The sequence below is a fragment of the Vibrio sp. D173a genome, from assembly GCF_030248475.1.
Genome location: NZ_JAHGAH010000007.1, coordinates 1 through 57,671 on the forward strand (window position 1 = coordinate 1; position 57,671 = coordinate 57,671).

General features: G+C 42.4%; 54 protein-coding genes, 9 tRNA genes and 1 pseudogene (1 of these 64 running past the window's edge). 13 read left to right on the forward strand and 51 right to left on the reverse strand.

Annotated elements, in window-relative coordinates:
- Positions 1-189: 189 nt before the first annotated feature.
- The 5 genes from rplS to ffh all read right to left on the reverse strand — a co-directional run bounded on the left by rplS (position 190) and on the right by ffh (position 3,773).
- Positions 190-543 (reverse strand): 50S ribosomal protein L19, encoded by a 354-nt coding sequence (gene rplS, locus KIV40_RS01000; RefSeq protein ID WP_005379971.1) that lies wholly within the window; start codon positions 541-543, stop codon positions 190-192.
- A gap of 41 nt (positions 544-584) precedes the next feature.
- Positions 585-1,328: a tRNA (guanosine(37)-N1)-methyltransferase TrmD gene (trmD, locus tag KIV40_RS01005; RefSeq protein ID WP_005425529.1), complete on the reverse strand. Its 744-nt coding sequence runs from the start codon at positions 1,326-1,328 to the stop codon at positions 585-587.
- A gap of 27 nt (positions 1,329-1,355) precedes the next feature.
- A complete protein-coding gene (gene rimM / locus KIV40_RS01010; RefSeq protein ID WP_005534055.1) occupies positions 1,356-1,904 on the reverse strand; it encodes a ribosome maturation factor RimM in 549 nt (182 codons plus the stop codon).
- Positions 1,905-1,931: 27 nt separating this feature from the next.
- On the reverse strand, positions 1,932-2,180 hold the full coding sequence (gene rpsP, locus KIV40_RS01015; RefSeq protein WP_004410028.1) for a 30S ribosomal protein S16: 249 nt from the start codon (positions 2,178-2,180) through the stop codon (positions 1,932-1,934).
- Positions 2,181-2,390: 210 nt separating this feature from the next.
- Entirely contained in the window at positions 2,391-3,773 is a 1,383-nt protein-coding gene (gene ffh, locus KIV40_RS01020) for a signal recognition particle protein (RefSeq protein WP_285347730.1), read from the reverse strand.
- Positions 3,774-3,986: 213 nt separating this feature from the next.
- Here ffh and KIV40_RS01025 point away from each other — a divergent pair, with 213 nt between their 5' ends.
- Together KIV40_RS01025 and KIV40_RS01030 are read left to right on the forward strand one after the other, a co-directional pair.
- Positions 3,987-4,781, forward strand: coding sequence for an inner membrane protein YpjD (locus KIV40_RS01025; RefSeq protein ID WP_005426660.1), 795 nt, complete (start codon positions 3,987-3,989; stop codon positions 4,779-4,781).
- 155 nt (positions 4,782-4,936) lie between these two features.
- Complete coding sequence (locus KIV40_RS01030; protein WP_005426658.1) at positions 4,937-6,211, forward strand: HlyC/CorC family transporter; 1,275 nt, start codon at positions 4,937-4,939, stop codon at positions 6,209-6,211.
- A gap of 88 nt (positions 6,212-6,299) precedes the next feature.
- Here the strand turns inward: KIV40_RS01030 and luxS are convergent, their stop codons facing one another.
- The 10 genes from luxS to KIV40_RS01080 form a co-directional block, all read right to left on the reverse strand.
- The gene (luxS, locus tag KIV40_RS01035; RefSeq protein WP_012128886.1) at positions 6,300-6,818 is read right to left on the reverse strand and encodes an S-ribosylhomocysteine lyase; all 519 of its coding nucleotides are present in this window, start codon (positions 6,816-6,818) and stop codon (positions 6,300-6,302) included.
- A gap of 89 nt (positions 6,819-6,907) precedes the next feature.
- Positions 6,908-7,513 (reverse strand): hypothetical protein, encoded by a 606-nt coding sequence (locus tag KIV40_RS01040; RefSeq protein ID WP_005438049.1) that lies wholly within the window; start codon positions 7,511-7,513, stop codon positions 6,908-6,910.
- Positions 7,514-7,532: 19 nt separating this feature from the next.
- Positions 7,533-9,101: a glutamate--cysteine ligase gene (gene gshA, locus KIV40_RS01045; RefSeq protein ID WP_012128888.1), complete on the reverse strand. Its 1,569-nt coding sequence runs from the start codon at positions 9,099-9,101 to the stop codon at positions 7,533-7,535.
- A gap of 163 nt (positions 9,102-9,264) precedes the next feature.
- Positions 9,265-12,108: a pitrilysin family protein gene (locus KIV40_RS01050; protein WP_285347732.1), complete on the reverse strand. Its 2,844-nt coding sequence runs from the start codon at positions 12,106-12,108 to the stop codon at positions 9,265-9,267.
- 9 nt (positions 12,109-12,117) lie between these two features.
- A complete protein-coding gene (locus KIV40_RS01055; protein WP_012128890.1) occupies positions 12,118-12,579 on the reverse strand; it encodes a YqaA family protein in 462 nt (153 codons plus the stop codon).
- A complete protein-coding gene (locus KIV40_RS01060; RefSeq protein WP_285347733.1) occupies positions 12,573-13,523 on the reverse strand; it encodes an NADP-dependent oxidoreductase in 951 nt (316 codons plus the stop codon). Before KIV40_RS01060 ends, KIV40_RS01055 begins: the two co-directional genes overlap by 7 nt.
- Positions 13,524-13,672: 149 nt before the next feature.
- Positions 13,673-14,803, reverse strand: a complete 1,131-nt coding sequence (locus tag KIV40_RS01065; protein ID WP_005426644.1) for a sodium ion-translocating decarboxylase subunit beta — start codon at positions 14,801-14,803, stop codon at positions 13,673-13,675.
- A 9-nt stretch (positions 14,804-14,812) separates the two neighbouring features.
- Complete coding sequence (oadA, locus tag KIV40_RS01070; protein WP_228176231.1) at positions 14,813-16,594, reverse strand: sodium-extruding oxaloacetate decarboxylase subunit alpha; 1,782 nt, start codon at positions 16,592-16,594, stop codon at positions 14,813-14,815.
- Positions 16,595-16,627: 33 nt separating this feature from the next.
- A complete protein-coding gene (locus KIV40_RS01075) occupies positions 16,628-16,885 on the reverse strand; it encodes an oxaloacetate decarboxylase subunit gamma (protein ID WP_038870443.1) in 258 nt (85 codons plus the stop codon).
- 467 nt (positions 16,886-17,352) lie between these two features.
- A complete protein-coding gene (locus KIV40_RS01080; RefSeq protein ID WP_285347734.1) occupies positions 17,353-17,994 on the reverse strand; it encodes a response regulator transcription factor in 642 nt (213 codons plus the stop codon).
- A gap of 574 nt (positions 17,995-18,568) precedes the next feature.
- Here KIV40_RS01080 and KIV40_RS01085 point away from each other — a divergent pair.
- From KIV40_RS01085 to KIV40_RS01100, 4 genes are read left to right on the forward strand one after another with little or no spacing between them, the layout of a single operon-like run.
- Positions 18,569-19,696 carry a dentin sialophosphoprotein gene (locus KIV40_RS01085; protein ID WP_285347736.1) on the forward strand — a complete coding sequence of 376 codons (1,128 nt, stop codon included), beginning with the start codon at positions 18,569-18,571 and terminating at the stop codon, positions 19,694-19,696.
- Positions 19,697-19,715: 19 nt separating this feature from the next.
- Complete coding sequence (locus KIV40_RS01090) at positions 19,716-20,039, forward strand: hypothetical protein (RefSeq protein WP_010643227.1); 324 nt, start codon at positions 19,716-19,718, stop codon at positions 20,037-20,039.
- A gap of 8 nt (positions 20,040-20,047) precedes the next feature.
- A complete protein-coding gene (locus KIV40_RS01095) occupies positions 20,048-20,725 on the forward strand; it encodes a C39 family peptidase (RefSeq protein ID WP_005534088.1) in 678 nt (225 codons plus the stop codon).
- A 13-nt stretch (positions 20,726-20,738) separates the two neighbouring features.
- Positions 20,739-21,305, forward strand: a complete 567-nt coding sequence (locus tag KIV40_RS01100) for a hypothetical protein (protein WP_103412696.1) — start codon at positions 20,739-20,741, stop codon at positions 21,303-21,305.
- Between the two features lie 73 nt (positions 21,306-21,378).
- On the opposite strand, the gene KIV40_RS01105 is transcribed toward KIV40_RS01100, so the two are convergent.
- From KIV40_RS01105 to pncC, 16 genes are all read right to left on the reverse strand, one after another.
- On the reverse strand, positions 21,379-22,374 hold the full coding sequence (locus tag KIV40_RS01105) for a transporter (RefSeq protein ID WP_285347737.1): 996 nt from the start codon (positions 22,372-22,374) through the stop codon (positions 21,379-21,381).
- Positions 22,375-22,569: 195 nt separating this feature from the next.
- Positions 22,570-22,646: transfer RNA gene (locus tag KIV40_RS01110), tRNA-Arg, on the reverse strand.
- Positions 22,647-22,703: 57 nt separating this feature from the next.
- Positions 22,704-22,780: transfer RNA gene (locus tag KIV40_RS01115), tRNA-Arg, on the reverse strand.
- A 57-nt stretch (positions 22,781-22,837) separates the two neighbouring features.
- Positions 22,838-22,914, reverse strand: a tRNA-Arg gene (locus KIV40_RS01120).
- A gap of 57 nt (positions 22,915-22,971) precedes the next feature.
- Positions 22,972-23,048 (reverse strand) — tRNA-Arg (locus tag KIV40_RS01125).
- Positions 23,049-23,105: 57 nt separating this feature from the next.
- A tRNA-Arg gene (locus KIV40_RS01130) sits at positions 23,106-23,182 on the reverse strand.
- Between the two features lie 55 nt (positions 23,183-23,237).
- Positions 23,238-23,314 (reverse strand) — tRNA-Arg (locus tag KIV40_RS01135).
- An 85-nt stretch (positions 23,315-23,399) separates the two neighbouring features.
- Positions 23,400-23,491 (reverse strand) — tRNA-Ser (locus KIV40_RS01140).
- Between the two features lie 29 nt (positions 23,492-23,520).
- Positions 23,521-23,597 (reverse strand) — tRNA-Arg (locus KIV40_RS01145).
- A 31-nt stretch (positions 23,598-23,628) separates the two neighbouring features.
- Positions 23,629-23,720 (reverse strand) — tRNA-Ser (locus tag KIV40_RS01150).
- Positions 23,721-23,963: 243 nt separating this feature from the next.
- Positions 23,964-24,161 (reverse strand): carbon storage regulator CsrA, encoded by a 198-nt coding sequence (gene csrA, locus KIV40_RS01155; protein WP_004415691.1) that lies wholly within the window; start codon positions 24,159-24,161, stop codon positions 23,964-23,966.
- A gap of 92 nt (positions 24,162-24,253) precedes the next feature.
- Positions 24,254-25,441 (reverse strand): aspartate kinase, encoded by a 1,188-nt coding sequence (locus tag KIV40_RS01160; RefSeq protein WP_005425356.1) that lies wholly within the window; start codon positions 25,439-25,441, stop codon positions 24,254-24,256.
- 202 nt (positions 25,442-25,643) lie between these two features.
- Positions 25,644-28,226 carry an alanine--tRNA ligase gene (gene alaS, locus KIV40_RS01165; protein ID WP_285347738.1) on the reverse strand — a complete coding sequence of 861 codons (2,583 nt, stop codon included), beginning with the start codon at positions 28,224-28,226 and terminating at the stop codon, positions 25,644-25,646.
- A gap of 142 nt (positions 28,227-28,368) precedes the next feature.
- Positions 28,369-28,836 carry a recombination regulator RecX gene (recX, locus tag KIV40_RS01170; protein ID WP_005425358.1) on the reverse strand — a complete coding sequence of 156 codons (468 nt, stop codon included), beginning with the start codon at positions 28,834-28,836 and terminating at the stop codon, positions 28,369-28,371.
- A 206-nt stretch (positions 28,837-29,042) separates the two neighbouring features.
- Entirely contained in the window at positions 29,043-30,086 is a 1,044-nt protein-coding gene (recA, locus tag KIV40_RS01175; RefSeq protein ID WP_005436413.1) for a recombinase RecA, read from the reverse strand.
- Between the two features lie 200 nt (positions 30,087-30,286).
- Positions 30,287-30,769, reverse strand: a complete 483-nt coding sequence (gene pncC, locus KIV40_RS01180; RefSeq protein WP_045395379.1) for a nicotinamide-nucleotide amidase — start codon at positions 30,767-30,769, stop codon at positions 30,287-30,289.
- 368 nt (positions 30,770-31,137) lie between these two features.
- Between pncC and KIV40_RS01185 the strand changes: the two are divergent.
- Positions 31,138-31,263 (forward strand): annotated as a pseudogene (locus tag KIV40_RS01185) (integrase); the annotation flags it as partial.
- Positions 31,264-31,340: 77 nt separating this feature from the next.
- Here KIV40_RS01185 and KIV40_RS01190 read toward each other — a convergent pair.
- Genes KIV40_RS01190 through KIV40_RS01205 form a run of 4 tightly spaced genes read right to left on the reverse strand, consistent with a single transcriptional unit; the run spans position 31,341 to position 38,359 of the window.
- Positions 31,341-32,981 (reverse strand): type I restriction-modification system subunit M, encoded by a 1,641-nt coding sequence (locus KIV40_RS01190; protein ID WP_285347740.1) that lies wholly within the window; start codon positions 32,979-32,981, stop codon positions 31,341-31,343.
- A gap of 11 nt (positions 32,982-32,992) precedes the next feature.
- Positions 32,993-34,063, reverse strand: coding sequence for an AAA family ATPase (locus KIV40_RS01195; protein ID WP_285347742.1), 1,071 nt, complete (start codon positions 34,061-34,063; stop codon positions 32,993-32,995).
- The gene (locus tag KIV40_RS01200) at positions 34,060-35,256 is read right to left on the reverse strand and encodes a restriction endonuclease subunit S (RefSeq protein ID WP_285347744.1); all 1,197 of its coding nucleotides are present in this window, start codon (positions 35,254-35,256) and stop codon (positions 34,060-34,062) included. Before KIV40_RS01200 ends, KIV40_RS01195 begins: the two co-directional genes overlap by 4 nt.
- 13 nt (positions 35,257-35,269) lie before the next feature.
- Positions 35,270-38,359 (reverse strand): type I restriction endonuclease subunit R, encoded by a 3,090-nt coding sequence (locus KIV40_RS01205; RefSeq protein WP_285347745.1) that lies wholly within the window; start codon positions 38,357-38,359, stop codon positions 35,270-35,272.
- Between the two features lie 492 nt (positions 38,360-38,851).
- Here KIV40_RS01205 and KIV40_RS01210 point away from each other — a divergent pair, with 492 nt between their 5' ends.
- Positions 38,852-39,289, forward strand: a complete 438-nt coding sequence (locus tag KIV40_RS01210) for a DUF2787 family protein (RefSeq protein ID WP_285347746.1) — start codon at positions 38,852-38,854, stop codon at positions 39,287-39,289.
- Positions 39,290-39,883: 594 nt separating this feature from the next.
- Here the strand turns inward: KIV40_RS01210 and KIV40_RS01215 are convergent.
- From KIV40_RS01215 to KIV40_RS01280, 14 genes are all read right to left on the reverse strand, one after another.
- Positions 39,884-42,016, reverse strand: coding sequence for a peptidase domain-containing ABC transporter (locus KIV40_RS01215; protein WP_285347747.1), 2,133 nt, complete (start codon positions 42,014-42,016; stop codon positions 39,884-39,886).
- A complete protein-coding gene (locus KIV40_RS01220; protein ID WP_285347748.1) occupies positions 42,013-43,269 on the reverse strand; it encodes an HlyD family efflux transporter periplasmic adaptor subunit in 1,257 nt (418 codons plus the stop codon). Before KIV40_RS01220 ends, KIV40_RS01215 begins: the two co-directional genes overlap by 4 nt.
- A gap of 8 nt (positions 43,270-43,277) precedes the next feature.
- Positions 43,278-44,261, reverse strand: a complete 984-nt coding sequence (locus KIV40_RS01225) for a radical SAM protein (RefSeq protein ID WP_285347749.1) — start codon at positions 44,259-44,261, stop codon at positions 43,278-43,280.
- 29 nt (positions 44,262-44,290) lie between these two features.
- A complete protein-coding gene (locus KIV40_RS01230) occupies positions 44,291-44,755 on the reverse strand; it encodes a hypothetical protein (protein ID WP_285347750.1) in 465 nt (154 codons plus the stop codon).
- Positions 44,756-44,820: 65 nt separating this feature from the next.
- Positions 44,821-45,075 carry a hypothetical protein gene (locus tag KIV40_RS01235; protein WP_285347751.1) on the reverse strand — a complete coding sequence of 85 codons (255 nt, stop codon included), beginning with the start codon at positions 45,073-45,075 and terminating at the stop codon, positions 44,821-44,823.
- A 58-nt stretch (positions 45,076-45,133) separates the two neighbouring features.
- Positions 45,134-46,309, reverse strand: coding sequence for a glycosyltransferase family 2 protein (locus tag KIV40_RS01240; protein WP_285347752.1), 1,176 nt, complete (start codon positions 46,307-46,309; stop codon positions 45,134-45,136).
- Positions 46,303-47,706: a protein adenylyltransferase SelO family protein gene (locus KIV40_RS01245; protein ID WP_285347753.1), complete on the reverse strand. Its 1,404-nt coding sequence runs from the start codon at positions 47,704-47,706 to the stop codon at positions 46,303-46,305. Before KIV40_RS01245 ends, KIV40_RS01240 begins: the two co-directional genes overlap by 7 nt.
- Positions 47,693-48,211: a toxin-activating lysine-acyltransferase gene (locus tag KIV40_RS01250; RefSeq protein ID WP_285347754.1), complete on the reverse strand. Its 519-nt coding sequence runs from the start codon at positions 48,209-48,211 to the stop codon at positions 47,693-47,695. Before KIV40_RS01250 ends, KIV40_RS01245 begins: the two co-directional genes overlap by 14 nt.
- A 523-nt stretch (positions 48,212-48,734) precedes the next feature.
- Complete coding sequence (locus KIV40_RS01255; protein WP_012129587.1) at positions 48,735-49,073, reverse strand: hypothetical protein; 339 nt, start codon at positions 49,071-49,073, stop codon at positions 48,735-48,737.
- Between the two features lie 9 nt (positions 49,074-49,082).
- Positions 49,083-49,667: a DUF2913 family protein gene (locus KIV40_RS01260; protein WP_285347755.1), complete on the reverse strand. Its 585-nt coding sequence runs from the start codon at positions 49,665-49,667 to the stop codon at positions 49,083-49,085.
- A gap of 178 nt (positions 49,668-49,845) precedes the next feature.
- Positions 49,846-50,748 (reverse strand): LPD25 domain-containing protein, encoded by a 903-nt coding sequence (locus KIV40_RS01265; RefSeq protein ID WP_285347756.1) that lies wholly within the window; start codon positions 50,746-50,748, stop codon positions 49,846-49,848.
- Positions 50,749-50,826: 78 nt separating this feature from the next.
- On the reverse strand, positions 50,827-51,309 hold the full coding sequence (locus KIV40_RS01270; RefSeq protein ID WP_285347757.1) for a DUF2787 domain-containing protein: 483 nt from the start codon (positions 51,307-51,309) through the stop codon (positions 50,827-50,829).
- Positions 51,310-51,422: 113 nt separating this feature from the next.
- Positions 51,423-51,647 (reverse strand): hypothetical protein, encoded by a 225-nt coding sequence (locus tag KIV40_RS01275; RefSeq protein WP_285347758.1) that lies wholly within the window; start codon positions 51,645-51,647, stop codon positions 51,423-51,425.
- Between the two features lie 164 nt (positions 51,648-51,811).
- Positions 51,812-51,988 (reverse strand): AlpA family transcriptional regulator, encoded by a 177-nt coding sequence (locus tag KIV40_RS01280; protein WP_285347759.1) that lies wholly within the window; start codon positions 51,986-51,988, stop codon positions 51,812-51,814.
- Between the two features lie 145 nt (positions 51,989-52,133).
- Between KIV40_RS01280 and radC the strand changes: the two genes are divergently transcribed.
- The 4 genes from radC (at position 52,134) to KIV40_RS01300 (ending at position 55,133) form a co-directional block, all read left to right on the forward strand.
- The gene (gene radC, locus KIV40_RS01285) at positions 52,134-52,607 is read left to right on the forward strand and encodes a DNA repair protein RadC (protein ID WP_285347760.1); all 474 of its coding nucleotides are present in this window, start codon (positions 52,134-52,136) and stop codon (positions 52,605-52,607) included.
- Complete coding sequence (locus KIV40_RS01290) at positions 52,604-53,035, forward strand: DUF2787 domain-containing protein (RefSeq protein WP_306431761.1); 432 nt, start codon at positions 52,604-52,606, stop codon at positions 53,033-53,035. The genes radC and KIV40_RS01290 overlap by 4 nt, the downstream gene beginning before the upstream one ends.
- Before the next feature lie 113 nt (positions 53,036-53,148).
- On the forward strand, positions 53,149-53,940 hold the full coding sequence (locus KIV40_RS01295; RefSeq protein ID WP_285347762.1) for a WYL domain-containing protein: 792 nt from the start codon (positions 53,149-53,151) through the stop codon (positions 53,938-53,940).
- 29 nt (positions 53,941-53,969) lie between these two features.
- Positions 53,970-55,133, forward strand: a complete 1,164-nt coding sequence (locus KIV40_RS01300) for a hypothetical protein (protein WP_285347763.1) — start codon at positions 53,970-53,972, stop codon at positions 55,131-55,133.
- A gap of 96 nt (positions 55,134-55,229) precedes the next feature.
- Here the strand turns inward: KIV40_RS01300 and KIV40_RS01305 are convergent, their stop codons facing one another.
- On the reverse strand, positions 55,230-55,898 hold the full coding sequence (locus KIV40_RS01305; RefSeq protein ID WP_162457564.1) for an inovirus Gp2 family protein: 669 nt from the start codon (positions 55,896-55,898) through the stop codon (positions 55,230-55,232).
- Positions 55,899-56,441: 543 nt separating this feature from the next.
- Between KIV40_RS01305 and KIV40_RS01310 the strand changes: the two genes are divergently transcribed.
- The gene (locus KIV40_RS01310; RefSeq protein WP_285347764.1) at positions 56,442-57,524 is read left to right on the forward strand and encodes a hypothetical protein; all 1,083 of its coding nucleotides are present in this window, start codon (positions 56,442-56,444) and stop codon (positions 57,522-57,524) included.
- A 96-nt stretch (positions 57,525-57,620) separates the two neighbouring features.
- Here the strand turns inward: KIV40_RS01310 and KIV40_RS01315 are convergent, their stop codons facing one another.
- A protein-coding gene (locus tag KIV40_RS01315) for a site-specific integrase (protein ID WP_140272598.1) crosses the window boundary here: on the reverse strand, positions 57,621-57,671 show its 3' portion. Its footprint extends 1,290 nt past the window's final position; 51 of the gene's 1,341 nt are visible here — the last part of the coding sequence; its start codon lies off the right edge, out of view; its stop codon occupies positions 57,621-57,623.

Here is a 57,671-nt window from a genome sequence, read left to right on the forward strand (position 1 = left end):
TCCATACCATTGAACGAGTTGGGGATCACTTTTTACTATCTCTCGGAGGACAAATGCCGCTCATTAACCGAAGCACTCCACTATATCAGAGCAAGTATTCCTGACTCTCGAAGCACTGCGCCCTTTTTCACACATAAAAAAACGGAGCCCAGATGGGCTCCGTTTACTATGAGAACGCTAGTTATAGCATTACTTCTTAGCAAGTTTCTCTTTGATACGAGCAGACTTACCAGAACGCTCACGTAGGTAGTACAACTTGGCACGACGTACTGCACCACGGCGTTTAACTTCGATGCTATCAACGATTGGAGAGTGTGTTTGGAACGTACGCTCAACACCTTCACCGTTAGAGATCTTACGTACAGTGAAAGCAGAGTGAAGACCACGGTTACGGATTGCGATTACAACGCCTTCGAAAGCCTGTAGACGCTCACGGTCACCTTCTTTAACTTTAACCTGAACTACAACAGTGTCACCTGGTGCAAATTTAGGTAGGTCTGATTTCATTTGCTCTTCTTCAAGAGCTTTGATGATGTTACTCATTTTTTAAATTCCTAGAATAAACTGATACTAAATAAATTAGGTTACTTTGCGTTATGTTCACTAATGAACTCAGCAAGTAATTGTTCCTGTTCGTCAGTCAGAGCTAGGTTTTCCAGGAGCTCTGGTCTTCTAAGCCAAGTTCGGCCCAGCGACTGTTTTAGTCGCCATTGACGAATGTCCTTGTGATTGCCTGACATCAGTACCGCTGGTACCTCTTTGTCATCCAATACTTCTGGACGCGTATAGTGAGGGCAATCTAACAAGCCATTTGCAAAAGAATCTTCTTCTGCTGACGCGAAATCCCCTAGTACACCCGGAACAAACCGAGAGACAGAATCGATCAACGTCATGGCTGGTATCTCACCACCCGTCATCACAAAATCACCAATCGACCATTCTTCGTCGACTTCAGATTGAATGATGCGCTCATCTACCCCTTCGTAACGACCACAAATCAGAAGTAAATTCTCATTCGTTGCCAGTTCTTCGACTCCTTTCTGGTCGAGCTTGCGACCTTGAGGAGAAAGGTAAATGACTTTCGTCTTACCCGGTGAGGCTGCTTTCGCGGTATGAATGGCATCGCGCAAAGGCTGAACCATCATTAACATACCAGGACCACCACCGTAAGGTCGGTCATCGACAGTGCGATGTTTGTCATGAGTGAAATCGCGAGGATTCCAAGTCTCAATCGACAAAAGACCTTTTTTAACCGCTTGACCTGTTACCCCAAAATCAGTAACAGAACGGAACATTTCAGGAAAAAGGCTAATAACGCCAACCCACATGTTTATCTCGCTCTGTAATTTTGGAGATTAGAATCCAGGATCCCAGTCAACTTCGATCCGTTGAGCTTCGCGATCAACTTTGATGATCACTTGCTCTTCAAGGAACGGAATTAATCGTTCCTTCTGCCCGAAAGCATCTTTTAGATTTGCTTTAACAACCAGAACATCGTTTGAGCCAGTTTCTAGAATGTCAGATACGACACCTAGATCGTAACCTTTAGTGGTTACTACTTGCATCCCAAACAATTCACGCCAGTAGAATTCATCTTCTGACAATTCAGGCAGTACCGCAGGGTCAATAGCAATTTCAAAGTTCGTCAGTAAATGCGCGTCTTCGCGAATATCCAGACCTTCCAGCTTAGCCACCATACCTTTGTTATGGCGCTTCCAGCTCTCTACTTTGTACTCAACCCACGTACCCTTTTGATTAATAAACCAAGGGCTGTAATCGAAAATGCTTTCAGCATTGTCTGTGTAGGAAAAAACCTTAAGCCAACCACGAATGCCGTAAGTAGCACCAAACTTGCCTACAACAATCTTTTCGTTGCTCATTGTTTCTTTACCTTTCATCGACATAAACTAGTTTCTACTTCTAAAGTAAAATTAAGCCGCTTTTTGAGCGTCTTTAACTAGCTTAGCAACGCGGTCAGATAGAGACGCGCCTTGGCCAACCCAGTGGTTAACGCGGTCTAGGTCTAGACGTAGACCTTCTTCTTGACCTTGTGCAGTTGGGTTAAAGAAACCAACTTTCTCGATGAAACGGCCAGTTGCAGCGTTGCGGCTGTCCGCTACTACGATTTGATAAAATGGACGCTTTTTAGCGCCGTGACGTGCCAAACGAATGGTTACCATGTCGTCCTCTTTGCTTTCTCAAAAATAAAATTAACCCCAATAATCGTCCAAAAAGCTGAACAATCTGGGGTCTCGTGCCAAAATAAAGCTCCGGAATTTTACTCTTATCCCGGAGCAATGCAAGGGGTTTAGTTACTTTTTCACCAACATAAATTGAAATTCAAGTTTGTGATGTAGCTAACACCCTGAAACTAAAGTCTAGGCAATCGTTTAACGACCAAATGGGTTGAAGCCACCGCCGCCACCCATACCGCCCATCATGCCTTGCATGTTACGCATCATGCCTTTCATGCCGCCCTTCTGCATTTTCTTCATCATCTTCTGCATTTGGGTGAACTGCTTCAGTAGACGGTTAACGTCTTGAACCTGTACACCTGAACCTGCAGCGATACGCTTTTTACGCGAACCTTTGATGATTTCAGGACGTTGACGTTCTTTCATTGTCATTGAGCTGATGATCGCTTCCATTTGCTTGAACATCTTGTCATCGACTTTGTCTTTTACGTCTGATGGTAGCTGAGACATACCTGGTAGCTTATCTAGCATGCCCATCATGCCACCCATGTTTTGCATCTGACCTAGCTGTTCACGGAAGTCTTCAAGGTCAAAACCTTTCTTCTCTTTGAACTTCTTCGCTAGTTTCTCTGCTTTTTCTTGGTCAACATTGCGTTGTAGGCCTTCAATCAGTGACAGTACGTCACCCATACCTAGAATACGCGATGCAACACGATCAGGGTGGAACGGTTCTAGTGCGTCGGTCTTTTCACCCACACCTAGGAATTTGATTGGCTTACCCGTGATATGACGAACCGATAGCGCCGCACCACCACGTGCGTCACCATCTACTTTAGTCAGAATCACGCCAGTTAGCGGTAGCGCATCACCGAATGCTTTTGCTGTGTTCGCCGCATCTTGACCTGTCATTGCATCAACAACGAACAGCGTCTCAACCGGGTTAATCGCTGAGTGAAGATCTTTAATCTCACCCATCATTTCTTCATCGATAGCCAAACGACCCGCGGTATCGACAATCAATACGTCGTAGAATTTCTTCTTCGCGTGGTCAATTGCTGCGTTAGCAATATCAAGTGGCTTTTGATCTGGTGAAGATGGGAAGAAGTCGACACCGATGTCTGATGCTAGGGTTTCTAGCTGTTTGATCGCCGCAGGACGGTAAACGTCGGCAGACACAACCAAGACTTTCTTCTTATCGCGCTCTTTCAGAAGCTTAGATAGCTTACCTACCGATGTGGTTTTACCCGCACCTTGTAGACCTGCCATCAAAAGTACTGCTGGCGGCTGTGCTGCTAGGTTAAGCGCTTCGTTAGACTCACCCATTACCGCTTCAAGCTCAGCTTGAACGATCTTGATGAATTCTTGGCCCGGCGTTAGGGATTTAGAAACTTCTACGCCAACCGCTTTTTCTTTAACGCGGTTTACAAATTCACGTACAACAGGAAGCGCAACGTCCGCTTCCAATAGTGCCATGCGTACTTCACGTAGGGTTTCTTTAATGTTGTCTTCGGTCAGACGACCTTTGCCACTGATATTCTTCAGCGTTTTGGATAATCGATCCGTTAAATTCTCAAACATCTTTGTCTCTTCGCTAAAATGGCGATTAATTAGTGTGAGTATACCTTAGCCAACGTCACAGTCATACCCGAACACTGCTCTTATCCTTAACTTGAGGGCTAACTCGTTAATTTCAATATCTCATCTCTCGTGATTGATGAGGCATCGCCCATAGCCCCAAAGAGTAATGCAAGGTATAATTTTCACCATTGTGCACAATAACTCTTAAGATTCATGGATAGCTTAATTGCCATCGCAGCCGCCATTCTTTACGTTTTGGCAATTGCGACCATCATTCCCGGACTCTCTCAGCAGTCTGGAATCAAAGCGAAAACCGTATTTGCCAGCGCGGCATGTGCGTTGGTTTTTCACGCTTGGATTCTGAGTGATCTGATTTTCGACGGTTCAGGACAAAACCTCAGCATTCTTAATGTTGCCTCTTTGATCAGCTTTATTATCTCGCTGGTAATGAGTGTGGCGATGCTAAAGAACCGCCTATGGTTCCTTCTTCCTGTGGTTTATAGCTTTGCTGCCATCAATTTAACTGCTGCTACGTTCTTACCAAGCACCTTTATTAAGCATTTAGAAAACGACCCTAAGCTACTTATTCACATTTCTTTTGCGTTGTTCTCCTACGCGACTTTAACCATTGGTGCGCTTTATGCACTGCAATTGGCGTGGCTCGATCACAAGCTTAAAGCGAAGAAGTCGTTAGCAATCAACCCGAACTTGCCACCTTTAATGATGGTTGAGCGCCAACTGTTCAAGATTATCTTGATTGGTAACTTGCTACTGACAGGCACCCTATTGACTGGCTTTGTCTTCGTGCAAGACATGTTTGCCCAGGGTAAAGCACACAAAGGCATTCTTTCTTTCATCGCTTGGATTGTGTACTCGATTCTGCTTTGGGGACACTACCAGAAAGGCTGGCGTGGTAAGAAGGTTACCTGGTTTGCCGTTGCGGGAGCGACATTGTTAACCTTGGCATACTTCGGTAGTCGCTTTGTGAAAGAGATCATTTTAAGTTGATGTTCTCCATCTATAAAATTGCAATTAATAAGGAGCCTTGTGCTCCTTATCCTTTATATTGATGGGCAAATAAAATAGAGTACCCCTTATTCCATTGACTTAATGGCCAAGCTCGGTCATAAATTAACCAAACACATACAAGGAACAGCAGCGTTTTGGACGACATATCTACGGGTATCTTATTTGCGCTACTCGCGTGTCTTATCGTCATATCAGGTTACTTCTCCGGTTCAGAAACAGGGATGATGTCTTTGAACCGCTACCGCTTAAAGCACTTAGCCAATAATGGGCATAAAGGGGCCAAGCGAGTCGAAAAACTACTAGACCGCCCAGATCGCCTGATTGGTCTTATCCTTATCGGCAACAACCTCGTGAATATCCTAGCCTCTGCCATCGCAACCATTCTTGGTATGCGTTTGTATGGTGATTTAGGTGTCGCGATAGCAACAGGAGCACTCACCATGGTTGTCTTGGTGTTTGCCGAAGTCACGCCGAAAACCATCGCATCGCTTTACCCAGAGCGTGTTTCTTACGCTAGTAGTATCCTTCTTACTATTCTGATGAAGATACTGTCACCACTGGTGATGCTGGTGAACTTCATTACCAACGGCTTTATTCGTTTGATTGGCGTGAAAGCGGATCACACCACTGAAGATCACTTAAGCTCAGAAGAACTGCGTACCGTGGTCAACGAAGCGGGCGGCCTTATTCCTCGTCGCCACCAAGACATGCTGGTTTCGATTCTGGATCTGGAGCACGTCACCGTGAACGACATCATGGTGCCACGTAATGAGATCACGGGGATCGACATCAATGACGATTGGAAATCTATCGTCCGTCAGCTGACTCACTCTCCTCATGGTCGTATTGTGCTGTACCGTGATCAGATTGATGAAGTGGTTGGCATGCTGCGCCTTCGTGAAGCGTACCGCTTGATGCTAGAAAAGAACGAATTCAACAAAGAAACGCTACTGCGTGCTGCCGATGAGGTGTATTACATACCAGAGGGCACACCTCTGAACGTGCAAATGTTGAAGTTTCAACGCAACAAACAGCGTATCGGCTTAATTGTCGATGAGTATGGCGACATTAACGGCCTAGTGACGTTGGAAGATATCTTGGAAGAGATCGTTGGCGAATTTACCACTTCTATCGCACCAAGTTTATCGGAAGAAATTACTCCGCAAGGTGATGGCAGCTTCTTGATTGAAGGCAGCGCCAACATTCGTGATATCAACAAAGGCTTGAAGTGGAAACTACCAACCGACGGCCCACGAACTTTGAATGGTCTGATTCTGGAGCATTTAGAAGATATTCCAGAGAGCCACTTAAGCGTCCAAGTCGCTGGGCATCCAATGGAAATTGTCGATATTGAAGAGAACCGAATCAAGCTGGTGAAGGTGTACCCAAAGCTGAAAAAGAGCAGTTAAGTACACCACTTCCAATATTCCAATCAACAAAAAAGAGCCTGACATTGTCAGGCTCTTTTGTTTTCAGTTGTCGAAACTAAAAGCTAAGTTAGTCGATGCGTAGCTCTCTCAGCATTGACTCTGGCAGTGCCAATTCATCATTCTTATTCACCGCCACACCCACTTCTAGAATGTTCTTCGCGATTTGCTTCGCTTCATCCAGAGAGTGCATCGCTGCTGTACCACATTGGTATTCGTTCAACTCAGGGATCTTGTTTTGGTTTTCTACTTTTAGTACGTCTTCCATCGCGGCAATCCAAGCGTCAGCCACTTGCTGCTCTGAAGGCGTACCAATCAAGCTCATGTAGAAACCAGTACGGCACCCCATTGGTGAGATATCAATGATCTCAACGCTATCACCATTTAGGTGATTACGCATAAAGCCTGCGTACAAATGCTCTAATGTATGAATTCCTTTCTCAGAAAGGATGTCTTTGTTTGGAGCAGTGAAACGTAGGTCGAATACCGTGATGGTGTCTCCTTTTGGAGTTTGCATCGTTTTAGCCACACGAACCGCTGGTGCATTCATACGCGTGTGGTCTACGGTAAAGCTGTCTAATAAAGGCATTACATCTCTCCTAATTGTAATCACCAACACTCTCAAGTATTGGTCGTTATTTTTTGTTCATTCCCTCACCTAAAAGTCAATTAGATGAGCTAAAAGAACCAGCCGCTGTTGTCTTCTAATTCCTGACGACATTGTTTCAGCTGCCAGCCATATGTCTTTGCGGTTTGCTCTACGCGTCTTGCAACCTTAATCAAGCTTGGTTTGCTGTTATAAGTTCCACGTTTGTAACCGCCACGCCCCTCGTGATAGGCAAGGTACTGGTTGTAAGGATCCCACAACGAGATGCCCAATTGGCGACGAGTTTCATGGGTATACCAACCGACAAACATCATGGAGTCGTCAAAGTTAGTACGTGAACCGCCTTGTCCCGTTGCATCTTGGAAATCATCCCAAGCAGGATCTTGAGCCTGAGCATAGCCGTATGCGCTGCTTACACGCCCCCATGGAATAAAGCCAAGAATGTAATCTTTTGGTGGTCGAGCGTCGTGGCGAAAGCTACTTTCTTGCTTAATGATCGCCATGGCCACGTTGATTGGCGTGCCCCACTCTTCTTCCATATCTTTGGCATCTTCATACCAACCAGATTTTTCTCGGAATATTTCACATAGGTTGTCTTGTTGCTTTGGGGGCGCAGTCGCACAACCGGCTAACATCACACTCCCAAGCACAGACACGACTAACGGCTTAATGTCCAATCCCTGTCCTTACTACTGATTATTGTTTTAGATAAGCAAAGTAATCTTCTAAGAAATCATCGAAGGATAACGTATCACTTTGCTCTGCTTGTTTTTGCTTCTCTAGCGATGTCGCAACTTCCGTTTCCATTGCGTCAGCTGAATATTGCTCATAGCTGTGTGCTAGGTTTTCTTCACGGAACTTCATGCCAAGCGCACAACCCACTTTACCTAAACCGCCGTGCTCTTTTGTCAGTTCAAGCAGTTGGCCAGAAATAGTCAGCTCTGGTTCATCAATCCAAGATTCTAGTTTGTCGCAAACCGCTTGGTACGCATTACCACCAGCCGCACTATCCATTTCAACCGCAATCTGGCGAAGATCAGCGAACACTCTGTGTGCCCAATCTTGCAGAGATAAACGCTCGCCTTGGCAACCGATTTGCAGCATCAAGCCTTTCTCACGACCAGAGACAATCACCTTGTTCCAGTTGTCACGCCAGCATTCAAGCTCACAGTTGTCCATTGGGTCTGAGTCAGAAAGCGCTGCCCACGTTAGGAATAAATCAAGGAAGCGAACTTGCTCTTCACTCACGCCAACGGCACTGAATGGGTTCACGTCTAACGAGCGAACTTCAATGTATTCCACACCGCCACGTTGCAAGGCTTCAGAAGGTTTTTCACCGCTCTTCGTTACGCGCTTCGGACGAATTGGGGCGTAGAGTTCATTCTCAATTTGCAGAATGTTTGAGTTCAGCTGACGGTACTCACCATCCACTTTCACGCCAATCTCTGCAAACTCTTCAGATGGACGTCGAATCGCGTCACTTAAACCATCAAGATACTGGTCGATAGAATTAAAGCCAATCTTAAGCACGCTTTGAGCGCTGTTGGTGTAACCGAGATCACTTAGACGCAGAGAGGTCGCTTTTGGTAGGAATAAAGTCCCGCCAATTTTTTCAAATGGTAGATCGGTTTCACGACCTTGAATGAACGAGCCACACAGTGCCGGTGACGCACCAAAGAAGTACGGGATCATCCAGCCAAAGCGGTAGTAGTTACGAATCAGCGCAAAGTACGCGTCTGATTTCGTGTCTTGGCGTGCTTCTTCATCTTGCTCACCATGCAAGGCGTCCCAAAATGACTCAGGGAAAGAGAAATTAAAATGCACGCCCGAGATAATTTGCATCAAGCTACCGTAACGGCGTTTTAGGCCTTCACGGTAAAGCGTTTTCATTTTTGCTGAGTTTGATGAGCCATACTGAGCGAGCTGAATATCATCCTCGCTACCCACGTAACATGGCATTGAAAGTGGCCACATTTTCTCTTCACCCATTTTGGTTTGAGTGAAGTGATGAATGTCTTTCAACTGCCCCATTAATTCAGGGATCTCGTGTGATACTGGCGTAATAAATTCCAGTAGGGACTCAGAAAAGTCGGTCGTGATCCATTTGTTTGTGAACGCTGAGCCCAAACCCTCTGGATGAGGTGTTGTAGCTAGGTGTCCATCCTGACGATAGCGCAAAGTTTCTCGCTCAACACCGCGTCCAAACTGCTTAAATACTTCTGGGTTTGATGCAACTTGTTTTAGTCGCGCAGCAAAATCAGTCAAAATGAGGTTCGCTTATATTGGGAGCAGGACACTCGCCAAGCGTGGCAAGTGAAAGCTAAGTTATTGATATATAATCCATCTAGATAAATAACCCATCAAAAAGTCATTTATCTAGTTAGAAACGAATAGCGGAGAGTCTCCTCTCCGCTATTAAATGTGTACTCTATCGAATGATTTCAAGCTCTTCCACGTCTTTCCCTAACTTTTCTAGTTGAGGGCGAAGGGATTTCGCATCCCCGACAACGACTATCTGATAGTCATTCGGGTCGAACCATTTTTCAGCTAGAGCGTTGAGCGTCTGCTTATCGACAGTCTCAACAATAGCGTTGCGTTGCTGTAAGTAATCTTTATCTAGGTTGTATTTCAAAATATCACTGATGAGTTTGCCTTTCTGTGTTGGCGTCTCGTATTTCAGTGCATCTTTTTGACCGACCGCTTGGCGCATAAATTTCAATTCATCGTCAGTCATGCCTGATTGTGAGAACTCGTTCAACTCATTCTCCATCTCGATGATAGACGCAACCGTCGAATCTGCACGCACTTGCGCTGTAAAGACAACAGAACCTGTTTCTACGTTGCCGGAGAAATAACCATAGGCACCATAAGTGTAGCCTTTGTCTTCGCGAAGGTTTTGGTTGATACGGCTATTAAAGTTACCCGCTAAGTTAAAGTTTGCCAGCTGCCCCAAGTAGAAATCACCCGTAGCATCGTAAGGCATACCTTGACGAACCATCATGACGACACTCTGTGGTGCGCCTGGCTTATCAACCAAATGTACTTTTTGCGAACCCAATGGCGCGATAGCTTGTGGCGCATACAATGGTGCTGCTTCGTCTTCCCAGTTCGCCCAGAAAGACAACTGCTTCTCTACATCCGCTTTATTGATGTCACCAACCGCAATGATCTGGGCACTTTGTGGCGTGTAGTGCTTCGAATAGAAGTCACGTACATCATCCAGCGTCAGAGCCTTCAATCCTGCTTTGGTGCCATCTTTCGGGCGCGCAAAGATAGAATCGCCATACAGCACTTGGCGACTTGCCTGCGATGCCATCCAGCTTGGTTTTTGATGTTCATACACCAAACCTTCTAGAGCTTGAGCTTTTACGCGGTCGAAGTCTTCTTGCTTAAATGCTGGCGATAGCAACATTTCTTCGACGATCTTTAGCGTTGGCGCTAGGTTTTTCTCCAGAGAAGAAACGCTGATATCTGTGGTGTATCCCGTCGCATCAACAGCAATCACACTGCCTAACTTGTCCAGCTCTGCTTGAATTTCTTCAGCTGAATGTTTTGTCGTGCCTTCTTGCAGCATCGCCGCGGTCAACTGAGCAAGACCCTCTTTACCTTTCTCAACGAATCGTGTCCCTGCTGGCAAGCTAAACTGCATGGTCACGGTTGGTGTCTCGCTGCTCATGGTCCCCAGTAACTCAGAGCCATTCTTGAAGTGTATGTCGTACAACTTCGGCATGATTGCTTCTACTGGGGCACCAACAGGCGGCTGCACAGAGCGATCGAAGTTATCCGTCGCTCGACGGTACGCCAATTGGTCATCGGTAATCTTTTCGTACTCTGGCAAAGTACGCTTTGGTGTCACAAACGTCGCAGGTTTTACCGCAAGTTCGATCTTACCACGTGGCACAACGCTCAGCGTTACCTTGTTCTTACCTTGAATGAAATCACTGTATGCTTTCTCTACGGATTCAGGCGTCACCGCACGAAGCTGTTCAAGTTGCTCTTCAATCAGATCCGGTTTACCAAAGAATGTTTGATTCGACGCCAGTTGCGTTACCTTACCTTTCACACTTTCTAGAGCAAAAATCGCATCAGCTTCCGTTTTGCCTTTCAATTGTTCAAGGCGATCTTTGGTTACGCCGTCTTTGGCAAACTTATCCAGCGATGCCATCAACTCATCATACAACTTAGTAAGATCGCCTTTGTCGCCAGAGTCTCCCATCGCGTAGACATAGAAGTTACACGATAGCTCAGCACAATAATGGAACGATCCTGCATCGACTGCTTTCTGGGTTTTAACTAAGTCTTGATAAAGCACACTGTTAGTGCCACTACCTAGTACACTTGATAGCGTATCTAGCGACGCTTGATTTGCTTCACCGTTGTAGGTTGTCGGCCATGCCACCATGACCATAGGTTGCTGAATACGGTCTTCTAAGGTGATGAATTTGCTTTCTGCTAGTTTCGCAGGCTGCTTAGGTGCATTTTCCACTTCAGGACCACGAGGGATAGAGCCGAAGTATTTATTCACCCACGCCAGCGTCTGTTCAACATCGATATCGCCACCAATGGTCAATACCGCGTTGTTTGGACCATACCAACGTAGGAAGAAAGCTTTCAGATCGTTCACATCAACGCGATCAAGATCTTCAACATAACCGATCGTCTGCCATGAATATGGGTGACCTTCAGGGTACAGCGCTTCAGCCATACGTTCCCACATCAAACCATACGGACGGTTATCGTAACGTTGGGCACGTTCGTTCTTCACAGTAGAACGTTGGATCTCAAACTTACGCTGCGATACCGCATCCAACAGGAAGCCCATACGATCCGACTCTAACCACAGCATTTTCTCTAGCTGGTTAGCTGGTACGGTTTCGAAGTAGTTAGTGCGGTCACGGTTAGTGGTGCCGTTTAGTGTACCACCCGCTTCCGTAATAATTTTGAAGTGCTCTTGATCCCCCACATTCTCAGAGCCTTGGAACATCATGTGCTCAAAGAAATGAGCAAAACCTGACTTACCAATTTCTTCACGCGCTGAACCTACGTGGTAAGTCACATCAACGTGAACCAATGGATCTGAGTCTTCTGGTGCCAGAATCACCGTAAGGCCGTTATCGAGTTGATATTTCTGGTATGGGATTTTCACTTTGCCTTCTTCCGCTTTCGATGACTCGACGAAAGTAACTCCATCAGGCAGTGATGATACAGGGGAGTTTGATGCACAGCCCGTGATCACTAATAGTGAGCACGCGCTTACCCAAAACATTCTCATGCGCTTTCCTTAAAATAAACCGTGATAGATGGCGGCCAACAAGCTATACCTTGCGGCTTTGCCTAAAAATATAAGAACCAAACACGGCAGAAATTTCATCCTTAACCATCCTGCCGCTAAACATAGCGGGTCACCAATCACTGGTAACCAGCTAAAAAACAATCCCCAATACCCATATTTAGATAACCACTTCAATGCGGTATGAGCGTGCTTCTCATCTTGGGTTTTATTTGGAATCCACAACCCAAGCCAATAGTTAGTAAGACCGCCAAGGGTATTACCAATGGTGGCAACAATAATGATGGAAGAAACTGAGTATTGGTTTAACGATAAGGTGGCAATCAATCCAGCCTCAGAGCCACCAGGTAATAAAGTGGCGCTGAGAAAGCCTGTCATGAACAACACCCATAATGCGGAGTCAGAAAACCAGAGTGCTAAGTTTTCAAAGGCAGCATTAAATGCCTCTAACATGTCATATCAAGCAAGACCTTGCCTCGCGTCCGTCCGGATTCAACTTGTTTGTGTGCTTCCACAACCTCATTCATCGGATAGACGTGTTGTATTTCAGTTTTCAGCAATCCAACCCCAACCATGTAAAGTAGGGTATCTAATTGCTCACGTTCAGGCTCGACTAACATACCGCTGGCTTCAAAACCCAATAGTTTAGCTTTTTCACAAATCAGCTCTGCGGTAATGGTAGGCACCGTAATGACACGAGCGTTATCAGTCAGACATTTGAGGGCATCTAAAGCAGCATCGCCACCAACAAGATCAATCAAAACATCCACATCTTCAACACGTTCTGACACTTGGGCAAATTGATAGTTCACTGCGTGAGCGCCAAGTGTGGCGAGGTAGTCTAAATTTCGTTCACTACAAGTGGTAAACACTTCTGCTTTCGTCGCTACTGCAATTTGTACCGCTATATGACCAACACCACCCGCACCAGCAAGAATTAAAACGCGGTCACCTTCCGTCACATTGGCTTTGCTTAAGGCTTGAGCCGCCGTTTGCCCAGCTAAGGGTAGCGCCGCTGCTGCTTCTAATGTCACGGTATTCGGTACATGACTCAGCTCCGATTCGGGAACACAAACATACTGACTATAGCCACCACCTCGAACTGGGAAGCCAATAAACCCGGCCACCTCATCACCTTCATTAAAGCGCGATGTCCCTTCTCCACATGACTCGACTTTGCCAGAGGTGTCATAACCGGGAACCCAAGGTAAGTTATCTTTGTTTTGCGCGGCAGCCCAGCCGAGTCCTGCTCGTGTTTTTGCATCAATAGGATTGACGCCTGAATAAGCCACTTTAACGAGGATTTCCCCTGCTTGAGGCGTCGGCGTTGACGCAGTTTGAATTGCAAGAACTTCCGCATTGCCGAACTCGGTAATCGCTATCTGTTTGTGTTCCATAACCCATTCCCTGACAGAAAACAAAAAGGGATGCGAAAAGCATCCCTTTGACTATAAACCATTTTGTTTGCCGAAGTTAATCGCCAATTTGTAAATTGGTGGATAATTCTCTGTCATTGATTATCAACCAATTTACTCAGGATTACTGACTACCCTACGAGTGCCAGCAAGATACCTGCCGCCACGGCCGAACCCAGTACGCCGGCTACGTTTGGTCCCATTGCGTGCATCAGTAGGAAGTTTTGCGGGTTCGCTTCTAGGCCAACCTTGTTCACAACACGTGCCGCCATTGGTACCGCAGAAACCCCTGCCGCACCGATAAGTGGGTTGATGTCTTCTTTCGAGAACTTGTTCAGGAGCTTCGCCATCAGAACACCTGCACCAGTACCGATACTGAAAGCTACTGCACCTAATCCTAAGATACCTAGCGTTTCTATATTCAAGAACTGTTCGGCTTGTAGCTTAGAGCCAACCCCAAGCCCCAAGAAGATGGTCACGATGTTGATCAGCTCGTTTTGCGCCGTTTTAGATAAGCGATCCACGACGCCTGCTTCACGCATCAAGTTACCCAAACAGAACATACCAACCAAAGGCGTTGCCGAAGGTAAGAACAGAATCGTCATTAGTAGTACAGCAAGTGGGAACAATACTTTCTCCCATTTACCCACGTGACGAAGCTGAGCCATCTTGATTTGACGCTCTTCTTTGGTTGTTAGAGCTTTCATGATTGGCGGCTGAATGATCGGCACCAAAGCCATGTAGCTGTATGCTGCAACCGCAATCGCGCCAAGCAAATCCGGAGACAGTTTACTCGCTAAGAAGATTGCCGTCGGGCCATCTGCACCACCGATGATCGCGATAGACGATGCATCCGCCATAGAGAACTCCATACCCGGCACATAGTTCAGCAAGATCGCGCCAAATAACGTCGCAAAAATACCAAACTGTGCCGCAGCACCCAGCCACAAGGTCTTCGGGTTTGCAATCAAAGCACCAAAGTCTGTCATTGCACCGACACCCATAAAGATCAGCAGCGGGAATACACCCGATTCAATCCCGATGTAGTAGACGTAGTACAGCAAACCGCCCGGATCGGTAAAGCCAGCGTTTGGAATGTTCGCTAAGATGGCACCAAAGCCAATTGGTAATAACAGTAAGGGCTCAAAGCCTTTTTTAATCGCCAAAAACAGCAAGGCACAGCCAACCAGCATCATACAGATTTGGCCAAACTCGAAGTTAGCGATCCCTGTTTCTGACCATAGGGTCATCAATCCGTCCATGATACTCCCTTACGCTAGACTCAACAGTGGCGAACCAACCGTAACGGCATCACCTTCTTTCACGTTCAGTTCTTGAACTACCCCACCACGTGCTGCACGAACTTCAGTTTCCATCTTCATCGCTTCTAAGATAAGGAGAACGTCACCTTCCACAACTTCAGCACCCGGTTGAACATTCACTTTAAAGATGTTGCCCGCAAGTGGCGCTGGTACGGCTTCCGCAGCACTATTAGCAACAACTGGCGCAGCAGGTTGAGCAGGCGCTGCCGTCGCATTTGGCGTCACAGAAGTTAATTGACCTTGCGGCCCCACTTCGACTTCATACACTTGGCCATCAACGCGCACGCTGTATGTTTCAACGCCACCAGATACAGGTTGTGCTGCAGCAGGCTTCGCGGCTTCTAGCGTTGGGGCTGGTTCGAAGGCATCAGGATTACCACGATTTTTCAGGAATTTCAGGCCAACTTGAGGGAACAGTGCGTAAGTAAGCACATCATCAACACGTTCACTTGCGAGCTTAATGCCTTCAGATTGCGCTTTCTCCATTAAATCAACCGTTAGGTTTTCCATTTCTGCTTCAAGTAAATCGGCAGGACGACAAGTAATAGCTTCTCTACCATCCAACACTTTCGCTTGAAGTGCTGTATTAACAGGAGCAGGCGCTGCACCGTATTCACCCTTCAAAACACCAGCGGTTTCTTTGGTGATGCTCTTATAACGCTCACCTGTCAACACGTTAATTACCGCTTGAGTACCAACGATCTGAGACGTCGGTGTTACCAGCGGGATAAAGCCAAGATCTTCACGTACACGAGGGATCTCTTCCAGTACCTCATCAATACGATCCGCGGCACCTTGCTCTTTTAACTGACCTTCCATGTTGGTCAGCATGCCCCCTGGAACTTGGGCGATTAGAATGCGTGAATCCACACCTTTTAGCTGACCTTCCCACTTAGCGTATTTCTTACGTACTTCACGGAAGTAAGCCGCGATAGGCTCGATTTGGTCGAGTTTCAGATTGGTATCGCGCTCAGTGCCTTGCAGCATCGCAACCACGGTCTCAGTAGGCGTATGGCCGTATGTACAACTCATCGAAGAAATCGCAGTATCAAGAATATCGATACCCGCTTCTACAGCTTTCACGGCGGTCGCAGTAGATAGGCCGGTCGTTGCATGACAGTGAAGCGCTAGTGGCACATCACAAGATGCTTTGATGCGTGTGATCAGCTCTTCCGCTTCATAAGGTTTAAGCAGACCAGACATATCTTTAATACAAAGAGAGTGACAACCTAAGTCTTCAAGACGTTTAGCAAGGTCAACCCATGTGTCTGCGTTATGCACTGGGCTCGTGGTGTAAGACAATGTTCCTTGCGCATGAGCACCAACATCAACAGTGGCTTTTACCGCCTTTTGGAAGTTACGTACGTCATTCATTGCATCAAAGATGCGGAACACGTCCATACCATTGGCATGAGCACGCTCAACAAACTTCTCTACTACGTCGTCAGCATAATGACGGTATCCTAAAAGGTTTTGACCACGTAGTAGCATTTGCATTGGTGTGTTTGGCATCGCTTTTTTTAATTCGCGTAGGCGCTCCCAAGGGTCTTCTCCCAAGAAACGGATACACGCATCAAATGTTGCGCCACCCCAGGTCTCTAAAGACCAGTAACCAACCTTATCTAACTCAGCTGCGATAGGCAGCATATCTTCGATACGCATACGCGTAGCAAACAGGGATTGATGGGCGTCACGAAGGACCACATCAGTGATAGCCAGTGGTTTAGACATGCTCTTAAACTCCTTTTTAATCCTATCTTTCGGCTACTTCGCGACAGAGGCGCGATGTTTATGAATCGCCGCCGAAATCGCCGCCACTACTTGTGGACTAACAGCTGAAGAGGTTGATTGAACGTTGGTGCGTGTTTTTGGTGCTGCGATCGGCTCAGGTACTTCTTCTGGTACCAATCTCGACAAAAGCCGAACGAGATAAACTAGAATGGTGAGGAAAATAAATACGACCGCCATCCCTGTTAGCATCAGGGTGGCCGCATCTACTAGCAGGCTTCCTATATTCGTCATGTTGCTTCCTTTCTTTGTCATCCTGACAATGCGCAGGACTCTAATAGCGTCAAATCCCGACCAATGGATTATCTCGATTGGTTAAATTTTGTCAATTTTGTTTAAGGAAGCTTTTAATTAATCTTTAATATTGATTATTTATTCACTACCCAGATCACAATTCGAGAGAAAATCATCGTTGAACATAAGAATGTTTAACTTATAACCACACTAAATTAAAGTGATTATGAAAACTGCGATTGGTATTTCAAAAAATCAATCTAAATTAAGGAGGAAAATAAAATAAAAACAGAAGCCTACATCAATTCAACCAAATCAAAACAACTGGTTTACAATTTATTTCTTAAGTAATCACACCAAAAGTAAAATGCGAATAAGGTGATACGAGCAAAGGTTTGCCCCTCGGGTTGTTAAACTAGCCGCTCTTGAATGAGCTTATGATTATTTACGCATTCTTTTTTGAGTACTTATTGTGCGGTTAACCCCCCGTTCATCCGCACTATCTTGATAGCATCATGACGGCAATGTACATCCAGTTTCTTGTACAACTTATAGATATGGCTTTTCACCGTACTCTCTGACAAAAACAACTGTGAAGCGATCTGCTGGTTTGATATTCCATAAGCCAGCAACTCTAAAATTTGCCTCTCACGACTGGTTAGCGAATCATGTTGGCATTCCATCGAAACATTCGAGTGTCGGTAGTTGTTGATTAACGTTTCTAAATACACCCTTGGTAACCACAATCCTCCTTGAAATATATATTCCACACTCTCACTTATGTGGGACACAGAAGCACTTTGTAGCAAAATGCCTTTAAGTAGCTTCCATCGCAACAATTCATTTTCAACGCTCTCGCTTGGTACGTTGTGAATCATTAGCGGCCAACCGAATAAATCAAAATCCGGGAGCAAACCTCTGGATTCAAGTCGCCTCATAAAGTCATAGTCAATAAACACAAGATCGATGCTCATGGTATGACTGCGAAAGACGGCCTCTTCTGGTAAACACGTTCTGACTTTTACATCAGGTGCGATTGATAATTGCCCCTCTATTAAATTGGTTTGAAGATTATTCTCCGCTATAAGGAGAAGATGCTTGGTTCCCATAGTATCCACCACTGTTTGCTGACACCTTTACTACCTACCTCCATGTGCCAGTGTTTTCTGATCACCACATTGATGATCAATAAAATTACCAATAGAGAAAATATAGCAGTTCAGGCTGATTTTACGGGCACACCTACGACGTAAAATAACCAAAAGGATTGAGCATTTTTAAATTTAGAGTCGACACCTTTCCACCCAACCTAATTTAACTGCTTGTTCTTACTGACACCTTCAATTCAGGGGTCTAAACATCGACTTAACCGCTGAGATTTTAGGCTGAGTCATCTGATGAGCAAAAACCTACTTTTTCAGCCTTATTAGTCAGATATTTTCATACTTGAAGCACCATAATGAGAGTTATTCTCACTAAGTTGATGATAAAAATTAGCTTTTATCAGTAAGCCAACTAGCTTCTATTCTTCATTTAACTCGCTACTGATAGTTTTCTCATTCATAAGAAACGCCCCCAAAAAACCTTACATATAATTCTATCGCTTCCGCAGTTAAGGAGGCAGCAAGAAGTTTACGTGCAGTCATTTTTAATTAGGAAATATCAGGAAATGGAGTAATCAACATGACTCTTAACAAAACAGGGCTTGCTATCGCAATGTCAGCGATTCTTTTTAGTGGTTCAGTATTCGCTGCTAACGGTATTGATGATGGCGATGACAATAAGCAATGGACGAACAGCGCAAACACGGCAACACAAACCACTACACAAACGAACAGCAGCACAAATGACGCCAGCAGTGCTGATGCAAATACAAATCGTAGTTACAACAACAACAGTACGAATAATGCGAACGACAGTTCTGATTCAAGCATGAACACGACTCGGAGTAACAACGACAACAGTGATAACAGCGACAGTAGCAATGCAAGTACTAACGGTAGCTACAATAACAGTAGTACCAATAATGCGAATGACAATTCAGATTCAAGCATGAACACCACGCGTAGTAACAACGACAACAGTGACCACAACGCGAGCACCAACCAAAGCAATAATGACAACAGCAGTAGCTATGCGAACGATAACTCCAACTCAAGTACGAATGGCAGTTACAACGACAACAGCGATAACCGTGACCAAGCAGACTACCGAGATCAATCAGATAACCGTGACCAAAGCGATAGCAGCGACAACAGCAGTAGTTACGCAAACGACAACTCTGATTCCAGCATGAACACTACACGTAGTAATAACGACAATAGTGATTCAAGCACAACCACTCGTCGTAGTAACAACGATAACAGTGATTCAAGCGTTAATGACAGCAACAACGACAATAGTGACAACCGTAGTTACGCTGACAATAACTCGGACAATCGTGATCAAAGTGATAATCGTGATCAAAGCGATAACCGAAGCTACGCGAACGACAACAGCGATAGCAGCACAAACGATAGCTACAACGACAACAGTGACTCAAGCACAACTAACACGGACAGCTTCAACCAAATCAACATGGATACAGATATGGTCGTAGCAAACTCGGAAGTGATGGGGCAGGTTCACTCAGCATCGGTCACTTACGATGCAGGAGAGAAAGACGCAAAAGTGAAAGTTGAAAACGTGAATAACCTTGGCGGTTTAGATAGTGCTGCGGGTATTACAACTGTGGCACAAAATGCCGGAGCGAACTCACTGATTCAACAGTCTGTTGCTACCAATGCCAGTGTGTTTACTGGTGGTGAGTAAAGGAAGCTAGGAGAAAGCGATGCGTTTGGCACTGTGTACCTTGGGTATGATAGTTGCTTTTTCCGCACACGCGGAAAACATAACGTTATCTGATGAAAGTGTCAGTCTAGAAACAATGAATGAAGCACGAGGTGGCCAGAATGTTGAGCTAGACCTTGTTTATGCAGAATCAGATGTAGATGGCATTTCTTCAGATAACGTAGCGACCAATACCGTGAGCGGAAACAACATACTCTCACCAGGAGCGTTCGCAGACAGTTCAGGGATATCGAGCGTGATTCAGAATACTGGTAACAACGTTCTAATCCAGAACTCAACCGTCGTTAACCTGACACTCAAGTAAATATTGATATGAAAGTTTGGCAAAACTTACCTTGGCTGTTGCTGGCTCTGTCAGCTTCAGCCAATTCATTGGAGTTTCTCCCTCATCGGGGACATTTTTCTGTGCCTGTTAAAAGCTACAAAGAAATCGTATTTGGTGATGTATTTCGTCAACAGTATGATTTCAGTTGCGGTTCAGCAGCACTGGCCTCTCTATTGACCTATCACTATCAAACCCCTTCTTCAGAACAAGATATTTTTAAAAGCATGTACGACAAGGGAGATAAAAAGAAGATCAAAGAGAAAGGCTTTTCACTACTAGACATGAAAGTTTACCTCGATTCCATTGGACTTAACTCAGACGGCTTTCAAGTAGGATTAGAAAAGATTCGCAATGTAGGGGTCCCAGGGATCACACTCGTCAATTTTGATGGTTACATGCACTTCGTGGTGATCAGAGGAATGAACGCAGACTCCGTAATCTTAGGCGATCCATCTCGGGGCACCATGATCATGAAATACGAAGAGTTCCAGAAATACTATCAAGGGATTGTGCTTCTAATCCGTAACGAAGCTGAAGTTGGTCGATCTGGTTTTATTACTGACGATAAGTTTGCTATTTATCATTCCTCTCCCCTAGAAAGCGGTGTGCAAAGAGATTCTCTCGGTGTGTTTAGCATTACGCTCCCCGTCGCTGGAGAGAACTAGATGAGGTGTGGTTATGAGGCTATCTAAGTGGATTCTGACATGCGGTGTTTTGACTTCGACACTTTCTCTAGCGAATGAAGTGGATCTAACGGGGTTAACCCCACTTCCGCAGAATTCGTTGTCCGAACTTCGTGGTGGCTTTCAAGTCACTGACGATTACATCATCAACATCGGATTAAGTATTACCACCACAATCAATGGACAAGATATCCTAAATACCACCATTGCCAATTTAGTTATTGAGAATGGCCACCTTACCAATATTAGCGGCAGCAATAGCTCAGATGGTCTAGGTAACCCCCTCGATCAAGGCATCGTCAACATCATTCAATTTGGCGAAGGCAACTTTATAAGTGATAACCGCGCAAACTCACCAGATGTGGCGAACCCGAATCAACCAAATATCATTAGCTCAGAATTCATCAATTCTAGCATCATCAATATCATTCAAAACACCACAGATAACAGTGTGATTGGTTTAAGTACACTGGTCGACATCGATGCGCAAGTGAGTGGCGTAATGCAACAAATTCGTGCAAACCAGCAACTAGAAGACGCACTGTTGAATCACCTCCAATAATTGCCCACAAGAAGCGCTTGTACAAAAAGGGGCTGTCATCACAACAACCCTTAAATTCCTCTGTATTCATCTACTACAGATTAAATGGCACACGAATCGTTAATTGAAAATCTGGGGTATCTTCGGTTAATCCAGCTTGCGCACTTACGTTGAGCGATGCTCTAGGGCTAAAGGCATAATTAACACCAAACGTCAGTGCATCCAATTGAAGTAACTTCGCGTCATCAGCCGAGCTGCCGTTCACTTTACTTTTCAAAATCGTTTTGTGGCTTACCCCTAACGAAAAAGACAAGTCTGGATTGACGGCAAAGCCCATCCCTCCCGCTAACGCAATGGTATCACCAAGATCAACGTCTGCTTTGGTATCTCCAACAGTAACATTCTCTTCCAAGTTATAGATGTAGCTCAGGCTTGCATACAGCACCGCTGGGTCTGTTGGGTAGATCATTGAAATGTTGGGTTCAAAACTCCAAAAACCAGATCCCGTCGGCACATCACTAAAGGAATTACTGCCTTCGTCTATAGAAACATCGTAAGGCGAACGCCCAGTATCGGATTTGACTCTTAAACCACCGACCCAATAAGGTGCACTATCAAAATTAAACTGGTGGCGGATCGCAAGCTCAACATCTCCCATCCCGCCACCATCGATTGTTGTATTGACCACGCCAGCATTCGAACCGTCCTGAATAGGGCGCGTTGCAATCTGGTCGTTTCGATAAACGTAGGGCAACCGAACCTCCAATTCCGTAGCGTTGGTCAAACCATAGCGAGCGGTTAAGCCAACCGTAACTGTAGTTCTATCAGCATCACTGACCTCAATTCGTCCCACGATCAATGTTGGTAACACGGTATAACCAACCACAGAGACTTTATTTGAAGAGTTTTGCGTGTAGCTAAGTGATGTGTCGAATGACCACTGTCCTCGCGGCGTGAGCACTCCTGGGCGGTCTATAACATCACTGACGGTCTGAGCCCGTTGAGGAGTATCATCGCCTTCCGAGCTATTTGCGGTTTGAGCTACACATACCAACCCAAGAGTGCAGCCAATCAGAGTCTTCCCTAACATCGAGTAATCCTTTCTTGTGGCGGTTATAAACGATTAGGTTAGATCTGAAGGTTTAGCAATGAGTTGATGGCAAGAAGTCGCACAATCTTAAAACAGAAACGCTGGAATGGCTGAGGACAGTATCGATAAGAAAGGGGCAAGCTCTCAGTTCTCAGATACAAAAAAGCCTCGCATAAGCGAGGCTTTTCTAAAGAGTGGCGCGTCCTGGAGGATTCGAACCTCCGACCGCCTGGTTCGTAGCCAGGTACTCTATCCAGCTGAGCTAAGGACGCGCAGTTTTCGATATCGGTATTCCCAATATCAGGAGTTCACGAGGAAACCCTAAAGAGTGGCGCGTCCTGGAGGATTCGAACCTCCGACCGCCTGGTTCGTAGCCAGGTACTCTATCCAGCTGAGCTAAGGACGCGCAAGTTTCGATATCGGTATTCCCAATATCAGGAGTTCACAAGGAAACCCTAAAGAGTGGCGCGTCCTGGAGGATTCGAACCTCCGACCGCCTGGTTCGTAGCCAGGTACTCTATCCAGCTGAGCTAAGGACGCGCAGTTTTCGATATCGGTATTCCCAATATCAGGAGTTCACGAGGAAGCCCTAAAGAGTGGCGCGTCCTGGAGGATTCGAACCTCCGACCGCCTGGTTCGTAGCCAGGTACTCTATCCAGCTGAGCTAAGGACGCGCAAGTTTCGATATCGGCATTCCCAATATCAGGAGTTCACAAGGAAACCCTAAAGAGTGGCGCGTCCTGGAGGATTCGAACCTCCGACCGCCTGGTTCGTAGCCAGGTACTCTATCCAGCTGAGCTAAGGACGCGCAATAATCTTATTTTACTTTGTATAACCCGTTTATCAAACGAATTATTAAATAGTGGCGCGTCCTGGAGGATTCGAACCTCCGACCGCCTGGTTCGTAGCCAGGTACTCTATCCAGCTGAGCTAAGGACGCGCAGATCTTCTTGCTAGGAAGTTGTGAAGTAAGTCACATTCATTTCTTACGAAACAAAAAAAAGGCCGTCGGGCCAGTCAATGAATGGCGGTGAAGGAGGGATTCGAACCCTCGATACGGGATAAACCGTATACTCCCTTAGCAGGGGAGCGCCTTCAGCCTCTCGGCCACCTCACCGTTTTCATTGTTATATCTCAGAAGAGATATGGCGCGTCCTGGAGGATTCGAACCTCCGACCGCCTGGTTCGTAGCCAGGTACTCTATCCAGCTGAGCTAAGGACGCACTTTTTGTTGATAAATCAACGTTGCAAGAATGGCGGTGAAGGAGGGATTCGAACCCTCGATACGGGATAAACCGTATACTCCCTTAGCAGGGGAGCGCCTTCAGCCTCTCGGCCACCTCACCGTCTTGCGGAGGCACATATTACGTTTTACCGAAAATATGTCAAACACTTTCTTTGAAAAAAAACGCAAAAATCGCTTAACCGATGCGGATTTAATCAAAGTGACTATTAAACAAACTTTACCACCCTATTATGATGAAAAAAAGAGAGTCTTCTCTTAAAAAATGACATTAATTAGAAACTAAAAAGGCTAGCCCATCGGCTAGCCTTTTTCATTCAAACTAAGCTCTGTAAACAGGAGCGGCTTAGTAGTTACCAGAAGCAACGTTACCATTGCCCTTTTCAGCTTGAATGCGCATGTAGATTTCTTCACGGTGAACCGAAACCTCTTTCGGAGCGTTAACGCCGATACGTACTTGGTTACCTTTAACACCTAGTACAGTTACAGTCACTTCATCACCAATCATCAGTGTTTCGCCTACGCGGCGAGTCAAAATTAGCATTCTTTGCTCCTTGAGTAATCTCTAAATATTCTTGCTACAAAGCTATTATCCAACAAAAGTTATATTTTCGTAAACTACCTTGTGACCGAAAATTAGCCCAAAAAGGCATGTTTTTGCTGAATGTTTACTGCTTCGCTAGATGTGACGTAAGCATCATGAAGAATGTTTGCTGCTGCATCCACACACTCAGGTGGTAAGACCAGCATCATAGTGAGTGCATTCGTTGAGCAGAAATTGATCGCAATATCTTGCTGTGCCAACAATTCGCAGGCGTGGTCAACCATTCCATTGGCTTCAAGCCCCACAGCGGTCAACAGGCTTACAGCCTCACTATTACGGATTTTATCGCTGAACACCAGATCCAACTTGGCACATGCATCTTGTTTTATCATGATACCTGTTCGATCTGTTTCCTCGATCACATTCCAAATGTCGATACCCAACATCTGACATTGCTTTGTAATGCTAGACAAATGTTCGTTGTCGACTTCAATCATGGCAAGGTCACGTTGAATGGCTATACCAGAGACGGCTTTTAAGCCTGCTTCTCCTTTTACCAAACTGCCTTCATTCACATCGAATGTAGAAAGCACGCGCAGCGGTACATTATTCTTCCATGCAAACTGCACAGAAGGGAGATGCAACACTTTCGCTCCACGACTGGCCATTGCTTCCATCGAAGGGAAATCAATCACCGCCATCTTTTGAGCGTTTTTTACTACACGTGGATCACAAGTATAAATACCATCAACGTCGGTAAAGATTTGACACTCATCAGCGCTTAACGCACCAGCCAGTGTCACTGCGCTCGTATCTGAGCCACCTCGACCTAATGTGGTGATATCCCCATTTTCATTCACACCTTGGAAACCTGCTACGATGACGATTTGGTCTTGCTCAAGCAAATCCATAACCGTAGAAGTATCAATGTGTTTAATCGTCGCGTCATTGTGTTGATTGTCCGTCACAATGTTCGCCTGTGCTCCGGTAAGTGAGCGTGCAGCATAACCCAATTTATTCAGAGTCATTGCAAGCAGTGCCATCGACACTTGCTCACCAGCAGAGAGCAAAACATCAAGTTCTCGAGCCGTAGGAACGCTATCTACTTGTTTGGCTAGGTCCATTAATCGGTTTGTTTCGCCTGACATTGCAGACACAACTACGACAACTTGATTACCATCATTTTTCGCCTTAATGATGTGTTCAGCTACCTGGTGGATTCTCTCAATTGAACCCACCGAGGTTCCGCCAAACTTTTGCACGATAAGGGGCTTTTTCACCAGTCTTCACCTTCCCAAGACCAAAGTCTCATTAGGACCACTCATATTCCACTAGTTGAAATTATATAAGCGGTAGTTACAACAAAAACCAAGCAGCGTAAATGACCTGGTTAAAATACGGTCAATTAAACCACTTGGTTATCATAAAAAAATTACGCCCAATCAAAGAACATTGATTGAGCGTAAGATGTGTTTTAAATAATTATAGGCGTTCTTCTAGCCAAGGCTGTACAGTATGAATCGCCGCAGGTAGCGCCGCAACATCGGTACCACCTGCTTGAGCCATATCTGGACGACCACCACCTTTACCGCCAACTTGCTCAGCAACCATCTTAACTAAGTCGCCTGCTTTCACTTTGTCGATAAGGTCTTTGGTTACACCTGCAATTAGACCGATCTTGTCATCGTTCACGTTTGCAAGAAGGATAACGCCGCTACCTACTTGGTTTTTGATGTCATCAACCATAGTACGTAGGTTCTTGTTATCTGCGCCTTCTAGAGCTGCAATCAGTACTTTAGTACCGTTGATATCCTGAACTTTACCCATGATGTTCGCGCTTTCTGCTGCTGCCATCTTGTCTTTCAGTTTTTGGATTTCTTTCTCTAGAGATTTCGCTTTCTGTGCTGATTCAGCCAGTTTCTCTTCGTACTTAGCCGCTTGAGCTTCGATTGCGTCTAGCGCACCTTCACCCGTTACCGCTTCGATACGGCGGATACCTGCTGCGATACCACCTTCAGATGTGATCTTGAATAGACCGATGTCACCAGTGCTTGAAGCGTGGATACCACCACAAAGTTCGGTCGAGAAATCACCCATAGACAGCACGCGTACTTCGTCGTCGTACTTCTCACCGAATAGTGCCATTGCGCCTTTCTTCTTCGCAGACTCAATGTCCATCACGTTGGTTTCAATCACGTGGTTACGACGAATTTGCGCGTTGACTAGACGCTCAACTTCTTTTAATTCAGCTGCAGTTACGGCTTCTAGGTGTGAGAAGTCGAAACGTAGACCATCAGCCTTCACTAGTGAGCCTTTCTGAGTAACATGCTCACCAAGCAATTGGCGTAGCGCTGCGTGTAGCAAGTGCGTTGCTGAGTGGTTTAGAGAGATAGCTGCGCGACGCTCGGCGTCAACGATAGTTGCTACTTCGTCACCTTTCGCTAGCACACCTTCAGCCATCACACCGTGGTGCGCGATTGCGTTGCCTAGCTTCTGAGTGTCTTCAACACGGAATACACCAGACTCAGTGCGGATTTCACCAGCGTCACCACATTGACCGCCTGACTCAGCGTAGAATGGAGTTTCACCAAGTACGATGATTGCTTTATCGCCTGCAGATAGTGATTCAACTTCGTTACCTTCAACGAACATCGCTGCTACAGAGCTAGAGCCTTTAGTACCTGTATAACCACAGAATTCTGTTTGCGTATCAACTTTGATTGCTGCGTTGTAATCAGTACCGAAGTTACCAGCTTCACGCGCACGTTGACGCTGCTCTTCCATCGCTTTCTCAAAACCTTCTTCGTCGATTGCGAACTCACGCTCACGTGCAACGTCGTTAGTTAAGTCCGCAGGGAAGCCGTAGGTATCGTAAAGTTTAAATACGGTTTCGCCGTCTAGAACTTTACAGTCTAGGTTATCTAGCGCTTCGTTTAGAATCGCCATACCGCGCTCAAGTGTACGACCGAAGTTTTCTTCTTCGATACGCAGTACTTTTTCAACCACAGCTTGTTGACGCTTCAGCTCTTCACCAGCCGTACCCATGATTTCCGCTAGTACACCAACCAGTTTGTGGAAGAATGCACCTTGTGCGCCCAGCTTGTTACCGTGACGAACTGCACGACGGATGATGCGACGTAGAACGTAACCACGACCTTCGTTTGAAGGCATCACGCCATCAACGATCAGGAATGAACATGAACGGATGTGGTCAGCAATAACGCGTAGCGATTGGTTTGATAGGTCTTCGTAACCGATCACTTCAGCAGCAGCTTTGATAAGAGCTTGGAATACATCGATTTCGTAGTTTGAGTGAACGCCCTGCATGATTGCAGAGATACGCTCGATACCCATACCAGTATCTACCGATGGTTTTGGTAGCGGTTCCATAGTGCCGTCTGCTTGACGGTTGAACTGCATGAATACGTTGTTCCAGATCTCGATGAAACGGTCACCATCTTCTTCAGGTGTGCCAGGACGGCCACCCCAGATGTGCTCACCGTGATCGTAGAAGATTTCAGTACATGGACCACAAGGACCTGTGTCACCCATTTGCCAGAAGTTATCTGACTCGTATGGTTTACCACCTTTCTTGTCGCCGATGCGAATAATGCGGTCTGCTGGAACACCTACTTTTTGGTTCCAAATATCGAATGCTTCGTCGTCTGTCTCGTAAACGGTTACAAGTAGACGGTCTGCTGGCAGCTTAAGGGTTACTGTTAGGAATTCCCAAGCGAAAGCAATCGCGTCTTCTTTGAAGTAATCGCCAAAGCTGAAGTTACCTAGCATTTCAAAGAATGTGTGGTGACGAGCAGTGAAGCCAACGTTTTCCAGGTCGTTGTGTTTACCACCAGCACGTACACAACGTTGAGCCGTAGTCGCTCGAGTGTAGGCTCGTTTTTCTAAGCCTAAGAAACAATCTTTAAATTGGTTCATACCCGCGTTTGTGAACAGCAGGGTTGGGTCGTTATGTGGAACTAACGATGAACTTTCTACGATTTGGTGTCCTTTGCTCTCAAAGAACTTGAGGAACGCGTTACGAACCTCATCAGTGCTCATGTACATGCAGCTCTTCCTGAAAATAGTCGAGTTAGAATTTTGCCGTATTGTAGATCATGCAATCAGCTACGACTAGTTTTCTTACGGAAAAGAGGGGGTAGAAGAAAAAATTTGAAGCAAAACAAAAATCAGCGTGAACCATTCACCGCTAATCTTCGTCCTCAAAGCTCAGCGCATAGCTGATTTGGTCAAAACTGTAGCCACGATATTGCAGAAATCGCACCTGTTTAGCGTACTCTTTCTGGTCTTTGGCTTTTATTCCTTTGAATTTCTTCTCTGCAGCCATTCTTGCCAGTTCAAACCAGTCTTGTGGCTCTTCTGCCATCGCCATATCAATGATGGATTCTGCGACACGCTTTTGGTTCAATTCTTGACGAATGCGGCGCTCACCGTGACCTTTGTAAACATGCTGGCGCACTTGGCTTTTTGCATAACGCAGATCATCCAAATAATTATGGTCGAGACAAAAATTAATGGCCGCCTCGATGTCTGCTTCTTCATAACCTTTTAGAGCTAACTTTTGGTATAACTCGTATTGCCCATGATCTCGACGGCTTAATAATTGGATAGCCGCTTCTTTGCTGGATAAGGTCGGCGCTTGACGCTTTTGGTACATGGTGATCCTAAAACTGTTTTTGCTGTACAGTCTCTATAACAATCGTAGTAAAAAACCGCTCACTCTAGCTTACTAACGCGCTAGTTCTGATCGCTTACCTACTCTAACTGATATTAATCTGCCCTTTGTTTTTTCGATTTTGATTTCAGCAGATACAACAAAGCCCCGCATAGCAGGGCTTTGTTCAATATGATTCAATCAGAAGATTAAAACTCTTCTTCTTGCTCTGATTTTTCACCTGATTCTGGAGCTTCAGGTAGTGCTGGTGAAAGTAGCATTTCACGCAGTTTAGTATCGATAGTCTTACCAATTTCTGGGTTTTCGCGTAGGTAGTTACAAGCGTTTGCTTTACCTTGGCCAATCTTGTCGCCTTGGTAGCTGTACCATGCACCCGCTTTTTCAACTAGCTTGTGCTTCACGCCTAGGTCAATCAGTTCGCCTTCGCGGTTGAAACCTTGGCCGTACATGATTTGCGTGTTCGCTTCTTTAAACGGTGCAGCAATCTTGTTCTTAACAACTTTGATGCGTGTTTCGTTACCTACTACTTCGTCACCTTCTTTGATTGCGCCAGTACGACGGATATCTAGACGAACAGAAGCGTAGAACTTAAGTGCGTTACCACCAGTCGTTGTTTCTGGGTTACCGAACATCACACCAATCTTCATACGAATTTGGTTGATGAAAATACACATACAGTTAGATTGCTTTAGGTTACCCGTTAGCTTACGCATCGCTTGAGAAAGCATACGTGCTTGAAGACCCATGTGGCTATCGCCCATTTCGCCTTCGATTTCTGCTTTTGGTGTTAGTGCTGCAACTGAGTCGACAACCATAACGTCGATAGCACCAGAACGTGCAAGTGCGTCACAGATCTCTAGCGCTTGCTCACCAGTGTCTGGCTGAGAAACCAATAGTGCATCGATATCAACGCCAAGTTTCTTCGCGTATACAGGATCTAGAGCATGCTCTGCGTCGATAAACGCACAAGTTTTGCCTTCACGTTGTGCAGCAGCAATAAGCTCAAGAGTTAGCGTTGTTTTACCTGAAGATTCTGGACCGTAGATTTCTACGATACGACCCATTGGTAGACCACCAGCACCCAAAGCGATATCAAGAGAAAGAGAACCCGTTGAGATGGTTTCTACGTCCATTGCGCGGTTATCACCAAGGCGCATGATAGAGCCTTTACCGAATTGCTTTTCAATTTGACCTAGCGCAGCGGCGAGCGCTTTCTGTTTGTTCTCGTCCATTACTTTCTCCGATTTATTCATCTTCTTTGGGCGACGAATAGTAATTCATTTTTCTTAAGCAGAAGAACTGCTCAGCAATGAAAGTTATTATACTGTTGATTCATACAGTGTCCATACCTGTATGAAAAAAATTTGGCTGACCTATAGCCATGATTTGCTCTAGCCCTTATCAACGCTGGGCTAAAACAATTTAAGAAATTCTAGAGCAGATGTTGATGCAATTGAGTCAGTGCATGCTCGACCGCTTTTTTGCGAACTTGTGCACGGTCACCAGTGAAATGCATGGTTTCTACTTGCTGCCAACTTTGGTTATCAGCAAAAGCAAAACAGACTGTACCGACAGGTTTCTCCTCACTGCCTCCTCCCGGGCCAGCAATACCGCTGATGGACACGCCGATGGTGGCATTTGAGTTTCTAATTGCGCCCTGCACCATTTCAATCACAACTGGCTCACTCACTGCACCATGCGCATCTAATGTTGAAGCCTGTACGCCAAGCATCTCCATTTTAGCCTCGTTACTATAAGTGACGAACGCGCGATCAAGCCACGCTGAACTACCAGCAATGTCAGTAATGACGGTTGCAACACCACCGCCTGTACATGATTCTGCCGTGGTTAAAACATGTCCGTGCTTAGCCAATAATGCGCCTAAATCGGCACTCAATTTTGTTGCTCTTTCCATAGCCAAAAATGCCCTTTGTCTCTTTTTACTTAATAGGGATTCACGTATCCTAAGCCGCTACGGAAATAAACAAAAGTACTTACCTGTGAAAGCTGAACAAAAACACACTCCTGATGCATTAGCGTGTAAAACCTGTCAAATCATATAATTAAAACTCAAATAAATCACAAACTACACTTTTAGCTACACTTGCTTTTTCTCGGGATTATCGGCGATTCCGAAATCTGGCAAAAGCACTCAGGTTAACCAAAAGTCCTAGAGATTCGTGAGGAAATGGCTGTTAGTAAGTATCGATATTAAAGAATCCTAAATTGCCAATCGATCAAGTCCGCAGTGAGAAGTGTCCAACCACTGGGGTCCACTTCTGTGCATACAATCGTACAGACTACCTAGAACGCAGAAAACCAATGATGTGCTGGTGGAGCGGGCATATAGGAGAGGCTGCCAAAGGCAGTCTCTCAGTAACTGGTATGAAGCAATTGAAGATTGTTTAAATTTAACTAACGACAGAAAAAACAAAGGCTGCATCACTTTATTGTGTATACAGCCCGTAATAGATTGAAAATTATTGCTATCTAGGCAATGGAGGCAAACCTAGTTCTTTGAGGAAACTGTTATGTTTGTCTAAAGCCTCATTGATGTCTTTCTCAATGTTCACTAACTTCTGGTACTCCGCTTCTAAATCCACTTTAGGTTCAGCTTTAGCCGTACTTACGTATCGCGAGATATTTAAATTGAAATCATTCTTCTCGATCTCTTCCATCGATACCCGGCGAGAATAGCGTTCCTTTTGATCTCTAAACCTATAAGTATCAACTATCTTCTGAATATCTTCTAGACGAAGCTTATTCTGGCGTTTACCCTTTTCGAAGTTCTCTTCGTCACTAGCGTTGATAAACAAAACATCATCGTACTTCTTACATTTTTTTAGTACGAGAATACAAACAGGGATACCTGTTGAAAAAAACAGATTAGAAGGCAAACCGATGACAGTATCAATGTGTCCATCTTTTAATAGCTTACTGCGTATACGTTGCTCCGCCCCACCCCTAAACAAGACACCATGAGGTAAAATAATAGCCATCGTGCCTTCATCACTTAAAAAGTGGAAACCATGCAATAGAAAAGCAAAATCAGCCGCAGATTTAGGAGCTATACCGTGATTCTTGAAACGAAAATCTTCTTTAAATTCAGCTCTATCAGACTCCCATCGATAACTAAATGGTGGGTTAGCAACAACAGCATCGAACTTAAGCTTTTTAGCTGGGTTCTTTTCATTAAGCAGCTCCCAATCATTTAGCAGTGTATCCCCATGGAAAATATCAAATTCTGTATCTTTTACTCCATGGAGTAACATGTTCATACGAGCTAAGTTATAAGTGGTAATATTTTTTTCTTGTCCGTAAATCTTACCAATGCTACCACCAGCAGAAGTGATATGTTTACGCACATTCAATAGCAAAGAACCAGAACCACAAGTAAAGTCCAAAACTCGGTTCAAATTCTTCTTTTTACCCATCTTGGGTTCTTGGCTGTCTAATGTGACAATTTCCGAAAGAATGGTTGATATTGGTTGCGGTGTGTAAAACTCCCCTGCTTTCTTACCACCGTTGGCAGCAAATTCACCAATTAGGTATTCGTAAGCATCACCTAAAATATCAGTATCAGTCGAGAACTGAGCAATACCTTCAGAAACCTTTTGGATAATAGTACATAGCTTTGCATTACGGTCTGATGGTTTTTTACCTAATTTTTCTGAGTTTAAGTTGATCTCAGAGAACAAGCCTTGAAAGCTACTATTGAAGCTTTCATTTTCAATGTACTTGAATCCTTCTTCTAACGTTTTGAGCAACTCATCATCTTGAACCCTCGCCATTTCAGCGATACTTGACCATAAATGCTCAGGCTTAATGATGTAATGCAATTTACGGCGCATTTGCGTTTCAAAAAACGAGATGTCGTCTGGGTTTTCGTCGTACCACACTTCCAGTGGGTTAGACATTTTTAAATCCCTGAGAACATCTTTAGGTAAATCAAGGTAGTCTTTTCCTAACTCTTTCTTAGCCGCGGCTTCAAAATTATCAGATAAGTAACGTAAAAACAGAAAAGAAAGCATGTAGTCACGGAAATCATCAGCATTCATTGCACCACGCAAAGTGTTCGCGATATCCCACAGAGTTTTACCTAGCTTGTTTAATTGTTCTTGAGTCATAACTTTCCCGCTTAAAACTTGAAATGATACATTTCAATCAACTTATTGAATATCATTTTAAAATCAGACTGTTCAGTCTCATTCATCATTTCAGTCTGATAATAATATGGTGTTTTGTGTGAGTGTGTATTAACAAGTTCCATTAATGAGTCAACACCTTCAAATCCTAACTTTCCGAGAACTCGCCCCGAACTACCACTTCCCTGAAATGACGAAATATTCTCCAAAAGCTGCCTAAGTAACGCAAAATGATAGGTATAAAGTTGCTCATTTATAGCTTCACTAAGAACTTGGAGTAAGTGTAAATGATAAAGAAAAACATTTCTTTTTGTTTCCTCCAACACTATATCACCACCTGAACGCTTTAATACTCGACATGTCGTCAAGTTTTTGTAACGCCCACTCTTTTCACCATTAAACAAACGATTAGCTAAAATAGAAAACAAGCCTATATGGTGAGTGGTTATTATTATTTTTTTCTTTTCATAGTGAGATTCTATTTGGTCAAAAATAGTATCTGCCGTAATAAATATGTTATGCTCATCTAAACTAGATACAGGATCATCAATAAAAAGATGAGCATCCTGTTCATCAGCCCAGCCATCAACATCAAGTAACGCCAGATAAAAACACCATATAAAAATACTTTCTTCTCCTCTAGAAATTTTTATAGGGTTATTCTTATCTTCATCATCTAAAGTATAGAAACTTATAGACTCAATGCCTTTTTCAATGTCTTCGAACAAATTAAATTCAAACTTAAATCGAGCATTATATAACGCCAACTTACTCTCAATAACTTGAGGGTCATCAGAAAGAAAACTATGAAACTGATTGAGTTTGCTTGGTAATAATGAGAGTTTAACATTAAGCCCATCATTATCTTCATCATTATCCCAGTGAAATAAATCTTCACTATAGGCATTATAATAAACTCCAGCGTGTTGACCCTCATTTTTTTCTTTGGTTACATTTTTATAAGCCACTGATAACTGAGTTTTACCTGTCCCATTAAAAGCATAAACAAGCACTATTGGGTTATCTATTTCATTTAATTGATTTGCCACATCAATTAGACTCATACGATTGCTCCTTCATTAGATGGAAACAAACGCTGCATAAGACCTTTTTTATGCTCTTTTAGAACTTCGACCTTCTTAGACTGATTCTTAATTAAGTCATCGATAGTAAACAAGCACTCCGAAATTTTTTGTTGTTCTTTTTTAAGTTTCGGAACAAATGTATCGACTCGGTTCAAGTTTTCAACAGATAAACCTGGTTGTGCTTGTCCTGTCGCAAAGCGATTTAAATTTAAACGACATAGCTCGTAATAGAGCCATGAGTTATCTACGTTTTCTTTCGGTTCAACTACTACAGCATGTTCAGTCGCATGGAATCTTCCAGTGACAAAATTAACATTTCCACACAGAGCTCCTTGGCGACCTATAAGGGAGTAAGCCCCATCATGGGTAAAAGATTCCGTGAAGCCACGCAGTCCATTGCCACCATAGCAAGGATAAAGCCTATCACTTTCTTTACTTTTAATATTCGCAGCTTTAACAAATTTCCCAGCCTGAAGATAACAGACATTTTCCACTTTTGTTTCTTTCCATCCTTCATTAAAACCACTAAACCTCAATTCAGGCACACTTTTCCCCTCTTCTGGGAAGAGTTTTTGCATCAATCCTTTTTTATGTAATTTTAGCGAATCTAATTTTTTAGTATTTTTTGTAATCAAGTCATCCATCGAAGAAAGGCAATCAGCTATTTTTTTTTGCTCTTTGGTGTCTTCAGCGTAAGAAATAGGTGTTTTTTTGACAATATCAGCATTCAAGTTTTTAATTCCACCTCCGGCAGCAGAATTTACGAAATAACCCTGAGATGCATCTGAAAGAATGAAATAGTATAAATAGTTAACATCTATACTTTGACTAACATCTGTTACAGCAATCCATCCATCATGAATACAACTCTGTATTTTCATAATGTAAGGCCTGCCAAAACTCATAGAATTTGACATAATCAAGTCGCCAGAATTGACAACTCTTGTCTTACTCAAAGCTTCAACTTTAACTCTTTCTTGAGTCATTGATATATATTTGGCATCTTTATCTACATCACCTATTTTTAGCCAATTTAAAGCATTTTTATCTTTGGTTAAAAAATCATCTATAGGTCTCGGAGAGCCCCCTCGAAGAATCTTGGACAATTGCCCTAACTCTTTTTTATTCCACTTCCCTGTGAATTCAGGGAATCTCAATTCAGGTACTAACATGGGATATGTGATCTTACTCATATGCTGCTAACCCCGAAATCTCACGCCCTTGGGCAAGTTTATGTAGATAAGGAACCAAATCTTCCATTAATGCTAACTCTTTCTTCGTACGTTCTTTCCAGCTAAGATCTAGTGGTTCCAACAGATCCCCTAACTTCTCACCATCAAAAATCATTCGCCCCATAACCCCATCAACAAACGCCTGCAAACTCTCTGTAGTTAAACCGTGCTTTATAGCCATATCATTGAGTTCACTAGTCGCCTTTTTCATTTTGAATGCTTGATAACCAGCGTGGATTTGTGACACATCTAATGCTTCACCAGAAGGTAAACTATGTATATAAGCAATCAGCTCATCACGCTCAGACATCAAATTCGCTTGCGAGCAAATTAAATCGATGAGCTGTTGACGAGTCATGCTTTGCTTACTTTCTCCCTGAGTCGACTTAGCAATTAATCCCATGATGTAGTCGTAATCTATTAAAGCGGATGCAAACAACACAAACTCAAACTCTAGCTGTTCGACTTCTTCAGGTAAGTCTCCTTTCCCTTCGTTCGTATCTAGCTTGCGTTTCAGGTCTTTGGCTGTTTCTAAATACGCTCCTTTAAAACCACGTAAGGTATCAATTGGTAATGTCGCTGAAACCTGAGCTTTCTGTTCGTCATCTAGTTCTGTGTACTGTTCTAGTTGGTTCTTAAATTTTTGTACTTCTTTAAAGTGATTGATAAAAGAAGCCCTTTGCGCGTCACCTTGAAGATTGGTCACTTCTGAAGGTTCACATGCTAAGCCTTGCTTTTGCATAAAGGCTTCTAGCTTATCAACTGCTTGTTTGTATTTTTCAACGACAACAGGCGCAGGATCTACCAACCAAACCTGCTCAGCGCCTTCTTCCTTTTCACCAGAGAAAAGTTTAATCGCTTCATTAACTTCTTTTTCTTGACCTCGGAAATCTAAAATATTCCCCCAAGGCTTACTATCATTCAATACACGATTAGTACGTGAAAATGCTTGAATCAATCCATGATGCTTTAAGTTCTTATCCACATACAAAGTATTCAGATACTTGGAATCAAACCCTGTCAACAGCATATCAACGACTATGATTATATCGATCTTGTTTTTATGAGGGTAATCGGCATTGTCGTATTGCTGATCTTTAATCCGCTGCTGCACGTCTTGGTAATAAAGATCAAACTCGTTAATAGTATGATTAGTCGAATATTGTTGATTATAACCATTAATAATATCGATTAATGCTTGCTTCTTACGCTCAGGTTCAACTTCGTTATCGGCTTTTTCTTGTGGTAGATCTTCCTGTAACTGCTGGATGTCTTTCACATTTCGGGCAAGTGCATTTGAATCCGAGTCTTCTTTGTCTTTATCACTAAGCTGTGCTGGAGGTGAAAAGACACAAGCGATATTTAACGGAATGTAGTCTTCAGATTCTAACGTTTTAAGTGCTTGCTGACTCTTAAACTCTTCGAAGTATTCAATCGCATGGTTGATAGAAGCGGTGGCGAGAATAGCATTGAATCGACGGTGATTCGTCACTGCATCATGTTTCTTTAATATCTCTTGAACAACAGCTCGTGGTGGGGGTGTTGCTCTTGTTGCAGTTACTTCAGCTTCATCACTGTTAGTATTGTCGTCTGGTTGTTCGCTCGCAGAATGTTTGCCAAAAAAGTCAATATGGAAGCTTAGAACGTTCTTGTCTTCAATTGCATGAGTAATCGTATAGTGGTGTAGTTCTTGCTCAAAGATACTCTCTGTGGTTTTAAACGAACCTACATTGCCATCAATTTGAATATACGTTGAGTTTTTCTCGAATATAGGAGTACCCGTAAAGCCAAACAATTGTGCTTCAGGGAAAAACTCTTTAATCGCTTTATGGTTTTCACCAAACTGAGAGCGGTGACATTCATCAAAGATAAAAACAATACGCTTATCTCGTAATGGTTCTAATCGCTCTTTGAAAGTTTTCTTACCCTCTTTCAATTTACTCTGGTTGCGATTGCTGTTTTCATCTAACGCTAAGCCGAGTTTCTGGATCGTTGTAACGATGACTTTATCAGCATAGTCTTCTGACAACATACGACGAACTAACGTTTCTGTATTGGTGTTCTCTTCCACACAGCCGTCTTGAAACTTATTAAATTCTTCTCGGGTTTGGCGATCCAAGTCTTTTCTATCTACGACGAACAAGCATTTTTCAATGTCAGGATTATCTTTAAGCAGCGTTGATGCTTTAAAAGACGTTAGAGTCTTGCCTGATCCTGTTGTATGCCAAATATAGCCATTTCCTCGCCTTTCATGGATACAGTCAACAATAGCTTCCACCGCATAAATTTGATACGGACGCATAACCAGAAGCTTTTGTTCCGATTGAACTAGTACCATATAACGGCTAATCATTTGGCCGAGAGTACACTTCGCTAAGAAGGCATCGGCAAAGTCATGTAAGTGCGAAATTTTACGGTTATTTTCATTAGCTAGTTGATAAACAGGTAAAAAACGCTCATCAGCATTGAAGCTAAAATGCTCATTACGGTTGTTAGCAAAGTAATAAGTATGGTGCTCATTACTGACAATAAACATTTGAATGAAGCACATCAGCGTATTGGTGTAGCCATTACCAATATCGCTTTTGTAATCAACAATTTGTTCCATAGCTCGACGCGTCACAATGTCGTAAGCCTTAAGCTCAATCTGAACCGTAGGAACGCCATTAATCAATAAAATCACATCGTAACGGTGATTGCTTTCATCCGTGTTCATGCGCAATTGGTTAATGACTTCAAACTCATTTTTACACCAATCTTTAATGTTCACTAAGGTGTAATGTAGTGGCGTGCCATCTTCACGCTGAAAGTAGCCACGTTCACGCAGCGTTTGAGCAGCTTCAAAGACATCAGCCGTAATAATGTCTTGGTACAAGCGCTCAAATTCATTATCAGTTAAGCTGACAAAGTTTAACGTCTCAAACTTTTCACGAAAATTCTGCTTGAGAGCTCGCTCTGTTCGGATATCTTTCCGGTACGAATACTTTAGATCGCCCAACTTATCTATGAGCGCTTGTTCAATTTGAGCTTCTTTCGTTATCATTTTTTGCTACCAAATACGTAAATGAATAAATACGTCATAATGACTGGTCTCGACTGATGGGCATTGTACCCTAACCACATCGAACTATGAATCGAATGGAATGACTAATAGCACTCTCTGGTTAACGAACAAACTAACCGTAAAATCCGTAAAGCACGCCACACTCTGCTCTTCCTTTTCTATCGTTTATTTGATCATCAATGAATTTAGTGATTCCCAAAGTTTCTCAATAAGAAAGCTACACTTGTAGCTTCACCAACCTCTAGCACAAACAACGCTTATGACTAGCCCATCTAAACAAAATAAACTTAGATATATATTACCTTCGTGCATACCTTAACCAATTAATTTTTAGGAGTTTTTATGCACAAGACACTCTCCAACGTAAACATTCTAATTCCTCGCCTGTTAACTCCCGATGTTACCAATCCAAAACAGAATATCCCCTCCTTCAATAACTTTGACGATGAATTTCTTTCTTAGGAAGCTCACATGACAACACTAAACTTCACTTCCGTTTCATTACCAGTATCCAAGCAGTTTCAACAACTATTAAGCGAACACTGTCAAACGTTACTTGCTTCAGATAGTTGGGAAGCCACCAGCAAGCGCTTGACTCTCAGCTTTCGTGATAAAAGCTATAGCGTAGAAAACGGCGGTTCCCATCCAGTTGAAGTTGGTCTAAACATAACCAATAAGGTAAATGTAACGATCATTTACATCACTGATTTCGCTTATGTAGGAAATCTGTATCCAGAGATAAAACGTCATATTGATTTCGACTTTAGTCACCAACTCTATTTCACTATTGAAGCTGGTTGGCAGCGTATCCAATCATCCAAAGTGGAGGACTTATATCGAATATGGGAGAAAAGCTTTATTAGGCATGTCCGAGAGGGGAGCTATGACGAAATTAAAGTCATACTCTAATATTCGTTTGTAAACTCTCGCGCAGCTAGCACATAGCAAAAGTATTTAATGATGGCTATTCACTCTAAACTTATCAATAAACACACGATAAAGCACTTATTCACTCATCGCGCCCCCTCCCTCCTAGCTATCATCCAATCTTGTACTTCAAATATATGTCATCGCTGTGAACCTCTTTACCTATGTTACTTAGAGGGCAAGCTATGACTTATTCCCCTAGCCATCGTTATTCACTCTATCAACAAGCCGATGAACAGCGTGTACTTGAAAAAGTGACGAAAATCCTCGAACAACATTATGTGAGAAGTAAAGCTTTCACACACGCATAACACCAGAGACAATCTTCGTTACAAATTAGCAGGGTACGAGCATGAGGGTTTATTGTTCTACTGCTGGATCACTATTATCGGTTGATTGAAGTTAAGGTATTATTTCTCAATACTATATCTACCGAAGATAAAAGTGAGACAAGCTGCACCGCACGTTAACTCACTTGCTATAAGTATCAATGCGATGTTTACTTATATTGGTGCGGCTAACTTTATAAAGTCCATAAATGGCATAGTAGCAACCACGAAACCTTCTGATTCATTATTAATTCCTGACCACCTCGGTTATTAATCCATCTTGCAACAATAATACTCTATCAGCGGCAGCAATTGTATCAGGTCGATGGGCGATCATTAAAGTTGGTATATTTAACGACCTAAGTTCACTACAAACAAATCTCTCAGTATCTATATCTAAATGGCTTGTCGCTTCATCTAGGATCAACAAGTTAGGCTTTTTATACAGCGCTCGAGCGATTAGTATTCTTTGCTTTTGACCTCCTGACAATCCACCGCCTTGTTCACCAAGTAAAGTGTGATATCCCATATTCAAACGCGATATATCTTCATGAACCTGCGCTCTTTGAGCACACTCATACATCCATTCTTCATCAATGGCTTCAGCCGACAACGTAATATTGTCAATAATAGAGCCCCCAAATAAACTATCATCTTGAAGGACTACACCTACTCTACTTCTAATCTCAACGGAATTGATACCTTTATTTCCAAAGCAACTAATGTTCCCCGCTGTTGGTTGATATAGTTTTAAGATCAGCTTTGATACGGTGGACTTACCACAACCAGACTCTCCTATCAAAGCAACGACCTCATTACCCTTAATATCAAATGACGCGTTATTTAGGATTAGAGGCATATCTGGAGCATAAGAATAACTTACATTCTGGAATTGCAATATAATTGCATCTTGTCTCACGACCTGCGGAAAGCTTTCCACTTTATCTACTGGAATAGAATCAAACTCTCGTTCAGCTAATACAATGTCAGCCAAGCGCTCGTTATATACTGATAGCATCTTATACTCAAAAAATTTATCTATTAATGAACCGACACTTCCAGAAAAACGCCCTTGATATGAGAGGTAGGCAACTAACATGCCTATTGAAAAACCACCAGAAATAACAAGCTGCGCACCAAACCACAATACTGCCGCAGAAACTAAACTATTAATCGTAGTGCTCACAATACTGTACACCATGCCTAATTTCATTTCATGTAATTGGGCATTACGACGATCAATATTCAAGTTCCGCCAAATATTCTCTCGCCAATTCAGAGCACCATTCACCCTGAGACTTAGGAGACCGTTTATTGTTTCCAAAAAATAACTATTTTCCTTAGTACTTGCCTCCCAAGTATTTTCCTCTGCTCTCTTAAATGCTCCGAACCAAACCATTCTCAAAGTGATATATAAAAGGGCCGCAAATATTGCAATGCATGAAAGCAAAGGGCTATAGAACATCATGACAGATAACGTTCCGAGCACTAGGATAAGGTCGAGAAATGCTTGTATGACGCTTGTTGTTAAAGTGTCTTGAATTGTCCCTACCGCATCAAACTTTGCTGCTATGTTCCCTATTTCTCTTTTCTCAAACCAATCAATAGGAAGTCTGAATAAATGATGGAATACATTGGCTAACCACTGCATGTTGAAATCAACAGACATTAGGGCTGTTGCCCACTCCTTTACAATCGAAACGACTAATTGAGCTGCGGTTATAAGTAATATTCCAAGTATAACCAAAACCAAAAGATCTTCATCATAACCGACCAAGACTTCATCAATCACGACCTGATTCATGATAGGTAATAGTAACGCTAATCCCTCAAGAATAATGGCTAAAACCAATATCTTACCTAATGCACGCTTGAGACCATGAGTCTTGCCAATTAACCTAGATAGCTTAATACGCTTCGATTCATCCCTTTGTTTAAAGTCGTCGGTTGGGGTTAACTCTAGAACGACTCCAGTAAAATGTTTGTTCAGTTCTGAAAAGCTAAACACGCATTCCCCACGAGCAGGGTCATGGAGGATTACACGGTCTTTCTTTACTGCCTTCAAAACAACAAAATGATTAGAGTCCCAATGCAAGATACATGGAGTTGCTAGCTCTTTGAGATGATGAAGCTCTACACCTCCTTTTGCTTGAGCATGAAGATTCAACGACTCTCCACACTCGATAAGTCTCTTAAATGACATACCGTGATGCGTAATGCCAAACTTTGCTCTAAGATCACGCAAGTCAATTTTGTAGCCGTACCAATCCGCGATCATAGCCAAACAAGCAACACCGCATTCTGCTTTTTCAGTTTGTCGAACGAGAGAGAGTTTCTTCCCAAATTCCCATTTACGGTAAACATCTTTGACTACCCTCATTCCAATCTACCTTTAATTGAATACATTGGTTCTAATACCCATTCGTATAGTTTACGTGTATCTACTTCAACATCAGCTGTCACTGCCATGCCTGATTTTAAGAGTTCTTCCCTACCATAAGCTGTAATTGTTTGCTTGTTTAGAGTGATCCGAACTTGGTATAAACCCTCGACTTTATCAGCTTTTATCAGCCTTTGATTTGTTATGACATCCGGTGACACGGCGGTCCGTGAAACACTTTCAACAACACCACCCTGAACCCCAAATTTTTGATAAGGAAATGCTTCGAATCTAAGTTTTACTTTCTGACCAACATTGATAAACCCAATATCTCGACTTGGTGCGTAAACCTCTACGAAAACTTCGCCTTCTGGCACGATCACTAAAAGTGTTTGACCTGCAATAACCGAGTGACCTTCTTTAACCAGAACAGAAGCAACCACCCCTGTAATAGGTGCAACGACTCTTGTGTCTGTTTGATAGAGAAATTCAGAACGTTCTTGCTCGACTACCTCTAGCTGGCGATCAAGGTCTTTTATGGTAATTGCTGAGTTTATCTCTGTACTTTCAACAGCGTTTTTTAAGGCTGCCAACTCTCTATTTTTAGCATTGTAATTCAATAAATTGCTTTCATATCTTGAGGCTACCTCATTCACTTTTAGTTTTTCGTTAGCATATTCAACTTCAGAAATGTGACCTAGTTTAAGCAGCTTTTTTTTATCAGCAAACAGCGCTTGTCTCAGTTCAAGTTCTTGTTTAGATAATGACACGATGCGTTGAGTATTCTGGATACTAACACTCAGATTATCTATATCGTCATTTAGAGAATTAAGCTCTATGCCAACACGCTTTTGCTCTTGTACGATCCGATCTCTAATGATCTTGGTTTGAGCATTGTAAGACTGATTAAGAAGTGGTTTGATTGGTTCTCCACTTTCATTATGTCTTTCTGTATTTACTTTATAAATAGCTTGACCAGCAACGACCACTTCACCTTCTTTTGCTAATAGCTCTTCTATGTAACCCGTTGAACCAGATTGAACATTTACCATCCCACCATAGGGATTGACCACGCCTTGTAATGAAGCTTTACGTGTATATTCCCCAAAGAAACCAAGAAGAAAAAGAGCCAGAAATATGATGATACAAACTAATATCATCGCACTCTGGCTATACGAAGAACGGATTAATATTCGAGCCTCTGGAGCCCTGGTCTTTATAGTTAGGTATTCTTCCCGGTAAAACTGCCTCATCTTTACACCTAATCCAATACCTTAACATCGATCTTCCTTAATAATTTACTGTTTACTTTGGTTGTTGATATATCTGCACCACAGTGACAGATCTCGGTTGCGCACTCTATTGGGTTATTCGGCAAATCAAAATCGTCGTCATAAATTGAGCCTATTACTTTGTCATAACACCATGCACGTAATATCTCTCCGGAAAAACGTACAACAACACTTTCCACTCCTACATAACACTCCCAACCAAGGAAGTTATTTAGGCTATTATTCTTTAAAAAATCCGTTGATAGTTGTCTTCTAGAACCATCTATATGCTCTACGTTCAACAATGCCCTAGACTCATGCAATTTTTTACCATCGTCTCTACCTTTAAAGGTATTCATCACCTCCATTTGAAACGCACTATAGTTATGCATTCCTTCAATCTTAGCGCTACCAAATCCATGATAAAGAGGCTGCAAATTAATAGAGCATCGTACTTTCTCTTTTAATTTATTAGCAAACAAGAGGCATTCGTTAAAACGATCTGGATACATCATAATATTTACATTGAGTCTAGTGTTTGGTGATTTTTCTAAAACTCGCGCAACATTAATGAAATGAAGACTATTTTTAATATCATTAACATGATAACTCAAATTAACGCCATCCATGTATTTTGCATTCTCTTTCCACCATTCGACTCGTTTAGAACCATTTGAGATAACAGAAGTTCTTCCACCTTTACCATGAATATATTCAAGCAATTTACTAAAATATTTCAATAAGGTAACCTCTCCGCCTCCAAACTCAAAATATGGTAATTGACCTTTTAGATTTGTGTGCTTGAATACTTTATCTACAAAATTTATAGTGTCATCAAGCTTTGGTGTTCTTATCGAACCATTATGTAGATCGGGGTGACAATATTCACATTGGTAATTGCATTTATTTGTCAATGCCCAATTTACTGAGAAAACCTTATTAACACTTTGGATTTTTATCATATCCCTATTCATATTTCCACCTTAAATAAACAATGAACACACTATGTTAACGCAACGCTAATCATGATCGCGTTATAAACTGAATGAATCCAAAAAACAACTATTAATGCATCTTTGATAGACTTACTTCTCCATGTTTGATAAGCAACAGAGAAAACTACAAACGCAAGATAAACAAAGAACCCCCAATATATACTCACTAATGAGTGTAACAAACACATAAGAACGGTACATAACAAAACGAGAAAAAACTTATTATATAACCTAAGCCAATTTAAAAACTCCATAATCAAAAACATTAATAGCGTTTCCACTACTGGTGAAAATATTACAACACCAAAAACAGTTACAGGCGAAATCAAGTCTATTGGGGTTTCATTTGATTGATTTATATCAACAAAGAGTTTAATTAATATGTATCCATTTATAAAACTTAATAGAGAAGCTAATATTACTGCCACTATAATATAATTAATTTTTGGCAACTTAGTTTCAAAAATATTCATCGTGTAAGTACCTCTAATAAACATAAGAAGCCCAAAGGCTTCTTATGATCGTAAATTATCATAGCTTAATAGCCGTAACCTCTGCCCCCAGTCGGTGAACCAGCCATACCACCACCTGTCTGCAAACCTTGTCCCATATAGCCATTTCCGCTAATGTTCTGTGTTCCGTTGTTAAAGCTGCTTCCGTTTCCTGCCGGATGTGTCGCTACATCCCATGCAAAGCCTCCTATAGCCCATTTACCAACTTCACGAACAATTACACCAGCACCATCACCACCACCATCTACCATTACGATTTCATCATTTGTAAGATTAAACATATCGATTTCCTTATTACTAATACGGTAAAGAGTACCGCACTCATATATGGCTAAAGAGCTATCTCGTTAACCATATTTTCTTTCTCCCAAACAACTCATCTAAAAATCCGAGTAAGTTTGGCAGCCAAATGATTGTTTCCAACAACATTGCAAATAAGGGAGCTTTTAGTAACTTGCTCTTTGACATACCCTCATAGAGCCCTTTGTTATCACGCAGATAGTTAGCATTTAACATCAGGTACAGCACTAAATTAATTACTCCTAATGCAAGAGGAATCCAGATCCCAAAGGCAATCATAAAAGCAATCACAAGAAGACTCGAAGGAAACACATAATGTAATACCGTGCTCATAAACCAAGGCGTTGCACAGACTCCTGCAAACTTACTTGTCTTCCACGTTTCCAGATATGCTTCGACTCGGCCTCTTGCCCACCGACGTCTTTGTTTAAATAAGCCCTTGGAGTCAACTGGGCAATGAGTTTTCGCCTTTGCTTTTGATGCGTACCCACTTCTATAACCCCTTGAAAGAGCCTTCCAACACCAAGCTATATCTTCCACCAACCATTCGCTCCAGCCACCTAAATCATGAACAGCCGATGCCCTATGTGCAACGAAAGCGCCAGCTTGCACAGGAACAAGGCCGATCTTATCTTGGGCGGATCTAATAGCTCCATAGAAACTGCTATGTTCATAATGTTGCAATAAACCAATAAAACTCTCTTGATAGTTGCTTGGAGTTATATACCCACACACCGCTGCATACCTATCATCTGACCAAAGCTTAATACTCAGTTCTTTTATCCCTTCCGACTCTATAAATGTGTCGCTATCTACCACCACATATACATCGCCAGTGGCAATACCTAGTTCAAGGGCATAATCCAACGCAAAACCCTTTCTACCACCATTAATTTTCTTTTCGATTAATTCATATTGTTGTATTCGGGAAATCGACAACCACTCCTTTACATCGTTCACAACACCATTGGTAGAGCCATCATCGATCAAAACAACTTGTAGTCGTTTGGGATAATCTTGTCGTTCCAGGTGCTCAAGGGCAGTAATAAGCAAACTTGGGCATTCATTATAGAAAGGAACAAATACCGTAACTTTCGGATAATTAATTTTTGGTTCAATTGTTTTTTTTAATTTATAAACGATAAACAAACCTATCGTAGTGATAAGGGAAATGCTCGATGTAATGATTAATACAGCTTCAATAACCGCTAACATAAAATCTCCTTCGGGAGTACATAGCTATTGATTAGGGAACTGACACTCTGTTTGGTAAAATTTTGTTCAGAAATTCGTTTATCATTCTTGATAGAAAAAGTGGAATACTTAAAATCTCTGAGAAAAAAGTTTACTTTCGTCACTTCCAGTCCATATTGGCGTGCTAATTGAGTAACCCGATGTTTAAATGTATCTGCATCAAAATCACCTAAGTCTATACGCCGTTCACCCTTTAGTATTAACTTCAATTGCCGAGCTAACTTGATATTGTTTTCATTAATACTCGCTACATTCAGTTCTCTCAAGAGTGCAATATTTTCATTCCTATCAAGTTCGTATAAGAATTTCTCTATAAGAGTACCAATTGACCTTTTTTCTATCTTTTCATTGTTAGAGGAATACTTGCTCACTGTTTGCGTTAAATTATCCAACCAATGAATTATCAAATGTTCATCATCCCAAACAGCACCGACTCCCTCCGACAAAACATAATTACCGAAGTCGGGAACAGCGGTCATCGTCCCGAAATCTAAAAACCGTCCGTCTATTGAGATATTAGAGCTAGTTAATGCGCCATGGGGGATGCCTAAAACCCTTGAATATGCAATCTGTTCTGCAATCCGACTCACCATTATAGAAAGGAGGTCATATGCAGAATATTGGCTGTAAACGCTATTCTTCTCGATAGACTTATGTAGCAACTTAACCGACTCTCGAACCCTATCTGCGTCGTTATCTCGAAGGCTCATAAACTCACGTTTTGGCCAGAAAAAAGTAGCGCGTTCAAAGTGAGCAGGTCTCACTGCAAATTCTCTTATCGCGAGAGCGCATGGTTTCATTTCTTTTTTATCTGAATACATAAATTCAGAGCTAATATTTGTCTTGATTATCGCTAATGTACGGACAGCACCAAAAGGCAGGTATCGATGACATATCTCACCCCAAATAGCCTCAAGTATCGCTTCATCTGTGAAAAGCTTTCCATTCGTATGTGTCTCTTTCATGTTGTCGGCTAGCAATGGATTAACACCAATTCCCTTTATTTGGAATTGCCCATTGAGACCACAGCGGGCGCTACCACCATTACACACCTCATGACGTGAACCATATCGGTCAGCCAAGAAAGGTTTACTATCACTAGTGAAAATATACTTTTTATCGCAATAACCTTTAGCTACGTATGAATAGTTCGCTAAGATACATTCACTAACTTTTCGATCATCAGGATTAAGACCATACGATTCAACTAGTGACTTGTTAACCCAAAGCAACTCCGCGCTTTTGAGTTTATATGTTGGGAATTCAATAAAAGAACTCTGCGGCAAGGTATCTCCTAATGAGATACAGTTGTCGACTTCTATCTTTCGGTGAGTTTTAAATACATTATGCATCTTCATATCTTGCGCCTTTCACCTTAACAATCTTGCCAAAATCATCTCTAATACAGATGTTAATATCTTTATGGGAAAGGCCGGCTAAGTTTCTAGCCTGTCTATACATTGATCTCATCATCGCTTGTTTGCATGATTTATCTTTTATGAAAAAATCAACAACAATTAAGTTATCACCCTCATTCCAATTCATTGGATGAATAACAAAGCGATCTTCGTTCAGATATTTTTCTAAGGTGTCGACGTCAACCCAAGCCCACATTACATAACCAGAAAAGTCTACATTTCCATTGAGTTTTAAAAGCGTATATTGATCATGTAAAATGGCAGGTTTTAACCAATGAAGAAAAGACTGTATATCAATACGATTCCTATCTGAATCAGAGAATACCTCTAAGAAACGACCAAGCTCTCCTTGTATCGCATGCTTGCTTTTCCCACTACTTTTACGTTTTAGGAATCTTTCATTAAGCTCAGAGATGCGTATTAATGACATTTGCTTTCCCATCATCGCAATCCTTATCTTAAATAAAACCTCACTATTAATTACCACTATTTTTTATGAAAGCATTCTCATAAAAAATTGAAATGTGACAATTATCTCATTGTAATTTCAAATATGAACATGTAAATCACATATATTTAAATCATAAGAATCTATTTAAATATATAGAGTGAATACGTTTGAGCGGTAAACATATTTAAAACAAATAACAAACCAGCAAGTATTATTTAAATGATAAGATAAGCTCGCTCTTTAGCGAGCTCAAAAAGCGGGTCGCACCCTAACAAATAGAACAAAACAAGGCGTAAAGGGCAGTTTATGGACAGAGGTGAATGGTTACAAATGAACTGACACTGGCCTGATCACTTAAGTTATATCCCTTATGTTCAATCACGGGCAGAAGAGGATACGTGATTAAAACAGTCGCCCTATCGTTGGGAGAAGAAAATAGAAAACTACGAGGCCATGCTGCATTTTGCTTGTAGCATAATTGTTTGGAATAAATCTCTTCATGAAAAATTTATAATTATTAATCAAACACTTTTAGTAATAAATGTGGATACTTCTTTGTACCACCACGTACATTGAAATGATCCGTTTCACACCCTTTTGTTTCTTTTGCTGGTGTATTTTCCTTCATTTCATATTGAAACCGTTTTTCACGACTGCAATAGGGACACCCTATTTTCTTCACCGTAGCGAGAAAATTTTTCGGCGAAGAGTAGAATGCACCATGCTTTGAACAACCAATCTTAACGTGAGTGGTTTTGTTTACATACTCAACCTGAGAGTAATCATACAGGTCACCGTATTTAGCTTGCGCTTTTATTAAAAACTGCTGAGCTCTATGCTTTTCATCAAAAGGCATTTCTGCGATTTACTTAACTGGATGTACCAAGATATGCGCTTGGTGTGTATCTAAATTCCACTCTTTCATCTCTGCGACAAAAAAACCATGTTGATTAATCACGTCAATGAGCTCAGGAGCCCTTTCTAGCTGGATAAGCATAGATAGAGGTGCAACTTGTTTATGGCTTTCATCAAAGCCGTATTCTATTTGCTCATCAAGCATATATAGGATGCCCGCCTCCGCTTCCATCCCCTCATCGAATAAACGAGATTCAATCCCTTCAGCATCGTAGAGATAAACCAGTAAGTTGTAGAGTTTCTCTGCCCCAACGAGCTTCGTTTTATTCGCTTGAGAGTTAAGTTCATGCAATTTCATTTCTAAGTTACCTCCTTTTCTTCTCGCCACACTAAGCATCAGTTTGATATCCTTCTTGACATTGGCAAGCGATTTATCCGTTAGCTTAGGCTTTAAGAACTTAATGAGAATATCATTTCGAGTCGTCACTGGAACATGGCGCTCGGTCGCAGAGACTTTACAAAGCAAGTGAAGCAAAGAGTGGGTCACCACATGATGTAGGTTGTAGTAATAATCAAAATCTCGTTTGATTTGCATGGATGTTTTTTAGTCTGTAAGTGATACCCACCATATGGGGAAGGACTTTTCGAATTTCAATATCAAGGGCAATCAATTCAAGCAATAGACGGGGTAAAACGTAGAGACCATAGCCATATTTCGACAAAAAATAATACGACTTGAGGTGAAGCATTAAGCGCTTCACCCCAATCGCTGACTAATCAGGTATAACTAACTCACCCAACGGCACATACTTCGCTTTCTGCGCTTCGTTATAAAAGACATGCTTTCGAACCGACCAACCATAGCGAAGATACTTAATGTCCGTCAGGTAGTAGCCATCGCCTGACCAATGCGTTTCACGGTGTTCATTGCTTTGCTCTGGATGATTAAGAAAAGCAGTGGATGGATGATTCAAGCATGCTTTATGAAGTTCAGGAAACAAGTTACGAGTATGTCTGGACCACGCCAGTATCAAGGTTCTGACTGCTTTCGTGGCATGATAGCCTGAACGTGGGTCACTATTTTCTGCATCGTAATCCGTGTAGTTGGCGACAATGACCGCCTTTGCCCACGGCGGGATGGTCAGTGATGCTTGAAACGCTTTCTCCTTCTCTTGATGCTCCCTGCTTTGTCGCTCCCATTCTTGTTGCTCTGCTTGCGTTTTGGCTTCATCTTCGGCTTTAGCATTCATTTCTGCCTGTTCAATGCCTTGTCTGGCATTTTCTACAAACGCCGTATCGAACTCGTAGTTTTGAATAGCTTCAATGAGTGACAGGTGGTACTGGTCGTGCAACCACGGTTTATCTAAGTCGTATTGGTGGCGTAGATAGTAAACCAGCATATTAAGGCAGTGCGACGCAAATCCAGCGTCATTACCACCACAGCCTAAATCTAAGCGGCATTCGTAACTGTCTTCATTATCAAAAAGCACCGTGACTTTTGTTTTATCGTAACCACCTCGCGGATTAGTCTTTGCGACCTCTAAGGCTTTGCGCTCAAAGTCCATAAAGTCATAGTGGGTGTCTTCATCAAACTCACGCGATTCTGACCAATGCACCTTGACCGATATCGGTTTGATTTTCTTTTGCGTTCTCGACGCTTCAATAGATGTGTTCAAAATAAAGATCCCTTGATGTCCGGGCATAAAAAACCGTGACGTTGTGTCACGGTTAAATCGATGAAAAAGAGCCAGTACTTAGGCTGACGTTATGCTGATATCGTCGTAAGCGTCCATTTCCAAATACGCCAAAAAGTTATGCTCCCACAATTGGTAAAGTTCATTTGCCTCTTGTTGGTTTCGCATAGGAATACCGCACGAATACGCTCCGCAGCTATGGAAATCAAAATCCAGTGCTTTTTCTAACTCCGGATAATAATTGCCAATGTAAGCAAAATCGGTCACGTATTGGTATTGCCAGTCGCCATCAGCACTTCGAAGCAAACAGATTTCAACAGGGTGAAAACCGCCTCCTTCCACACTGTAGCTTTTGTCACGAAAGTTAAACACCACGCGATTATTAGAGAGTAACGACTCTGCGACTTCTCCCTTAAGCGAGATGTAAGACGCGAGTGTCTTGACAAGGCATGTCGCTAAGCGGTCCGATACTGGAAACGCTTTGCCTGAAATACGATGAGTGACGAAACAGATTTGAGTTCGGACTGAAGATTGTTTGGACATAATGAGTCCTCCTACTGGTAGTAAGATAGAAAGCCTTTACAAATTGAAATGACGGTGCAAGATTGAAAAACCATCTCTACTAAAGACGGTTAATAACGTAACGGTTTAACCTCTCACTGGTCGTCAGAGTATTCATTCGATGTCACCATGGGATGTGGTGTGCGTGTCGATTGCATCGCTTTATCGATTAACGCTGCGGATGTGCCAACAAAAGCAGACACAACAATCCCTCCTGCGGTGATGGTGCCGATTGCACCAAATACAGGAGCGGCAGTGATCACTCCAGCAACACTTGCTGTTCCAGCGACAGCTTTACCAACGGTTTGATACCAAGACATAAAAACTCCTTTATCATTGAGCATTAAAAAGGGGTTGCCATCGGCAACCCCTTCTGTGAAATAACATGATGTTGAACTTCTCTTTTTCTTGTAAGAGAAGCCTGTACATCTAGATGATATATATTCATAAATAGCTCAAATCAAAGTAGCTGACTTCCCTCACCTCAACGTGTCGATAGAATGCTCTCCATCCAATCGTCAACTTCACTTTCTACCCACGCTACTGCGCGATCACCTAAATTGACTGATTTAGGGAAAGCATTTTCGCTCATTTTTCTATAGATGGCCGAGCGACTCAGTGCGGTCTTTTCCATTACTTCTTTCAGCTTTAAAAATCTCATGGGATTGACTCCTATTTCTTTTACCCATGGGATAACGCGGTGTGTTAGAAAAAACGTTCAGAGCTCTTTCTCTCCCATCAAATCAATTACTTTCAGATATATGTCCTCTTAGTGAAGTTCCTATCGTTTCACTCTTGGAGGACCTATGTCGACCGATAACCTTCACTACCAAAAACAACAGAAATACCAAGAAAATGAAATCCTAGAGCATGCCGCAGAAATCCTAGCTAACCGCTATGTCCGCGGCGATGCCCTTTGTAATCCGGATGCAACAAAAGAGTATGTTCGATTCAAATTAGCCAGCGCAGAGCACGAAGTATTCGCGCTACTACTGCTTGATAGTCAACATCGCGTCATTGAGTTCAAGCCGCTCTTTAAGGGAACCATTGACTCAGCCAGTATTTATCCACGTGAGGTAGTCAAAACCGTCTTAGAGAGCAACGCAGCCGCCGTCATTCTGGCGCACAACCATCCATCCGGCGATCCATCGCCCTCTCAGGCAGATAAACGCATTACACGTAAGCTTATCGATACTTTAGGGCTGGTGGATGTCAGGGTTCTGGATCACATAGTGGTTGGAGAAAGCAGTGTCTCTTTTGCAGAGAAGGGATGGTTATGATCGACTCAACTTATGGTGACGTTTCGTTAGTACCTCAACTTCATCAGCAACTAGAAGCGCTGTTCACGCGTTACAACTTATCCGATGAGGCAAAGCGACTGGTCTTGAATTGTCGTCAACTGAACTATTATCGGAATGGTCAAGGGATACATCCTGTTGAAGTGCAGTTCAAACGAGCTTCAAGTTCAGAGCCTTGGCAAGTTGTCTTCTTTGCGAGCTTTTCTTACCCATTTGAAGGCGCGCACTCAGTAGAGCCTGAGCTTTATTTCCATTTAGCAAATGGTTGGTGTTACCAACCGGATACTGGCTCAGCTAATCTCAATCATCCAGAGGTTCTAGATCTTTTGCAGATATGGATGAAAACGTTCGCTCGTCACCTTTCAAAAGTAGTTTTTGATGAGATCCATTTATCTATCGTTGGAAAGTGACCTTCTTCCCCTTCATTACGACACATCATGGCGCAAGTGCGATAGAGTTCGTCGTAGCAATTTAGCCTAAGACATTGATACGACAAGCTTTGTCGCACCTTTTTGATATCGTCATGCCCAACAGAACGAACCTCGTTGAGCTTACCATGACGCAACCTAACCAAACTCAGTACCACCTTGAGCTTATCTTGGCGATTTACAACCTTATTCCATACAATAAGAAAATCACCGCTAAACAAATCCAAGCTCAGCTTTCACCGCTTGGTTTAGAGCGCTCCTTACGCACTATCCAACGCAATCTGTCCGCTATTTGTGCCATGTTTCCAGATGTCATGATAGATGACCGCGATAAACCTTTTGGTTACCAAAAAGCCGAAACGCTTGCATTGAGTACCACTGCTCATGAAGCAGTGCTGCTCTATTGGTTAATCGAGTCAACCAAGCATCAACTGCCTAACAGCCTTACTTCTCTACTGGATAACTTTCTCTCAGGTATTGCACCTGAAAACATAAAAGACATTCAAAGTCATTGGTCATCCAAAGTGCATGTTACTGACACTGCGATGAGCGATGAGCCGCTATATATTAACGTTGGTGTATTCCAAATTGTTTGTTTGGCGACGCTTCAGCAACGTCTTATCTCATTAAAGATAAACGACGGTGACCACCATCTACATCTAACTAACGTTCAGCCAATCGGCCTTGTACTTCATTACAGAAACGCTTATCTCGTTTGGCGTACACACTCGCATACCAAACTAAACACTCTCGCACTAAGCAACATCCATGAAGCCACGATGTCGAGCTTTCGCTTCGATCTCCAAACCGATGCAACGCTACTGTCTTTGGACGTTCAGCAATTATTTGATGTGACTGACACTCACATTGAATTCAACACGATATAACCCTCTTACACTCATTATGGAGAAATAGAATGAACCTATCTAAAACCTTACTTGCCACCGCGCTTGTTGTACCTGTTGCCTTAACAGGGTGTGGAGGCTCATCAGACGGACATAACAGTGGTTCTGGTCAGCAATATCAATTTGGTGGCGCTGTACAGAAAGGTCCTCTACAACCGGGCTCCGTTGTAACCATCAACGAACTTAATCAAGACCTCCAGCCAACTGGTCGCAGCTACACAACTCAAATCGAAGATTATGAAGGTAACTACAGCGTGAAAGAGCGATTTAGCACTCCGTATACTGAGCTCGTTGCCCACGGCTATTACTTTAACGAACTAACAAACCATGCTGACGAACAGATGAGTATGAGTGCATTCGTCGATATGAATGCAACCTCACAAGTGAACTTCAACGTAGCAACTGCCGCGATGAAGCAATCTGTCATGGCACAAGTACAAGCTGGCACTGAGTTTAACGAAGCGGTAGACAAAGCGACTTCTGACTTGCTGAAACTTTACAGCTATGCCCCTGAACAGTGGTCAGATCATATTAACTTCTACAACACCAACCTATCTAACTCTGGCGATACCAGTACGTTACTACTGGTTATCTCTGCCAGTACTTTGACGATGGCTACCGATAACAAACTCACGTTAGAGGAGCAAATTGATGAAATTGGTCAGGTGTTGTTAGAACCGGAGTCGGTCCAGTTTGAGGAAATGAAACAAGCGCTGAGTACCTATAATCTTGCACTATACAAAACAGCAGCTTATGAAAACACCCAAAAGTATTTCGCTGATAACGGTCTTGAGTTCGACATTCCACACATCGATTACTTTATCGATGTTGATGGTGACGGCGTACTGCCTAACAAAGACCTACCTGTGTTTAAATACACAGCAGGAATCTCTGTAGATGTATCGACAGACTCTATCGGGAGTGTATACCCAGTAGGCGCTAGTGCTGTGGATTATCAAGGTCGCCCGATGACATTCGAATATACTGGCAAGTTTAAATACGGAGAAATCGTATCTGTTGAACAGCGCGAAGATGGTATTAGTTTCCAATACCGCCTAACAGATGTGAACTTTGAAGGTCAGTCATTCGAAGACTGCGTTACGGTTAATACAGTAACGCCTGCACCTGCTAATTTCCCATGGAAAGCATGTGTAACTTTGGTTAAGAATAACTGATAGATAAAAAGAAAGGGGCTTAGGCTCCTTTCTTTTTTCACACCCAACACATCATTATCCACTGCCGCATGAATACTCGTCATAATATACGATAAATTATTTACTACTTCGGCCAAAACTCCTAGACAACCCTATTGCCTGAGTACGTGCTTTAGCTAAATAAATAGAACGATTAAACAATTTTGTGAATTCTTCATTTCCCGCTACCACTTCTCCATCAAAAGTCTGAACTATATAAGTTGCATTTTCTGGTATGTGTACCGCTCTATGAGCCTCTTCAAGTTCAATACCTAATACTCTCGACCAAGCACATAATAACATTTGGTATAAGTGCTTACATTTGCGCTCATCTCTAATCACACGTTTAAAATCGCCTAAACTTTGGAAGTTATCTTTGTTGAGGAAAATCACCAGATGATAGTGTGGATTCTCTGATTTATCGATTTCTTTACACCATATATATCGAAGTCTCTCCTCACTAACAGAGCTAAACCTCCGTTTTCTTCTTTTTAATTCTTCTGTTATTTGGCTTTCTAAAGAACCAAAGAATTTCTTCATATAAGGGAATGTCTCACCAAACTTATAACCATGAGGAAATCTAAGATCCACTCTAAAAGCAAACGTTCTAGGAAAGCTGTTTGTAGCTTGAACTAGTACTTCATAAATCTTGTTTACTCTATCCTCTAACAATTCATTTTCTCTAGACGTTAAATTTATTCCTTTGAATTCTTTTTGTTTAAGTAGTTTGTTTTTACGATTTGTCATGTGAGTTCTCCTTTTGTTCATAGAGGAGAGAGCTCTGTTATTTTTTAGTAGATACTCAATGAGTTGTTATCTTAGAGATATAGTAGATATGGATATAGATAGATATAGATGAGTAGTGATAGGTAGATATAGGTAGTGATATATATTAAACATTACCGATAGTGTTTCTTTCGGTGAAGGTAGTACATAAAAAGGATTGACGCCTCTCATCAACTCGGAAGTTAAGGACATAACCATTGTATTGCTAGCTCCCCAAATTCACCATAATCACGACCGCTGACGAAACGTTGTAACAAACGACAATAACTCATCTTTACGTACAATTAGCTATCCAAAATTACTAAAGCAAACTCAACCTAAAAGTGTCGAAATTTAACTTAGATAAGCACCTTCACTGCAACCCTTACCATACCGATATACAACGTTAATTTTTTGCGTTTTTTTTCTTTACATTTGCGCTAAATCACACATTTTTTTTATGTTTCATTTTATCTTTTTCTCTCATTTATTTCAGATAAACCGTTCATTAAATGGTGAATAAAAATGCAATTAGAAAGACTAAAAACAATAGCAAAAAGTGACGAGAGAACTCTCCGATTCCACATTATCTATTTGCGAAAGAAAATAAGCGAAACCAAATGTAACTTAACCGTTACAAAACTAGTACAACTCAAAGGTGCAAAACTAAAGCACGATTTTTTCGAATCAGTCGCCATTTATTTAAATATCAATACTAATGAATTAATGTCAGGTCAAATTAATTCACGAAAAGAAAAAAAACTCAATACTCTTATCAATAACTTACTTGACAATGAACATGACCTTTTAATTTCATACGAAAATTTATCATGGATAAACGGAAGGCGTTCTCAATACTTTATTTCATTCATTCTAAATGTAATTAATCATTTTAGTTTTTGTCATAATGAATCAGAATTGGACACGAAAGAAATAGGTAACTACTTACTAGATCGCCCAAGAAAAACAGAGAAAAGCGATAAGAGACCACAAAGAGATAAATTTGGACATATAGACTTGAAACTTTTTGATGACATATCAATAGATTTAGAACCGTCAAAATACAAAAGATTATTATTTAACTTCGAACCTCTTCACCCTAATAGCAATAACAACATCGTAGAGAGCCTAACATTACAACTTGATAGTGCAATATTAGATAGATATGAAAATAGTGAAACTAGTATAAATCTGCTAATAAAACTTAAAAGCGAATATTTAAAAATTGTAGACACATTAAAACAAAATCTTAATATCTTTAAAATTAAAAATGATGACATAATTGATATAACTTATCAAAGAGTAGTTAAACGTTACAATGTTATTGAATTTTTAGGCCCAGCAGAAACAGTTGAAGATAAAAATCAAACAATTAAAACGGTAATCGACTTACTTTTTTTAACACTAGATAAAGATAACTTTGAAAAAGAATTTAAACATATCAGTGACAAGCTATCATTAGACAAATCAAAAATTCAGGATTTCTCAATTCCTTTAAATGAAAGGCATTGGAAAATGTTGGTTGAGTTAGCGGGCGGAAAGAGTGATTCAAAAATAAGAAAAACTATCAATGCTCTCATAAATGATGCGCATAAAAAAAACAGATAATCAAACATACCAGAATTATAATCACCCTTAAATGAAAAGCGCTACTATTTTTTTAGTAACGCTTTTTATTATTTATTCCAATATATATGATAAAGGTCAGCTAACTCGTGATAATTCAATCACGTTATCATCCGAACACACTAAGCT

What these genes read in the sequence shown, in the direction of transcription:
- rplS (WP_005379971.1), bottom strand. Translation starts at nt 543, where the DNA reads ATGAGTAACATCATCAAAGCTCTTGAAGAAGAGCAAATGAAATCAGAC.
- trmD (WP_005425529.1), bottom strand. Translation starts at nt 1,328, where the DNA reads ATGTGGGTTGGCGTTATTAGCCTTTTTCCTGAAATGTTCCGTTCTGTT.
- rimM (WP_005534055.1), bottom strand. Translation starts at nt 1,904, where the DNA reads ATGTCGATGAAAGGTAAAGAAACAATGAGCAACGAAAAGATTGTTGTA.
- rpsP (WP_004410028.1), bottom strand. Translation starts at nt 2,180, where the DNA reads ATGGTAACCATTCGTTTGGCACGTCACGGCGCTAAAAAGCGTCCATTT.
- ffh (WP_285347730.1), bottom strand. Translation starts at nt 3,773, where the DNA reads ATGTTTGAGAATTTAACGGATCGATTATCCAAAACGCTGAAGAATATC.
- KIV40_RS01025 (WP_005426660.1), top strand. Translation starts at nt 3,987, where the DNA reads ATGGATAGCTTAATTGCCATCGCAGCCGCCATTCTTTACGTTTTGGCA.
- luxS (WP_012128886.1), bottom strand. Translation starts at nt 6,818, where the DNA reads ATGCCTTTATTAGACAGCTTTACCGTAGACCACACGCGTATGAATGCA.
- KIV40_RS01050 (WP_285347732.1), bottom strand. Translation starts at nt 12,108, where the DNA reads ATGAGAATGTTTTGGGTAAGCGCGTGCTCACTATTAGTGATCACGGGC.
- KIV40_RS01055 (WP_012128890.1), bottom strand. Translation starts at nt 12,579, where the DNA reads ATGTTAGAGGCATTTAATGCTGCCTTTGAAAACTTAGCACTCTGGTTT.
- KIV40_RS01060 (WP_285347733.1), bottom strand. Translation starts at nt 13,523, where the DNA reads ATGGAACACAAACAGATAGCGATTACCGAGTTCGGCAATGCGGAAGTT.
- KIV40_RS01065 (WP_005426644.1), bottom strand. Translation starts at nt 14,803, where the DNA reads ATGGACGGATTGATGACCCTATGGTCAGAAACAGGGATCGCTAACTTC.
- oadA (WP_228176231.1), bottom strand. Translation starts at nt 16,594, where the DNA reads ATGTCTAAACCACTGGCTATCACTGATGTGGTCCTTCGTGACGCCCAT.
- KIV40_RS01075 (WP_038870443.1), bottom strand. Translation starts at nt 16,885, where the DNA reads ATGACGAATATAGGAAGCCTGCTAGTAGATGCGGCCACCCTGATGCTA.
- KIV40_RS01080 (WP_285347734.1), bottom strand. Translation starts at nt 17,994, where the DNA reads ATGGGAACCAAGCATCTTCTCCTTATAGCGGAGAATAATCTTCAAACC.
- KIV40_RS01085 (WP_285347736.1), top strand. Translation starts at nt 18,569, where the DNA reads ATGACTCTTAACAAAACAGGGCTTGCTATCGCAATGTCAGCGATTCTT.
- KIV40_RS01090 (WP_010643227.1), top strand. Translation starts at nt 19,716, where the DNA reads ATGCGTTTGGCACTGTGTACCTTGGGTATGATAGTTGCTTTTTCCGCA.
- KIV40_RS01095 (WP_005534088.1), top strand. Translation starts at nt 20,048, where the DNA reads ATGAAAGTTTGGCAAAACTTACCTTGGCTGTTGCTGGCTCTGTCAGCT.
- KIV40_RS01100 (WP_103412696.1), top strand. Translation starts at nt 20,739, where the DNA reads ATGAGGCTATCTAAGTGGATTCTGACATGCGGTGTTTTGACTTCGACA.
- KIV40_RS01105 (WP_285347737.1), bottom strand. Translation starts at nt 22,374, where the DNA reads ATGTTAGGGAAGACTCTGATTGGCTGCACTCTTGGGTTGGTATGTGTA.
- csrA (WP_004415691.1), bottom strand. Translation starts at nt 24,161, where the DNA reads ATGCTAATTTTGACTCGCCGCGTAGGCGAAACACTGATGATTGGTGAT.
- alaS (WP_285347738.1), bottom strand. Translation starts at nt 28,226, where the DNA reads ATGTACATGAGCACTGATGAGGTTCGTAACGCGTTCCTCAAGTTCTTT.
- recX (WP_005425358.1), bottom strand. Translation starts at nt 28,836, where the DNA reads ATGTACCAAAAGCGTCAAGCGCCGACCTTATCCAGCAAAGAAGCGGCT.
- recA (WP_005436413.1), bottom strand. Translation starts at nt 30,086, where the DNA reads ATGGACGAGAACAAACAGAAAGCGCTCGCCGCTGCGCTAGGTCAAATT.
- pncC (WP_045395379.1), bottom strand. Translation starts at nt 30,769, where the DNA reads ATGGAAAGAGCAACAAAATTGAGTGCCGATTTAGGCGCATTATTGGCT.
- KIV40_RS01190 (WP_285347740.1), bottom strand. Translation starts at nt 32,981, where the DNA reads ATGACTCAAGAACAATTAAACAAGCTAGGTAAAACTCTGTGGGATATC.
- KIV40_RS01195 (WP_285347742.1), bottom strand. Translation starts at nt 34,063, where the DNA reads ATGAGTCTAATTGATGTGGCAAATCAATTAAATGAAATAGATAACCCA.
- KIV40_RS01200 (WP_285347744.1), bottom strand. Translation starts at nt 35,256, where the DNA reads ATGTTAGTACCTGAATTGAGATTCCCTGAATTCACAGGGAAGTGGAAT.
- KIV40_RS01205 (WP_285347745.1), bottom strand. Translation starts at nt 38,359, where the DNA reads ATGATAACGAAAGAAGCTCAAATTGAACAAGCGCTCATAGATAAGTTG.
- KIV40_RS01210 (WP_285347746.1), top strand. Translation starts at nt 38,852, where the DNA reads ATGACAACACTAAACTTCACTTCCGTTTCATTACCAGTATCCAAGCAG.
- KIV40_RS01215 (WP_285347747.1), bottom strand. Translation starts at nt 42,016, where the DNA reads ATGAGGGTAGTCAAAGATGTTTACCGTAAATGGGAATTTGGGAAGAAA.
- KIV40_RS01220 (WP_285347748.1), bottom strand. Translation starts at nt 43,269, where the DNA reads ATGAGGCAGTTTTACCGGGAAGAATACCTAACTATAAAGACCAGGGCT.
- KIV40_RS01225 (WP_285347749.1), bottom strand. Translation starts at nt 44,261, where the DNA reads ATGAATAGGGATATGATAAAAATCCAAAGTGTTAATAAGGTTTTCTCA.
- KIV40_RS01230 (WP_285347750.1), bottom strand. Translation starts at nt 44,755, where the DNA reads ATGAATATTTTTGAAACTAAGTTGCCAAAAATTAATTATATTATAGTG.
- KIV40_RS01235 (WP_285347751.1), bottom strand. Translation starts at nt 45,075, where the DNA reads ATGTTTAATCTTACAAATGATGAAATCGTAATGGTAGATGGTGGTGGT.
- KIV40_RS01240 (WP_285347752.1), bottom strand. Translation starts at nt 46,309, where the DNA reads ATGTTAGCGGTTATTGAAGCTGTATTAATCATTACATCGAGCATTTCC.
- KIV40_RS01245 (WP_285347753.1), bottom strand. Translation starts at nt 47,706, where the DNA reads ATGAAGATGCATAATGTATTTAAAACTCACCGAAAGATAGAAGTCGAC.
- KIV40_RS01250 (WP_285347754.1), bottom strand. Translation starts at nt 48,211, where the DNA reads ATGATGGGAAAGCAAATGTCATTAATACGCATCTCTGAGCTTAATGAA.
- KIV40_RS01255 (WP_012129587.1), bottom strand. Translation starts at nt 49,073, where the DNA reads ATGCCTTTTGATGAAAAGCATAGAGCTCAGCAGTTTTTAATAAAAGCG.
- KIV40_RS01260 (WP_285347755.1), bottom strand. Translation starts at nt 49,667, where the DNA reads ATGCAAATCAAACGAGATTTTGATTATTACTACAACCTACATCATGTG.
- KIV40_RS01270 (WP_285347757.1), bottom strand. Translation starts at nt 51,309, where the DNA reads ATGTCCAAACAATCTTCAGTCCGAACTCAAATCTGTTTCGTCACTCAT.
- KIV40_RS01275 (WP_285347758.1), bottom strand. Translation starts at nt 51,647, where the DNA reads ATGTCTTGGTATCAAACCGTTGGTAAAGCTGTCGCTGGAACAGCAAGT.
- KIV40_RS01280 (WP_285347759.1), bottom strand. Translation starts at nt 51,988, where the DNA reads ATGAGATTTTTAAAGCTGAAAGAAGTAATGGAAAAGACCGCACTGAGT.
- radC (WP_285347760.1), top strand. Translation starts at nt 52,134, where the DNA reads ATGTCGACCGATAACCTTCACTACCAAAAACAACAGAAATACCAAGAA.
- KIV40_RS01290 (WP_306431761.1), top strand. Translation starts at nt 52,604, where the DNA reads ATGATCGACTCAACTTATGGTGACGTTTCGTTAGTACCTCAACTTCAT.
- KIV40_RS01295 (WP_285347762.1), top strand. Translation starts at nt 53,149, where the DNA reads ATGCCCAACAGAACGAACCTCGTTGAGCTTACCATGACGCAACCTAAC.
- KIV40_RS01300 (WP_285347763.1), top strand. Translation starts at nt 53,970, where the DNA reads ATGAACCTATCTAAAACCTTACTTGCCACCGCGCTTGTTGTACCTGTT.
- KIV40_RS01305 (WP_162457564.1), bottom strand. Translation starts at nt 55,898, where the DNA reads ATGACAAATCGTAAAAACAAACTACTTAAACAAAAAGAATTCAAAGGA.
- KIV40_RS01310 (WP_285347764.1), top strand. Translation starts at nt 56,442, where the DNA reads ATGCAATTAGAAAGACTAAAAACAATAGCAAAAAGTGACGAGAGAACT.